We start from the raw sequence: 55802 nt of genomic DNA, 5'->3' as shown, positions 1-55802 counted from the left end.
ACCGTTCCGTATGTTGGTTATCGGAACAATGTTCCGCTTCTTGCAGGATACCTCCGGGAGAGGAAAACCCATGCAGTACCGCACCTTGGGCCGCACCGGCGTGCAGGTCAGCACCCTGGCGCTCGGCGCAATGAACTTCGGCCGGATCGGCAACACCGGCCAGGACGAGGCCACCGCGATCATCGATGCCGCGATCGAGGCCGGAATCAACCTGATCGACACCGCCGACGCCTACAGCGACGGCCGATCCGAGGAAATGGTCGGTAAGGCCATCGCCGGTCGTCGCGACGACCTGGTCATCGCGACCAAGGCCTACCTGCCGATGGGCGAGGACCCCAACCGACGGGGAAGCTCACGCCGCTGGCTGGTGACCGCGCTGGAAGACAGCCTGCGCCGCCTCGACGTCGATCACGTGGACCTCTACCAGATCCACCGGTGGGATCCGAACACCAGTGACGAGGAGACGCTCTCGGCACTCACCGACCTGCAGCGGGCCGGGAAGATCCGCTATTTCGGCTCCTCGACCTTCCCCGCCTACCGCATCGTGCAGGCGCAATGGTCTGCCCGCGAGCATCACCTCAGCCGCTACGTCACCGAACAACCCTGTTATTCGATCCTGCAACGCGGTATCGAATCCCATGTGCTTCCGGTGACCGAGGAATACGGCCTCGGTGTGCTCGCCTGGAGCCCGCTGGCCTCGGGTTGGTTGTCGGGCGCCATCCGCGCCGGCCGCGAGATAACCACCAACCGTTCCGGATTCATGCCCCATCGTTTCGATCTCGATGTGCCCGCCAACCGGGCCAAACTCGAGGCTGTCGAGCAGTTGGCGAAGGTCGCCGACCGGGCCGGGTTGACCATGATTCAACTGGCGCTCGGATTCGTCACCGCCCACCGGGCGGTGACCAGCGCGATCATCGGCCCGCGAACCATGGAGCACCTGCATTCGCAGCTCGCTGCCGCCGATACCGTCCTGTCGACCGAGGTCCTCGACGAGATCGACGAAATCGTGTCTCCGGGAGTCGATCTCGCGGCCGAGGAGAAGTACGACACGCCACCGTCGATCCTCGACGCCACCCTGCGGCGTCGATGACCACCCCGCTCGACCTCGACAGCCATCCCCGCCGCCGCGAAATGGGGGTGCCGACAGACAACGGCGGGCAGTAGATTCCCGCTGTGACACAACAAACCTGGGTTCCTGAGGCGCAGAACCCGCAGGCCTACCTCGACGGCGACTCCATCATCCAACTCGACGACGATGCGGTGACTGCCATCGTGCGCGACCTGCGGCGAAACGCCCCCGACGACGTCGACTTCGCCCGCGCGGCCTTCGACTGGGTCCGCGACGAAGTCGACCACTCCTACGACGTCCAGGACTCCCGGGTGACCCTGACCGCCGGGGAGGTCGCCCGCGAGCGAGTCGGCCTCTGCTACGCGAAGTCCCACCTCCTCACCGCCATCCTGCGCAGCGCGGGCATCCCCACCGGGCTGTGCTACCAAAAGCTCGCGGACAACGACGGCCACGTTCTCCACGGCCTGGTCGCCGTCTACCTCGAGGGTGGTTGGCACCGTCAGGACCCCCGGGGCAACAAGGAGGGCATCATCGCCGAGTTCTCCCTCACCGAGGAACGACTGGCCTGGCCCGTCGATCCGACGCTCGGCGAGATCGACTACCCGCAGGTGTTCGTCAGTCCTGTGCCATCCGTGGTGAAAACCCTGGGCGAGGCGAAGCAGGAGTCGATCCTCGACGTCACCCTGCCGACCTCCTTGGAGGATCAGTCCATTCACTGACCCCCGGTGGCGGCCCGCACCGCGCGCATCGATGCATCCAGTGCAAAGAGGCCGCCACCGTCCCGGTTCGCTCTCAGACAAGCACAATGCCGGTGTTCGTCAGTCCTGGCGGATCTATTCGGATTCGCTTCTCGAACCAGTGGTCCGCCAATAGGCGGATTCGACCGCACCGTGGTCGCTGTCCGTGTCCTGGGCGCCGAGATAGCGGCCGTGCTCGTCTCTATCGTCGGGGTCGTATTTGCTGACCCGGTAGGTGTAGAGCACGTCACCGCCCAGCCTGAATCGGCGCGGAACCGCCGATGGCCCGACTGTCGGCGACCGCCCTGCCGACCAGCACCAACTCGGTTCCGGTCAGTGCCGCGATCATGATTGCCTCGCCGACGTTCCCCAGCGGGGGACATGCCGCGGCCGCGCCGGAAGCCACGACCAGCAAGACGATGCCGATCAGGGGGAAACGCAACCGCTCGTCGCGCCACAACGACACCGTCGCGGCGAACAGCACGGCGGAGACCACGAGCGCGGGGATCGGTATCGCCGGTTGTTCCGAGCCGTAGCGCAAGGTGTCGGCGAATGTCCGTGGCACGAGCCGCACATGAGCCAACTCACCGAACACACCCCACACCACCAGTACTCCGGTGAGGACAAGCGCGGCACGTCGCCACCAGCCCCCGGCACCCACCCGGTCGACGGCCCACAACACCAGCAGCGGTGTGAGCAGCGCGTGACCGATGAACCGGCCGACACTCAGCCCGTGCAGCACCGCTCCTTCACCGATCAGCACACCGAGCCCGAAAACGGCCGAATCATAAGCGATTCCGACACCGACCACGCCGAGTACGAGCACGCGCATTCGTCGCGCAGCCCGCATCCACAGCAGTCCGACGCACAGCAATTCGATACCCGCGACCACGAGCAAGGAAAAGGACACCACAGCACAGCTCTCCAGAAATCGCGCACGTCCGCGCCGGACGGTCGCTGCCACGCTATCCGACACCGAACGCAGACAACCTGGCTATTGTTGGCGACAGCGGCGGTCCTTGACCGCCTCCGCGTTCGATTGCCCAGTGACCTGCGATGACTGCCTGATTCGAGCCAGGAGGAATGCGTGGATATCACCGAATTGATCCTCGACGACCATCGTGAGCAACGACGGTTGTTCGCGATTCTCGAGCAGATCGACCCCAAGGAGGTCGATGTTCTCGCGGCGATCTGGGAACGGCTCGCGGCCTTTCTCGAACTACATGCCCAAGCCGAGGAGGAGATCTTCTACCCGGAACTGCTGCGCGTCGGGATTTCCGCACGCCGCACCCGCCGGGTGGAGGACGAGACGCTCGACGCGATCGGTGACCACAACGACATCCGCGATGCGGTGGGGGAGGTGGCACGTCACAAGGTCGGATCACCCGAGTGGTTCGCCGCTGTCGCTGCGGCGAACACCGCGAACGGCGACCACATGGCCGAGGAGGAACGCGAGGGACTCACCGATTTCCGCCGACTCGCCGGCCTCGGCGAACGTCACCGGCTCGCCGTCGAATTCGCCGCGTACGAGGCGCGCCACTATGCGGGCGTGCGCCCCGTCGACAAGGACCCCGAAGGTTATGTGGAGGCGGTGGAGGAACAGTCGGCGACCTGGTCGAAGGGGTCGTTGGGGATCGGCCCGCTGCGGTGAGTCACGTCGTCGCTCAGCCGAGCGGGTCGATGACTTCCCGGAGAATACGGGCGAAAGCCTCCGGCTGGCCCGGATAACCGGACTCGGGGCCGGTGAAACCGCCGTGATGACTGGGGAAGACAACCGGCTGCACACCGAGCTGATCGGCCAGCGCCGACGAGGTGCGTTCGGTGACCGTGCCCGACGATTCCTCGCCGTAGCCGATGACGATGCGGGTCGGTGCCGCGGTGAGCGCGGCGATATCGGCGCGGTAGGCGAGGGTCGGCCGGGAACGCTCCGACAGCAGCGGGTGGTCGCGGGCACCGTCGTCCTCGACCGGCAGGCCGAACATCGCGGGATCGGCGTCCGGCGCGGCGAAATAGTCGTCGGTGAATTCGCCCTCCCAGGAGGTCATCGCGATGAAGGTCGCCATGCCCGCACCGAACCCTCTCGCCCCGTAGGCAGCGCGATACCCGTCGGCCGCACGCCCGGCAGCCGCGGCATCGGGCAGCACGGTCAGCAGCGGCGGTTCGTGCGCAATCAAAGTGGTCACGTCCTCGGGATGCGCGGTCAACAGCGCCAACGCGACGATCGCGCCGCCACTGCTGGCGAAGAGCTCGACCGGCCCGGCACCGAGCGCCTCGATCACGGCGTGCACGTCCTCGGCATGCACGGTCGGCACATTGTCGACCTCACCGTCGGACCGCACACTGCGCCCCAGCCCGCGCGGGTCGTAGGTGACGACCGTGCGATCGGGGAAGTGCGCGGCGAGCGCGGTGAAACCGTCGGCGGCCATCGGGAGACCGGTCATCAGCAGCGGCGGCCGCCCATCAGCGGTGGGCAGTGGACCCTGGACGTCGTAGGTGAGTGTTGCGTCGGGGAGTTCGAGCTTGTGTGTCGTCATGTCGGTATTGACGACACGGGAGCCGCGTACTCATCGGTGACGGGTTCACGGCCGAGTCTCCGCAGGCCATGCGTAGTGCTCGGGATCCATGCGATGCCACGCGCGGTTCATTTTCGCGTAGGCCGCCTTGCGGTAGTGGTTCCAGGTGAATCCACCGGCCCGCAGCGCGCGGTGATGACCGGCCCACACCAGCGCCATGACGACGGCGAACAGGATGCGGTGGCCGATCATGGTGAGGTGGAACCGGGTGCGTGAGCGCTCGACCAGCAAAATGGCCAGACGCTCGCATTGCAGTTGGACGTGGGGAACCTCGTCGGCCAGGATCTGGGCGCACACCGCGCGGATAACCGGTGACGTGGTCGCCCGCCGGATCGCGTTGTAGTAGATCATCGCGAGGGTTTCGACCATGACGACCGGTGTCGTCCACACCTCGATGTTCGTGATGCTGTACCGCAGGCGACGAAACAGGCTGTCGCCCCAGTCGGCCTGTCGGCGAGGGATTCCCGCGTCGTCGAGGATGCGCCCGAGCAGTGCGCCGTGGCGTTGCTCTTCACGGATGAACAGCGCGATGACCTCACGGTAGGCAGGGTCGTCGGTCTCGGTGGCGAATCGATCGGCCGCCGCGGCCAGATGCCGACCGTCGGAAGTCTCGCCGAGCTGCCAGCCCTGTAATGAGCGGCGTATCGGCGCGAGCTCGGCAGCATCTGCACCGATACCGTTCTCCTGCCACGGAATCGTCCGCTGCCTGGCGGCGTTGCTGTGGAAGTGGCCCAACCACTCCCGGCTCGATCGCACCCGGCGCGTGCCTACCCGCGAACGTGCTTCCGACGAACTGATCCGTTCCCCCACGGCTTCCCCCTCTGTTCACCTCCACTCCTACCCGAAGGGCAGCGAGGATGCCACCGATCTCGACTATCCGCGACTAGCCCGCGCCGTCACGGATAAAGGCCGCAAACGCCACGGCGAGCAGATCGGGGGAAGGCCGACTTTCGCGATTGTCCGGTAGAAGCAACGAGCGTCCGTTCAAACCGCGAAGTTGTCCCAGCGCCCCGTCGTCGCCTTCTGCCATCAGCCGATCGGCGACGCGGATCGTGTAGTCCGGAGTGATTCCGAAGAGTTTCGCAGCGAAAGCGCGGTGGTGGTTGCTGCAGAGAAGCAGTCCGTTCTCGAGGCTCGATGTGGTGCGGTTCCTACCGGATCCGTCGTCAACGGACTGTGCGTCACCGACGATGTGGACGGCATCGAGCAGTTGTGCGACACCGAGACCGCATACGGCACAACGGATGCCGTACGCGTGGAGCAACCGCGCGCGGAACTCGGCCGAGTGAACGCGATTTCGGGTGTACTCGGCACGGTCGGGGAGCCGCGCACCGATCTGATCCGGCAGGTCGTTGTCGATGGCGAGCATGAATCGACGACGTTCTATGTCGTCGGCGACGACATAGACGGGAAAGATCGGCACGTAGGCCCCGTGGCCGATCATCCGGAACAGGATCAACGGAAGTTTCAGTTCCAGTGCCTTGCGCAGCTTCTGGTTGTCGCCGTGGATCGTTCCGGACCGATAGGCGTAACCGAACCCCGAGTCGCCATACTCCTCGTCGCTGGAGTCTCGGTCCCCGCGGGACATCACCGACAGGGTGGCGAGCATTCCGCGTGGATTGCGGATTCCACGATTACGGTCGACGAGGGGGAGCGAAGTGCCGTCGATGGTGAAATTTATCAAGTCGGCCCGATTCAGAGCGCCCCGCTGGTCAACAGCTTCCCTTAGACGGCGGAAGATCTTCTGCCGCAGAGCCGCTTCGACACTGACCGCATCAGCGGAGTCAGTTCGGTCGATCACCGAATTCCCATCGCGCGCCCGCTCGTCGGTGGGACGTGTGGGCGGGGTCGGGTGGGTGGGTTGGTGATCGACAGTGCTGGCCAGTTCGTTCTGTAACTGCGCCCACCGCGTACGCCACCGCTGGACCACCGCCATGAGCAGCGCCGGATTGCAGTGCGGGTTCTCGTAGCGCGATAGTGCGCGTACGAAAACTCTGACGGTGTCCCATCGCGGCCGGCTCTTGCCGCTCAGAAGGTTACTGATGCTGCCTTGGGAGATGGCGGTTCCGTCTTCGGCTGTGAGCTTGGCGATCCGCGCATAGGCCGGACTGCCTGCCTCGATCCACCGCTCCTTCACCTCTCTGCTGAACTGCTGGAGAGCTGGGTGGGGTGTTCGGGCCACTGCCGCTCCTCGCTTCGCGCTGCCCCCGGATGGAGGCTGATGCACAGGCTAACCGGTTCTGCAGTGGTGTTCAATCTCGTTCAATTTGGTGGTCATATCGAAGAGCTGGTGGCATTGTGTCGATCATGAGTTCGAACCGGCCGGGAAGGTCCCCAGCATCCTCGATCCGGCAGCGCCGCAACCGATTCGGAAACGGAGCGCATATGTTGGACCTTGGTGCGCTGATGTCGATCATGATCGGCTTCTCGGTGATCTACCTGGTCGCCGGGGCCACGGCATTGGTGCCGGTGGCCTCGGCAACAATGGCGCTCTATTCCCTGTGGAAGGGGCGAAACGCCAAGCTGTAGCGGCGAACGCTCACAGGCGTTACACGCCCGATGCGGTGACACCGGCGCGCGGACGAAGGTGGCGGTGCGGCTTCTGTTCTGGACCCTGTTATTGCTCGCGCAGGCGTGCGATCTCGTCCTCGAGTTCCTGGTTTCGCCGACGTAGCCGCTCGATCTCCTCGGTCAGTGGTGCGCGGGCGAGGCGAAGTGATTCGGCCATGCGTTCACTGCTGTATTTCACCGGGATGTTCTTGATGCAGTTGCGGTCGAGGGCTTCGACGCGGATCCGGAACGCCCGGTCACAGCGAGTGCGGATGACACCCTCGTCGGTGGTGAGCAACTGTTCGATGAACCCGGGATCGTCGGCCCGCTCGATGATCTCGGCACGACCGAACACCTTCACCCGGGTGCGGGTCGGGTAGTCGATGAAGAACAGCGCCACCCGGTCGTCGTGATCGAGATTGCCGAGGGTGACGAACTGCTGATTACCGGAGTAGTCGCCCAAGGCGATCGTCCACGAATCGAGAACCTTCACGAAACCGGGCGGGCCACCGCGGTGCTGCAGGTAAGGCCAGCCCGACGGCGTGACGGTCGCGATGAACAGCGAGTCGGTGGACCGGATCAGCGCAGCCGTCGGCCCGTCCAGTTCCTCGGGCTCGCCCGTGTTGTCACCGACGGCCATCTGGTTCCGGTACCAATTGATACTGCCGGTAGCGCTTTGGCGTTGCGCGCTGGCCTCGGAGAATGCGATGGCGCCGTAACGGGTGGGGTTGTTCATTCCTCGATTTCACCTCACACCACGTATGTGATCGCCGCCGCCACCGACAGGGCCAGCATGCCGAGGCAGTTGATCCAGAACTCGGATCCGAGGAACCTGGCCCGGTAGTGGGCGATTGCGGCGCACACGAAATAGCCGACCACGGCGACCGCGGTGGCGAACCCGGCACCGGGATACTTCAATCCGACAAGGAGCCCTGCTGTGGCCGCGAGCTTGATGGTGATCAGCGTCCACCACCAATCGCGGGGAAAGCGGACGCCGTCGAGGCATCGCTGGATGAACATCGGTGGACGCACGGACATGAGCGCGTCCGAGAACAGGGATAGCGCGAGTAGTGCTGGTAGCCACCATGGTTGGGGAGCGTGGATCATCGGTTTCCTTGCGGGTGTGTGATAACGAATTCGATGGTCTGTCGTAGTTGCTCGGCCGCCTCTGGCATCGCGATGGCACCGCTGGCAGCGGTCATCAGCAACCCGAGGTAGGCGAGGTAGATGGTCCGGGCGCCCTGACCGACCTGGCTGCTGGGCAGCGCCGACCGAGCGAGCACGGTTTCGAGTTCACCCAGCAGAGCCAGCGCGAGGTCCCGGAAGATCACCGACTCGTGGGTTCCGCGGACGAGGATCGCCAGATACTCGCGTGAGAGCTCGGAATCGAGCGCGAAGTATCCGACGAAGGGCTCGAAGAGCCTCAGCACGTCCTCGGTGGTCGCGGTCGTCGGTGAGGGGGCGGGTTCGGTGTGCCTGCTGGTGTGCACCGAGGTGATCCAGTTCTCGAAGATCGAGACGAGCAGCGCGTCCTTTTCGCCGGCCGCCATAACTGTGCCGGTACTGACGTTCGCTTCGGCGGCGATCTGTCGAATGGTGGTTGCCTTGAAGCCCTGGGCGCGGAACAGCCGTTCGGCTGCCGCCAAGACCTTCTGACGCGTCGCCGCTTGTTGCGCCGACCGCGACTGAACATGTTCACTGAACATGTTCAGCACCTTATATCGTGGTGGCCCGCAGGCGCAACCACAATCTGGTCGGCCGATCCGCGAGGCTTTCGACAGTCGGCGGAAACCCGCCACCGGTGTGCCACTTCAAATGCCGAGCCGCCAAAATCGCCGCACATGGCCGCGATTGGTACCTCCGTACAACCGCGCACAGTTTTCGGCCGCTTTCGTCGCAGTTACGTAGCGTCAACTGCTACCAAACGTAAACGGAATAAAGTCGAGCTCGCGAGGGGCGGACCGGATTCTTGACCACCGATAATGTTCACTTATCGGTGGTCAGCACGGCGGCCATGAGAACGGAGTCTTCCAGGGGCGACACGGTTTCCGTTTCGTGCAATACGTAACGAGACAACGAAACAAACGCTACGATTCTCTCGTGTCGAGCGTCTGCAACTACCCAGGATGTGCCCGCCCCATCACCCGCAACGGTGGCCCCGGCCGACCGTCGGAATACTGCGACCACCCCGACCACACGCGGTGGCGTGCGTGGCGGGAAAGGCAACGACAGCAACAAGAGTCGATGGGTGGGGGAGAAACCGTCACTGTGACGGCTGTGCAGGGGCCGGTGACGGTCGCGCGGCTGCGGGCGGACGAGTTGCTCGGACAGTTCCGTGGGTTGGCCGAGCAACTGGGAACCACGCTGAACGCCGCGGTTGCGGAACTGGCGACGATCGGTGATCCGTCGGTCGCCGAGGCGCAGGTCCAGGCAGTGCAGGCGGATGCCGCGCAGCGGATCGCCGAGGCGGACGTGAAAGTGGTTGCCGCCGAACAGGCGCGGCGGGAGGCGGAGGAAGCGCGGGCATCCGCGGAATCGGCCGCCGAGGACGCGGCAAGTGTGGCCGAACAAGCCGAGCAGCTCATCACCGCCGCACAGAACGCTCGCGACGAAGCGCTGGCCGAGTTGGAGCGTCTCACCAAGCAGGCCGCCGACGACGTGTTCGCCGCCCGCAGCGCCGCCGAAGCACAGGTGCGTCAGGCCGAACGCGACGCCGCCGAAAGAATCGAACGCATCCGCGAAGAAGCCGCCGAGGAGGTGGCACGTGCCGAGCAACGCGCCGACACCGAGATCACCCAGGTGCGCCGCGACGCCGAAGCCCGCATCAACGCCGCCCATGCCGAACGCGATCTCGCCGTGCAGCGGGCCGCCGATGCCGACCGGGCGACCCAGCGGGCCGAACTCGCCGCCGCCGAACGGGTCGAAGCCGCCAACGAGGCCCGTGAGGAGTGGCGCCGAGCCCGCGCGGAATTGGAGACGACCCGCACCGAACTCGACCGCACCCGAAGCGAATTGGCCGAGCTGCGGCGCACCACCGCGACCGAGGCCGAGGCCCGCCGCGTCGAATCGGAAGCGGCACTCGAGCGGGTCAGAGCCGAAACCGCCGAACGCCTCGCCGCCCTCGACGACGCCCGCGCACAGACCCTGGCCCGCGCCGAACGCGCCGAACGCCAACTCGACGAACTCCTCGCCGCCACCCGGTCCACGGATACGGCCGGGGTATCGGCAGCGGCGATCAGCACACTCGACTAGCGTCAGCGCACATGACCGAGCAGCCCGGACCCTTGGAGACGACGCGCGAATTCGCGGCCGTCGACCTCGCCGACATGTTGAACGACGACGACACCTACACCGGACCGTCGTCCCGCACCAGAATCATCGCGATCGTGGTGGTCGCAGCCCTACTGCTCGGCGCCGCGGCCACCACCCTCGCGCTACTTCTGGCCTGACCCCGCCGACACCTCGGCCCGCGCTACGCGGGCCGGTCCAGCGGCGTGTCCGGATCCCCCGAGTGCCGCAGCGCGATGATCTGCTGCGGCGCCCAATAGATGCGCCCGAACTCGAACTCCTGATACCGGCCGTCGTCGTGGGCGACCTCGTCGGACGCCGGCCAGCCGAGTTCACCGTTCTCGAAACCCGATGCCCGCCAGCGTTCACCGATCGCGCCGTGCACCCGGTAGGCGGGCTGCCCGGCGCGCCGGTAGATCGCGCCGCCCTGAAACGCCTGTGCCACAGCGGGTCCCGTGCCACGCGGATCGGGCAACTGAGCGTGTTCGGCGATCGGGTAACCGAGCACCCCGGCCTCCCAGCCTGATTCGGCGTATTTGGACATGATCGCGGTCGGGATGGCGAAGGCGCCGGTGGACGGGTGCCAGTACACGTAGCCGTGTTCGAACTCGGCGAAGCGGCCGAGCCCGTCCGGTGTGACGATCTCGCCGTCGGTGCGCCGGGCACCCAGCCACGGCGAGGCCGCCGCTCGATCGTCGATGGCATTGGGGCGCGCCCCCGCGAAACCCGCCACATGCGAGGCGAAGACGTCCCACGGAAAGTTCGGCCCCACATCGGTGTGCGAGCCGATGCCGAGGGCCCTCGTCACATAGTTGTGGTCGCTGATGCCCTCGGCCACGTGATACGGCGGTGCGATCACCTGAGTGGAGTACCCGTGCCGGTGGGCGCTGCGAACGGCGAGGTAGGCCGCGATCCGCAGGTCACCGTCGATGGCCAGCCACTGCTCGCGCGACCAGGCGACGCGGCTCCCCGCGAAACACAGATTCACCGTGAACGGATTGGCCGACAACACCGACCACGCGGCCAGCTCCTCGGGCACCACCCGCGCAACCACACCGTCGCGCAGCGTGTAGTGGTACGACACCCCGTTGGACGGGTTGTTGAGATAGGCGGCAAGGGATTCGGCGGTGCCGTTGCCTTCCTGGGTGTGTAGCAGGAAGTTGGTGATGCGGGCGCCGTCGCGCGGTGAGTGCGACGGGCCGAAGCGGTCGAGCTCGGTGAACTGCGGAATCGTCACGGAACGGTCCTTACTCCACTGGCCGAAATCGGGGGCGAGAATGTCGTTGACGTCGACGTGGGTGCCGTCGATGAGCGGCCCGGGATTGCTCGGGGTATCGATCACCCGCTGGTACAGCACCGCGCGTGGTTCGCGTTCGGTTCCCGACCACGCCCGCGTCTGCCAGGCCCAGCTGAATTCGCCGCGGGTGCCGATCACCCCGTCCTCGACGGCCCACGCGCACACCCGCGAGTGCCCGTAGATTCCGGTCCACGCCACGCCGAGCACCGCGTTGACCCCGCGGAAGAATTCGACGGCGGTGTTGTTCCACTGCGCCAGCGAGATGTCCTCGTCGACGGCGAAGAAGATCGGTGCCTCCCGTGGTGCGCCGAGACTCAGATGGGTGGCAAGGGCCTGTTCGGCCATGCGCCTGCCACCGTCGAACCCGGTGGTCCAGTCCGAGGGGGTCAGGTCACCCGGTTTGCCGTACTGCCAGATCGACACGATGTCGAGTCCCGCCGCCGCGAGTGCCCGGGCGTAGTCGGCGGTGATCGGTTTTGCCCCGAAATTCGCACCGGGTCTGCTCGGCGACACGTAGGCGAGCACAGCCGAATGACCTGCTTCGGCGATGGCCGCCGGGTTGATGAGCCGCGCCGCGAAATCGACAGCGGTAGACATGATGACCCCCTGCATGACTGCGTATCCGATGGAATTCCGGGAAATGGTGGAACTACCGAGATGATTCACGCTTGTACCGACAACCGGCACGGGGTGACCGAGGAACTCACCCTGGAATGATTCTAATCGAAACACTCACTGCGGCATCCTCATTCACCGATGCCGGGGGAGTACCCAGATCCGGGTCCGATTAGACGCGCGTAGTTTCACTCATCCACGCTGCGCTACCGGACGGCTAACCTTTCGCCATGGTGCCACAGCTGTACTGGGGGATCCCGACGCACGGGTTCTTCGTCGCGCTCGGCGTCGCTGTCGCGGCCGTGGTTTTCGTCGCCGAATGCCGACGCCGTGACGCGCTGCGCGAGGAATCACTGGTGGCGGTGACCGGTGCGCTCGTCGGTGGGGCGATCGGCATGCGGTTGTCGAGTCTGGCCGAAACTCTCGATCCACTCGATAGCTGGCTCTTCGGTGCGCGCAGTGTGCTCGGTGGCCTGCTCGGCGCCTATGTGGGTGTGCTCGTCGCCAAACGGATCATCGGCTACCGCGAACGCACCGGAGACCTGTTCGCCCCGGCTGTGGCGCTCGGGATGGCTGTCGGGCGTGTGGGCTGCCTGCTCACCGAGGCACCCGGTCGCCCGACCCGATTGCCGTGGGGCATCCACGCTCCGGGCACCGTTCCGCAATGTCCCGGCTGCGCGGCCGGCGTGGCGATGCATCCGAGCTTCGTCTACGAAATCCTGTTCCAGCTCACCGCGTTCGTGACGCTGTGGTGGCTACGCGACCGCATCACCACGCCCGGTGAGCTGTTCACCCTCTATGTGGGCGCGTATGCCGTCTTCCGGTTCCTCGTCGAGTTCACCCGCGCCAACGATACGGTGTGGCTGGATCTGACTCGCCCGCAATGGTTTCTGCTCCCTGGTCTCGTCCTGGTCGCGGTGCGTCTGAGCATCGGTTGTCGGCGCGGGTACTACGAGGGCGTTCTCCGACGAAAGGTCGCGGTATGAACTATCCGCCCGCACCACCACCGCCACCGTCCGGGGCGAATCCGCCGGGGCAGGGTGGGCAGGTCGCGGCGATGGCGGCCGCCGGTGCGCTGTCGTTCATCGGTGTCAACGCCATGGCGGGCTTCGTCGTGCTGATGCTGGCCGCCTCGACCGCCGACGCCACCGCCGCCCGCGTGCTGTTCGGCCTCGCCGCCCTGGTGAGTGCCGGGGCGGCGTTCGGCGGCGGGTGGGCGCTGATCCGGTTGCGTAAGCCCGTGTGGAAAGGCTTCGGGCTCGGCCTGATGATCGGCTGGGCGTTGACGACAGTGTGCACCGCCGGGTTCTGCACCGCGGTCAATCCCTACCTGTACACCGACACGTTCGGGATGGCGCCGTGACCGGGATGCCGCTGCGCGGCGACCGCATCCTGCGCTACGTCACCGCGTTCTGCCCGCACTGCCACGACGACCGTCCGCTGGCGGAGGTCGCACGGTTGTCGGGGTGGTTGGCCGAACGCGACGGCCAGGTGTGGCTCGAACGCGGTTGCCCGCGTCACGGCATGGTGCGCACTCTCTACGACGAAGATCCCGAGATCCTGGCCTATCTCGAGGAGTGGACCGCACCGACCAAGGCCCACCGTCCCGATGTGCCGGGCAATTTCGACCCGGTGCCCGCGGCGTATCTGCGCGGTCTGCCCGAGATGCAGACCCAGCACACCTGCATCCTGCTCGAGGACATCATCGACAGCTGCAACCTGCGCTGCCCGACCTGTTTCGCCGATTCGTCGCCGGAACTGCGCGGAGTCGTCGCGGTCGAGGACGTCCTCGCCAATGTCGACCAGCGGTTGGCCAGGGAAGACGGGCGCCTGGACGTCCTGATGCTCAGCGGCGGCGAACCCACCCTGCATCCCGAGCTGCCCCGGTTGTTCGCCGAGCTGACCGCCCGGCCGATCACCCGGATCCTGCTCAATACCAACGGTGTTCGCCTGGCCGTGGACGACGAGCTGCTCGCCCTGGTCGGTGCGCATCGCGACCGGGTCGAGGTGTACCTGCAGTACGACGGCGAATCGGCACAGGCCTCACGTCATCATCGCGGTGGTGATCTGCGGCTGCGGAAACAGCAGGCACTGCAGCGACTTTCGGAAGCAGGAGTGTTCACGACCCTGGTGATGACTGTGGCGCTCGACGTGAACGACGACGAGATCGGTGCGGTGCTGCGCACGGCGATGGACACCCCGTTCGTCGGTGGAGTGTCGATCCAGCCCCAATTCGGTTCCGGCCGTTCCGGAGCCATCGACCCGCTGCGCCGCCTCACCCATACCGGTGTGTTGCGCAGGCTCGGTCCGCAAACCGGCGGTCAGGTCACCTGGCGCGACCTCACCGCCCTGCCGTGTTCGCACCCGCACTGCTGTTCGGTCGGCTACCTGCTGCGCGACGACGCCGGACAGTGGCGCTCGCTGGTGTCGCTGATCGGCAACGACAGGTTGAAGTCGCAACTGGGACTGGTGTCGAACCGCATCGCCGATACGGATCTGCCCGCCGAGCTGCGGGTCGCGGTGCGTGAGTCGCTGCTCGGGCTGTTGTCGGAGCAGTCGTCGCTGTCGCATCCGGAGATCGGGAAGGTGTGGGAGAACATCTGTCAGCACTGCGACCTGGGGATGTCGACGTTGCTGACGCTGGCGTCCTCGGCGCTGCCCGGTCGGCGCGCACGGCTGCGGAAGCTGCTGGGGGAGCGAGTCGTGCGGGTGACGGTGAAACCGTTCATGGACATCTCGACGATGATCGAGGAACGGCTCACCCAGTGCTGTGTGCACGTCGGCACCCGTTCCGACGCCGACCAGTGCGCCCCGTTCTGCGCGGTGCAGGCATGGCCTGCGCTGTCCCGTCAGCGGTTGCCGGTGGCGGCCCCGGCCGGGCGCAAACTGCTGCCGATGGAGGTGCGGTGAGCTCGCAGCGTGGCGTCTACTACGACGAGGCGGTGCGCGCGCGTCAACCGCACGACCCGCTGACCCTGTGTGTGGTGGCGACCGCCGCACTGCTCACCTGGTTGTTCGGTCCCTGGGCGGTCGCCGCGTTCGGTGCGCTGGCGTTCGCCGGTTACTGGCGGGCATGGCGGGCCGGACTGCGGCGCAGCCGGTGCTGGTTGCGCGATACCCGCCTGGTGCTGCTGTATGTGGGTGCGATCGCGGTGGCCGGAGCGGTGGCCGTGGTCATGTGATCGGCGTGTCGCGAAAGCTGATGCGGCACAACGGTAGCGGTGTGCGCGCACGCCCTGTTCACTGGTAGCCATGGCCTCCACCCGATCCAGCAGGCAGCGGAACTCGGGGACACCCGCGCCCGCCGTGTCGCCTGCGGAACTGATCGTCGTTACCACCCCGACCGGGCCCGATCTGACACCGGCCGCCCTGCGTGAGACCAGTGCGGTACGCGGTCACGTCGACGGCCTGCTGCCCGGCGACGCGCATCTGGTGCCGATCTTCGGGCCGGGCAACCGGCTCGCGGGCAAACTCGCCGATACACCGCAGGCCGCGCAGGCCGGTTCCTACCTCGGCTATCACCGGGTCGTCGGTGCGGTCGGGGATTTGACCGAGGTGGCCGACCGGTTGCGCGCCGAAGACACCGTCACCGCGGCGTATGTCAAACCCGCTGCCGAACCGCCGCTCGCACCCGGCGCAACCGTCGCCCGCGCCACGGATGCACCATCGGTGACCCCGGACTTCCGCAGCAGGCAGGCGTACCTCGATGCGGCGCCGAACGGGATCGACGCGACCTGGGCGCATACCCGCCCCGGTGGTCTCGGCACCGGCGTGCGGGTCATCGACATCGAGGGCGCGTGGCGATTCACCCACGAGGATCTGCGCCACAACCAGGGCGGGATCATCGGCGGAACGGCGTCGACGGACCGGGGTTGGCGCGACCACGGCACGGCGGTGGCAGGCGAGATCAGCGGCGATCTGAATCCGTTCGGCATCACCGGTATCGCGCCCGAGGCGCACATCCGGGCGATCTCGATCTTCGGGATCGGTTCGGCGACGGCCATCCGTTCCGCCGCAGACGCACTCGACCCCGGTGACGTGCTGCTCATCGAACTGCACCGGCCCGGACCCCGATTCGACTACCGGGCAACCCCCGATCAGCGCGGCTACATCGCCGTCGAGTGGTGGCCCGACGATTTCGCCGCCGTTCGCTACGCGGTCGGGCGCGGCGTGATCGTGGTGGAAGCGGCGGGCAACGGTGCGGAGGACCTGGACGCACCGATCTACGACACCCGACCGGCCGACTTTCCCGCCGATTGGCGAAACCCGTTCCGTAACAACGATTCCGGCGCGATCATCGTCGGTGCCGGCGCACCACCGCCCGGACTGCACGGCCGCGACCACGGCCCGGCGCGCTCCCGCCTGGGCTTCTCCAACTACGGCGCCCGCCTCGACGTACAGGGCTGGGGGCGTGAGGTGACCACCACCGGCTACGGGGACCTGCAGGGCGGTGACGACGAAGACCTCTGGTACACCGACGAGTTCAGCGGCACCTCGAGCGCGTCACCGATCGTCGTCGGCGCGATCGCCGCCTACCAGGGCATCCGGTCCGCAGGCCCCGGCCGCGCCACCCCGGAATCGGTTCGCACCCTGTTGCGCACGACCGGCTCACCCCAGGCCGCGGCCCCCGGCCGTCCTGTCACCCAGCGCATCGGCTCGCTGCCGGACCTGCGCGCGATGACGGCTCGGATGTAGCCTGCGATATGGCGATCGTTCACCAGACCACCCTGACCCCGAGCAAGCTCGAGCTGCTCGAAGCATGGTTGCCGACACGACGGTGGTATCGCGGCACCACCCCGCGCCTGAGCAAGGCGGGCGGTTTCCGGCTCGACGATCCCGACGGCGTGGTCGGCATCGAATTCCTGCTCCTGATCGACGACTCGGCCACCGGCCCGCAGCTCTACCATGTCCCGCTGACGTACCGGGGTGCGCCACTGCACGGCGCCGACGAAGCCTTGGTCGGCACCATGGAACACGGTGTCCTCGGGCGGCGATGGGCTTACGACGCCACCCGGGATCCGGTGGCGGTGAACGCCGTCGTCGACCTCCTCGCCGGTCGGGCGACCGCCCAGGCCCAGAACTACAGCGATACCGTCGACTCCGCGGTGCAGGTTCGTCGGGTCGACGTACCGGACAACTCGGTACAGCCGATCGACACCGACACCCACACCGACCTGCCGGTGTCATCCGACCTGACGCTACGCATCCATCGCCTCCCCGTTGACCCGCTGCCCGATGCGGTGGGTGCGGTCGCCGCACCGTATGTGCTTGCCGACGTGCGTCGCTCGGTGGTGGAAGTCGTCAGCGTGCGGACGCGCGCAACGGCGCCGGAGGAAAATCAGGTGTGATCGGCGCCCCGGCGTGGGAGGGTGCGGTGCATGACTTCGGTGCAGACGATTCGGATACGGGAAGCTACTCGCGCGGACGCGGAAGCGATCGTGCTGTTGCAGGAGACCGGGTTCGGGATGCGGTACGAGGAGGCCGAACTCGAGCACAAGCTGCGGATCTTCCCGGCGGAAAGGTCGTTGGTGGCGGTCGACGGCGATCGGATCGTCGGGCACACGGTCGACATCACCATGAGCGTCACGGTGCCGGGGGAGCGCAGCGTACGGGCTTGCGGTGTGTCGGGCGTGGCGGTGGCGCCGACGCATCGGCGGCGCGGCATCCTGCGCGCCCTGTATGCGGCGCAACACGAACGCACCGAGGCGGACGGGCTGCCGCTGACGATCTTCACGGCCAGTGAAGGCTCGATCTACGGCCGGTTCGGGTACGAGACGGCGATTTTCGACAACACGGTGGTCGTGGATCGGCGCAAGGCGGAGTTCCGCCCCGGCACACCGGATCCCGGTGGCGTCGTGCTCAGCACCCTCGCCGAGGCCGCCGACCACATCCGTGCCGTCTACGACCGATGGCAAGCCCGCACACCCGGTGCCCAGTGGCGTCCCGACGCGAAATGGGACCTCGTCTTCACCGATCCGCAACGCCATCGCGGGAACGCCACCTCCCTGTTCGTGCTGCTCCACGCCGATGGCTACGTCCTGTATCGCCGCCGCTACGACGACGGCAAATCGGCCGTCGTCGTAGCCGAATGGCGCGCCGTCACTACGGAGGCCCACATCGCACTGTGGCGGGTCCTGCTCGGCATGGACCTCGTCGACACCGTCGAAGCCAACGTCGCCGACGACGACCCGCTGCCCTATTTCTTGACGAACCCGCGCGCCGTCCAGCTGACCAACCGTGGCGATTCCCTGTGGGCCCGCCTCATGGATATCCCCGCGGCCCTCACCGCGCGCACCTACCGCCACGACCTCGACACGGTCATCGCGGTCCACGATCCTTTCCGCGACGCGGGCGGCACCTTCGCCCTGCACATCCGCGACGGTCACGCCGAATGCGCCCCGACCACGCGCCGCCCCGTCCTGACGTGCGACATCAACGTTCTCGCCGGCCTCTACTTCGGCGCCCACCGAGCCACCGCCTACGCCACCGCCCATCGCCTACACTCCGAAAACCCCTCCGCCCTCGCCGCTTTCACCGAAGCCTTCACGACACCGCGCGCGCCCGAACTGGGCTGGTTCTTCTGAATCTTCACGCCCCGAATTCGCCTCGATCGGAGTCAGCACGCCTCGGTTCCGCTGCCGCGCCCGGTCGTTGCCTGGCGGCGAGCGCAACGGCAGCAAGCAGGAGGGCCAGCAGGATCAGCGACAGGAGTATCTGGGGGTGCAGGCCGAGTGCCGACGGATTGTCGAACTCAGGGTCCTGGATGGCCGTGCCGGGGAAGAGCAGTGCGCCGAGGAGCGCGAGCCACGGAACGGCGAGGACCGCGCAGGCCCAGCCGAGCGCGGGAAATCGGTCGCCGCCCCGTCGCATCAGCAGAACCAGTGCGATGACGCCGAGCAACAGCGACATGACGATGTATTGGGCATCGTGGAACTTCGCGTGTGGGGGCCAGGCGTCGTTTCGCAGGTGTTGTGCCGCGCCGGCCGGGATCAGGAAATCAGCGAGTAGCGCCCCGAATATCGTGGCGAGCGCGACGACTCCGGCGAGCAGGCGGGCGGCGTTTCCGAGCGGGATCATGAGTGTCCTTGCAGGCGTGGGCTTTGGGGCTGGTGAGAGCGCAGGAATTCGTCGACGACGCGACGCACGTAATCGAGATCGAACGTTCGATGGGCCACGAGCCGACGGAAGAACAACGGGCCGTGCAATTGATCGACGGCGAGATCGATGTCCAGTCCCGCCGGTAGTTCGGCGCGAGCGATGGCATCGGCCAGGATCGCGCGAACCGCTCCGGTTCCGGACCGGTACAGCCTCACCTTGACCTCCGCGAAACGCGGATCCACTCCGGCTCTTTCGATGATGACGCGCATGGCCTGTTCCATCACCGGTTCGTGGAGCATCGCGCGCGTCACGGAAAGCACGGCGAGCAGATCTGCGTGTAGGTCGCCGGTCGGTTCGGGCCGCACCGCCGCGATATGCCCGGCAACCGCATCGCGGACGAGATCGGCCGGTTCGGGCCAGTGCCGGTACAGCGTGGCGCGGCTGACTCCGCTGTGGGCCGCGACCGCGCCGTGAGTGAGCCCCGTCACGCCCTGTTCGACCAGCAGTTCGCGCGCTGACGCGAGGGCGGAACTGCGGCTGCGCTCGACGCGCGGATCGGGTGGTCTCATTCGACTCCGTTTTCGATACAAGCTGTTTCACAACTATGAAACAAAATGTATCAGAACGACGCCGAGGCGTCGATAGTGGCCATATCGGAGTGATCGCTCGCTATCCGCCCCCTTGTCTTCGTCACGTAAGGAGCTTTGGGGCTACTGCCTCGTGGATTGTTACAGAGCGCATGCTCTGTTAATCTCGGTTCATGCCGCGCCCCCGGATACACGATCTCGATCACCTGCTGGATGCCGCCGAAGCAATGGCCGTCGACTCCGGTCCCACTGCTGTCACTGTGCGGGCACTGTCGGAGGCGACCGGTGTGTCGAACGGGGCGATCTATCACGCCTTCGGGTCGCGCGCCGGACTGCTGGGCCGCACCTGGCTGCGCGCCGCGCAACGGTTCCTCGAGCTGCAACGTCGAGCTGTCGACCGGGCGTTGGCGACCAGTTCCGCGCCGGAACATGCGATCGAAGCGGTGGTTGCGGCCGCCGATACACCGGCTGAATTCATGCTCGAGCACCCGGTGTCGGGGCGTTTCCTGCTGACCGTGTCCAGGCAGGAACTGCTCGGATCGAGCGAGATCCCCGGCGACATCGCCGAAGAACTGCAACGGCTCGACGACCTGCTCACCGGACTGCTGGTCGACTTGGCGCGCGGCGTCTACGGGCGGGGTGATCGGGAAGCGGTGACCGTTGTCCGCGATTGCGTGGTCGAACTGCCGACCGCCCTGCTGCTGCGTGGCCGTCGTGATCCCGACACCGCAGTGCGCCAACGCCTTGCCGCCGCCGTCCGCGCCGTTCTCGCCCTGCCCCTTGACGATTCCATCCCCAAGAAATGAGAGGCAACATCATGACCGCGACAGTGCATTACGAGGACAAGATCGCCGTGCTCACCCTCGGTGACAACGAAAACCGGTTCTCCCCGGACTGGATCGACAGCGTGAACGCCCAGCTCGACACCATCGAGCAGGAAGCGCAGGGCCTGATCACCGTCGGCAGCGGCAAGTTCTACTCCAACGGGCTCGACCTGGAATGGCTGATGGCCAACGGCGACCGAGGCGAATGGTACGTCGGCCGAGTTCAGGAACTGTTCGCCCGCATCCTCACGTTCCCGCTGCCGACCGTCGCCGCCGTCAACGGCCACGCCTTCGGCGCGGGCGCCATGCTGGCCATCGCCCACGACTTCCGGATCATGCGTGCGGACCGCGGCTACTACTGCTTCCCCGAGGTCGACATCAACATCCCCTTCACCCCCGGCATGGCCGCTCTCATCCAGGCCAAACTCGGCCCGCAGGCCGCGGTCACGGCGATGACCACCGGTCACCGCTTCTCCGGTCCGGATGCCCTCGCCGCCGGGCTCGTCGACGCCACGGCCACCGAAGCCGAGCTCGTCGCCGACTCCGCCGCCAAGCTCACCCCGATCCTCGGCAAGAATCCCGGCACTCTCGCCGCCATCAAGAACACCATGTACGCCGCCGTCACCGCGGCCCTGCGCTGAGACGAGACCGGAGGATGCCGACCATGACCACCGAGGCGGCCAGTACCAACCTCGCGCTGTGGAACACGCTGCGACGCCTGCCTTTCGGCAACTGGCTGTTCACGCAGGCGCTGTGTTTCAAAGCGCCCTACTTCCGCAGCGTGCACCCCCTGATCCAGGAGTTGCGTCCCGGACTGTGCCGGGTCACCGCACCCAACCGTCGCAGCGTCCACAACCACCTGGGCACCTACCACGCCATCGCGTCCTGCAATATGGCCGAACTCGCCGGCGGCATGATGACCGACGCGACCATCCCGGCCACCCACCGATGGATCCCGGTCGGGATGACCGTGGAATACAAATCCAAGGCCACCACAGCCGTCACCGCCGTCGCCCACCTCGACCCGATCCCCGAATTCGGCGACGACCCCACCGAACTCGTCGTCCCGGTCGACGTCCTCGATGCCGACGCCAACGCCTTCGTCACCGCGAGGATCACCATGCACGTCTCGAGGAAGCGATAGTTCAGGACGCCGGTCCGAGGTGACGGGCGTTGTCGGTGCGCCGCGCTGGTGGATCAGTACGCACGACGCCCGTAGGCGGCGCCACGCCACGGTGGTTGAGCCGCACCGGGGCTCAACGGGCATAGGGTGGGCGGCATGTCCTTGACCGACGGGGAGGGGCAGCACAGCGGGGGGACCCGGCAGGCGATGGTGATCGCGGGCGGGGCGTCGTTCGTGCTCGGGGTGGTGACGTTGCTGTGGCCCGGGCGCGACGAATCGACGCTGGCACTGATTTTCGGGATCGCCCTGGTGATCAGCGCGCTCGTGCAAGGGTTCCTGGCACTGTGGGCGCGGATCGGGTTCCTGCTTCGGGTGCTGGTACTGGTGAGTGCCGCCCTCACGTCGGTGCTGGCCGTGCTGGCGTTCAGTGGTGGGAACATCGAACTGCTCGCGCTGTGGATCGGGCTCGGGTGGACGGTGCGGGGGATCGTGCTCGCACTCGTCGCGGTGTGGGACGACGATCGCGCCGACAGCTGGACCGCCGAGCTCTGCGGGCTCGGCACCCTCGCGATCGGCATCACGATCATCGCCATGACCTTCAAGACCGTCACCGGCCTGGCGACGATGGCAGGCGGCGGACTGATCGTGATCGGCGTGCTCGACCTGCTCGCCGCCGGTATCGTGCGGGCCACACACACCGCCACCGCGCCCGCACCGACGGTGAACACACAGGCCGTCGCCGACCGCTGACCCCGAATCCCACACCCGCAGTGCACTTTTCGCGGCGGTGGACGAACATCCGGACAACATGACGTTGCCGGAAGCGGAGCGGGTGCTGAACTCTGCGTGCCGGGCCGTTCACAGCTGGGGTAACTGTGCTGCGCGCCGGTAGCGTGGCCCGCGGCGTGCGCAGGTCGCCGCGCGCCGCGTCCGCAGCCCGAAGTATGACCAGGAGAATTGTGGTGTCGCGCGTAATCCCCGGCGTAGCTGCCGATGCCGTCGAACGTGAGAAGCAGGCCATGCGGCGCATGACCGAAAGCCTGGTCGAAGATCTGTCGGACAATGTTCCCGTCGAGCAGGTGACCTCGGCAGTCGGTGCCGCGCACACCCGCTTCGAGGGCAAGCCGATCCGTGAGTTCGTGCCGATCCTGGTGGAGCGGATCGTGCGCAACGAACTCGCCGATTCCGACCCGACCGTGCGCGTGCCCGCGCCCACCGCGCGCCCTGCCGCCACCGAGCAGCCGGCCGAACCGGTCGTCGCCGAGGAGGAGCCCGCGGCGCCGTCGGTGAGCAGGCGGAAGCTCGTTTCGCTGTCGGTCGGTGCGGTCGGGGCGGTGGCGATCGTGGCCGCCGGGATGACGCTGTGGCCGAGCAGCGCCGAAAGCCCGGCCGCCGCACCGGTCGGCGCGGTCACGGTGGTGCGCGGTGTGGTCGGGTCGGAGAAGATGTCGTTCTTCGCCGACGAGCGGGTCGTGCAGGTGCTCACCGACAACGGGATCCGGGTGGAGGTGCAGCCCGCCGGATCGCGGCAGATCGCCACCGAGGTGAACCTCGACAGTTTCGATTTCGCGTTTCCGTCGAGCAAGCCCGCAGCCGAACGCATTCAGCGGTTGCGCAACGTCACCGCTGGATACACGCCGTTCTCCTCACCGATCGCGATCGCCACCTACCGGCCGATCGCCGACCTGCTCACCGCGGCAGGCGTGATCAAGCCCGGCCCCGTTGCGACCTTCGACATGCAGCGCTACCTCGAGCTCACCGCCCAGGGTGTGCAGTGGGACGACCTGCCCGGCAACACGACCTACCCGGTGGCCAAGAACATCCTGGTCTCCACCACCGACCCGCGTACCTCGAACTCCGCCGCGATGTACATGGCGATCGCCGGCTATGTGGCCAACGATCACACCATCGTGCGCGGCGGCACCGCCGAACAGCATGTGCTGCCGACGCTGTCGAAACTGTTCCTCGCCCAGGGCTACACCGACAACAGCAGCGAAGGGCCCTTCACCCAGTACCTGACCAACGGGATGGGTCCGACGCCGATGGTGTGCATCTACGAGGCCCAGTTCATCGAGGCCGCGGGGCAGGGACGCATCACCGACGACATGGTTCTCGCCTATCCGACACCGACCGTGCTGTCGAGCCACACACTGGTCCCGTTCACCGATACCGGCGACCGTATCGGCAAGCTGCTCACCGAGAACGCCGAACTGCGCCGTCTCGCCGCCGAACACGGTTTCCGCACAGGCGACAACGCGCAGTTCACCGCCGTGGCCGCCGAGCGCAAGGTGCCGGTTCCCGCCGACCTGATCGACGTGGTCGACGTCCCCGCGTACGAGACGCTCGAGAACCTGCTCGACGGGGTGGCGAAGTCCTACAACTGAGTTCACAAAAAGTTTTTCGCGGGCAGCGATGAGTTCTGGCGGTGGGCACCGTCTTTATGGGTGCTACCTGTAGGCCGAGATCCGGGAGAGGCTCATGACCGCCAGTTCCGCCGTCACCACCGGCACCCTCGTGGTGCCTGATGCCCGTTTGTACTACGAGGTCAGGGGGACGGGACCGCTGATGGTGCTCGTCGGCGCACCGATGAACGCCGCCGCGTTCGCCCCGCTGGCCGAGCAGCTCGCCACCACCAACACGGTCCTCACCACCGACCCGCGCGGCCACAACGCCAGCTCCCTGAACGACCCGGATCAGGACTCCACCGTCGCGGCCCGCGCCGACGACCTGGCCCGGCTCGTCACCCATCTCGACGCGGGCCCGGCGGTGGTGTTCGGTTCCAGCGGCGGCGCCGTGTCCGCGCTCGCCCTGGCCCAGAACTACCCCGACCTGGTCACCACGGTCGTCGCCCACGAACCCCCGCTGCGCGAACTGCTCCCCGACGCCGACGCTCAGCGTGCCCGTACCGACGACATCATCGCCACCTACACCGACGGCGATGTGCTCGGCGCGTGGCGGAAGTTCTTCGCCCAAGCCGACATTCCGATTCCCGACCCGGTCCTCGAGCAGATGTTCGGTACCGAGCGCGACCCGCGCCAGGTGGCGAGCGAACGCTACTGGCTCATCCACGAACTGCGCCACACCACCGCATGGGTGCCCGATCCGCCCCTGCTCCGCACGATCCCCACCCGCGTCATCGTCGGTATCGGCACCGACTCCACCGGCCAGCTCTGCGACCGCACCGCCCGCCAACTGGCCTCGGCGCTCGGCGTCGACCCGGTCCTGTTCCCCGGCGACCACACCGGATTCGTCAACGAACCAGCCACTTTCGCCGCCCGCCTGCAAGAAGTGCTCGACGAGCCGTGAGCACGGTTGCTCACCCGAATAGGCCTCGTTTCGTGGCTACTCCGGAGCCATGAAGACAGTGTGGGCGGTACGACGGACATCGGGGTGGGGGTGGGCGCGCAATGCTGTCAGCAATCGAACCCACTCCGGTGACCAGCCGAACTTTCCTGCGTAGCGGTCGACGATGGCGAGTGCGGCCAATGCGGTGGAAGGTGCTTGGCTGCGGGCTAGTTCGGTGCTGATCGTGAGAAACGTCGTCGGTGGAGTGGTGTCGAGTTCGGAGTTGAGCCGTTGGCCGAGGTGATGGGCCGGTCGGGTGACCAGGGCTCCGGTGGCATAGCGGGCGACCTCGTCGAGGGTCGTGACGACATCGGCGGGGTCGGTCCAGCGGATTGCCACCACGGTCAGTTCGATGACCTGGTCGTGCCAGATCGGGTCGTCGGCCAATGCGGCGACGACCGGCGCGGAGAACGCACGCGGGCTCGTGGGGTGGTTGCGGACAACCGTCATGAACCAATGCAGCAACTTCGAAAGACGTTGGTGCGCGGGAATATCCCGGTCGACGGCGCTGACATCGGAGCTGCGCAATCTGCGGACGGCCTCGATCACCGCCGCCGTGTCGCCGTCGGTTCGGACACCCGCCAACAGGGCGCGCATCGCGGCTACCCAGGTGCCGATCGATTCGAGGTCGGTGAGCCGGTCGACGATCACCTCGCGAGTGCCCGGCGCCCACCAACGCTGCCACGAACCCAGTGCGTCGAGCGCGGCGGCGGCCACGCGAGGGTCGTCAGCGGCGGCCAGGTCGCGTACGAGCGCCGCGAACCGTTGCCGCTGCGGGACCGGTAGCAATGCGGGGCCGATGTCGAGGACGGCGCCTGCTACCTCGAGATCGGCTGCGGCGTCGTCGAGCAGCGCCCACGTCTGGTCGTTGTCGAGGAGGAAACGGGTGGCGAACACGGCCGCGCGTCGCACGTCGCGGTGCGCATCGGGACGGGTAACGAGCCCGGCGATGATCGGCAACGCGTCAGGGGCCCGCAATTCGGCGAGGAGCCGGATCGCTTCCTTACGCGCGGTGATCTTCGGCGACTCGAGCAGCGGTGCGACGGTGCTCGACAACCGAGCCGGTGCTATCCACTTCGCGCAGGTCGCGATACTGCTCACCGCGACGCGGGCGCGATCGTCGCCCACATGCCGGGCCAGGACGCTGATGGCGGCTGCCGGCTCGTCGCTGGTGCCGAGTGCGGTGAGCGCGGCCTCGGCATCGACGAGTTCGCCGTTGTCGACGAACCACGTCACCCGAGCGAGACTGCCGGGCAGACGGCCGAGTTGGCGGATCGCCGAGGCTCGCTCGTACGGCGTGGTCTGGCGGCCGCGTGCGTAGTCGTAGAGCAGTCGGGCGTAGCGGTCGATGTGGTGCGGTGACCACCGGTGGAACCCGGTGACGAACATCGGCACGAACACCACTTTCCCCGACAGGAACCGGCCAGGTGTCCTGGTGTTGAGCAGGGCGTCGAGCAGATCGGTGCGGCGCTCGCCGATCAGCGACTGGACCAGCGGCAGCGTGATCAGGGAACGATCGCGGGCGAGCAGTTCGTCGAGGTGGGTGTCGCGGGTGGCCGGTGCGGCGAGTGCGAGCCGAACAGCCTGGCGGACAGTCGTGTCCGAGGACGCGGAACAGGCGCGCAGGATCAGCCGTTGGAGTTCGGGCAGGTCGAAGGCGCGGTGTTCGAGCCCGTCGGCCAAACTCAGGCACAGTCCCCAGCGTTCCCGCTCCGCCTCGGATTCGAGCCGGGGGAGCAGCGTCGTGAGAATCCGCTGTTCGGCCCCGCGGGGCAGATTGCGGTGCAATCCGGACAGATTCGGGTCGATCGACAGGTCGGCGAGCCTGCCCATGATGCGGAGCGCGGCCTCGGTGAACGCCGGTTCGGAGGTGATACCGCCGTGCAGCAGCAGTGTGCGCGCGAGGGTGCCGACCGCGTTCGAGGTATTCCACGATCGGTCGCGTGCTTGCAGTGCGTCGGTGGCGAGTCGCTCGATGCCTGGCAGGTGGTCGGTGGTGAACAGCGACATCGGGATGTCGGCGACCGCGCCGAGTGCGCTGGTTCGGACCGGATCCTGTTCGTTGCGCAACCGCGTCAACAGGGACAGCAGTTCGGTGATGACCGATGGATCGCGACTTCCCACCGCCGCCGTGACGAGTTGCGGGTAGGCGGTGGCACGCTCGTCGGCGGTCGGGCGCCGGATGGCTGCGGTCAGCGGCGGTTCGGCTTCCGCCCAGGTGAGTCGTGCGGTGAGCCTGTCGGTGACATCCGGTACGTCGGTGCCGCCGGGCCGGGACAGGAGTTCGCGGGCGATCGCTGCCCGAGCTGGACCGGGAATCATGTCGAGCAGGGCGAGATCCACCGTTGCGGGCGCCGAGCCCGGCCGCGCGAGGTCGGCTCCGGCGATCGCGGCGCGTCGCGACGGTGGAAGTGCGCGCAGGAATTCGCGCTTCGACCGGGTGCCGAGATATGCCTGGCGCAGTTCGTCGTCGGACAGCGATCGCATTGCCCGCCACAACGCGGGACCGGCCAGCGCGCGGCCGTTCCCGCTCGGATGCAGCATCAGTCGATGAACTGCGCGCGGGTCGTGGCGTGCGAGTTTTCCGACGACCGGGTTCAGTGTCGTCACCGGGACGAAATCGATGGCTGCCGCGGCCAGGGCGAGCAATCGGTCGGGTGCGTAATCTGCCGCGGCGACCGGGCTCGCGGTGACCCATGCCCACAGTTCTCGCCACTCGGCGCGGTCCGCTTGCCCTGACCGTGCCTCGACGAAATCGAAGACGACACCGATGTGCTTGCTGGACAAGGTAGTCCGGTTCGCTACCGCATACGCGAGCGTCGGCAGCCATTCGGTGACCACAGCGGGCGAACACGAAGGCAGGACCCGTGCCGCCTCCGCGTCCCCGTACAACGTCCGTAGCGTGGGAATCAGCGCATCCGCGATTTCCCGGCGGTCACCGCGCGCGAGCGCCCGGCGGATGCTCTTGCGGGTTCGTTGTGAGGCTTCCGGCAATCTGTCGACGACCACCTCGGGATCGACCCCGAGGCGGATCAATCCCGTCAGAGCGCGGGACGCGATCTCCTGATCCGCCGAATCAAGCTGTGCCAGAAGGTAATCGCGTTGCTCACCGACGACCGCCAGAAAACTCGCCGTCCGCGCCCCGGCACGACCCCGCGCCGCCATCTCGTCGAGCAGCCTCGTCGACTCGGCGGTCCCGGCCGAGCGTCGAGCTTCGACCGCCAATGTCCGCATCCGCTGCCGCACGGACATCCCCGCAACTTCGTCCGCCAAGATTCTCCCCTTACCCTTCATGCCGCCCACCGTATCCGCCGGGAACGCGGATCTTCGTCTATACCGCCTGCTGACACCTCCCCGGGGCTACGGCAGTCTGACAGCTGGGTAGTACCGCAGTCCAATGTGCCTGTGTGCCACGGCTTTCTACTGTCTGCTCATGCTGACACGTACGTTGATCCTGCCGATCTGCACCATCGCCTTGTTGCTGACGAGCTGTACTACGAGCTCCGCTGAGGCGCCCGCCGTCGCGCCCGCGCGGCTGGACTCGGTGCGGGCCGACCTTGCCGGGTTGGTCGAGTCCGGAGCTGTCGGCGCTGTAGCCACCCTGACCGACAACGGTGCGACGGCGGTGATGAGCGCCGGGGTCGCCGATCTCGTCGAGGGCGCACCGATTCCTGATGATCGACCGCATTACGTGCGGGTCGGCAGCATCACCAAGACGTTCACGGCGGCGGTGGTGTTGCAGTTGGTCGCCGAGGGGTGGGTGGTGCTGGATGCGCCGGTGGAGAAGTACCTGCCGGGTTTGCTTCGTGGTGACGGCGTGGACGGGCAGGCGATCACGGTTCGTCAGCTCCTCGGTCACCGCAGCGGATTGCCGGTTCCGCGTTCGTTCGAACTGACGGAGCACCAGGCGGCCGTCGTCGGCCGCACCTTCACACCGGAGGAGGAGATGGCGATCATCCTGCAGTCGCCCGCCGAGTCGGCCCCCGGCACCCGCTTCCAGTACAACAACACCAACTACCTGGTGGCGGGGATGCTGATCGAGGCCGTCACCGGTCGCTCGTACGCCACCGAGCTCGCCGACCGCATCATCACCCCGCTCGGCCTGACGCACACCTACCTGCCCGCCACCGGCGAAACCGGTCTGCGCCGACCCCACCTGTCCGGCTACACCACGGTCGACGGAAACGTCACCGACGAAACCCTTATGGAACCGTCTCTGCCGTGGGCCTCAGGCGCCCTGGTCAGTACCGGCGCCGACCTGAACCGCTTCTACCTCGCACTGGTGTCGGGCCAGGTGGTTCCGCCCGCCCAGTTGCGCGACATGCTCGACGGCGTCGACATGGGCGAAGGCAACGGCATGTCCTACGGACTCGGCATCGGCTACGCCCAACTCCCTTGCGGCACCCGCTTCGTCGGCCACAACGGCAACGTCCGCGGCTTCAGCGCCCTCGCGGGCGCCACCACCGCGGGCCGCGCCTTCACCTACTCCTACACCGGCACCCCGGCCGCCACGGGCATGGGCGCCTGGCTCACCAGCGGGCTCTGCGGCTGACCCACCACTCGCAACGCTCGGCGAAGGTTGTTTCCGGTACCGCGGTACCGGGTTACCGTCGAAGAATGCAGCTTCAACCAGATCAGGGCGAGTGGGTGTCTCCGGCGTGCACCCTGCCCACGGCGGAGCAACCGATCCGGGTCGCCGAGTTCGACCAGCTTTTCACAGCTCTGCACGCACAATCCGACGTCGCGATCGGACGCGGCTCGACGTGGTCCTCGATCCGGGTGCCGAGGCGGTGGCGCGCGAGCTGGCCGGGCGTGAGAGCCGCTGCTGCTCGTTCTTCACCTTCGACTTCGCTGCCGAGGAGGAGGGTTTGATGATGGGAGTCGGTGTTCCGGCGAACCACGTCGATGTACTCGACGCCTTCGCCGCACGCGCCTCGGCCGCGATCGGGGCGGCCGGGTGAGCTCTGCGCGGACCGGCTTACTCGCATTCGCTGCAACCTCGCCACCGTCGCGGATCGGTATTCGGGATGTGCGCCCATGACCGTGTTGCGTTCCATCCTGCTGTTCGCCCTGGCCGCCGTTGCCGAGATCGGCGGCGCCTGGCTGGTCTGGCAGGGCGTGCGCGAACACAAGGGTGTGGCCTGGATCGGCGCCGGAGTCATCGCCCTCGGCCTCTACGGTTTCGTCGCCACGCTGCAGCCCGACGCCGATTTCGGGCGGATCCTGGCCGCCTACGGCGGGGTATTCGTCGCCGGATCCCTGCTGTGGGGCATGGCATTGGACGGCTTCCGCCCCGACCGCTGGGACATGATCGGGGCGACAATCTGCCTGCTCGGCGTCGCGATCATCATGTACGCCCCGCGTCCTACCTGAACTACGGAATCGCTACTCAGCGGATGAAGTGGGCTGCCCGTTCTGCCAGGTCGAGAACGGGCTGGGGGAACAGGCCGAGCAGCACAGTCGCGCCCGCGGTGAAGGCGACGACGAGGACGGTCGCGAACGGCGACGTCGCGGTCGGGGCGTCGGCGGGTGGATCGGTGAAGAACATCAGCACGATGACTCTGACGTAGAAGAACGCCGCGATGGCGCTGCACACGACACCGATGATGACCAGGAAGATGTAACCGGCACCGGAAGCGGCGGCGAATACCGCGAACTTGCCGACGAATCCGCTGGTCAACGGAAGACCGGCGAACGACAGCAGCAGCAGCGCGAAAACCGAGGCCAGCCAGGGGGACCGCTTACCGAGACCGGCCCACTGCGACATGGCGGTGGCCTCGTCGCCGGAACCGTCGCGCACCAGACTGACCACCGCGAACGCACCGACGGTGCCGAGACCGTAGGCCAGCAGATAGAACATCACCGCCGCCAGGCCCGCGGAATCGGCGGCGGTCATGCCGACGAGCAGGAACCCGGCGTGCGCGATGGAGGAGTAGGCGAGCATCCGCTTCACATCGGTCTGGGTGACCGCCATGACCGCGCCGACCACCATCGTCGCCACCGCGACGGCGGCGAGCACGGGCCGCCAATCATCGCTGAGCGCACCGGTTCCCACCATCAGCACCCGCATGGTAGCCCCGACCGCGGCGATCTTGGTCGCCGCCGCCATGAACGCGGTGATCGGGGTCGGCGCGCCCTGATACACGTCGGGCACCCACGCCTGGAACGGCACGGCACCGATCTTGAACAGCAGACCAACGGCCAGCATCGCGATCCCGAGCAGGGCGAGAGTGGCATCGTCGCCCTGCTTGTCCAGTGCCGCACCGATTTCCGGCAGCGAGACGGTGCCGGTCTGCCCGTAGAGCAAGGCGACACCGTAGAGGAAGAACGCCGAGGAGAAGGCACCGAGCAGGAAGTACTTCAGTGCCGCTTCCTGCGACAGCAACCGCCTGCGCCGGGCGAGTCCGCACAGCAGATACAGCGGCAGCGACAGCACCTCGAGCGCGACGAACATGGTGAGCAGATCGTTGGATGCGGGAAACAGCAGCAACCCGCCGAGGGCGAGCATGGTCAGCGGGAAGACCTCGGTGGTCGAGACGCCCGCCCGCACGGCGGCGAGTTCGTTGGCGCTGCCCGGCACCGACGATGCCTGGGGGGTGAAGGCGTCGACGCCGCGTTCGAGGACGGCGGCGGCCCGACTCCAGGTGCCCGGTCCGCTGCGCACGCGCCGTACCGCACCGCGCTCGGCGATCAGCAGCAGTCCGAGCAGACCGATCACGAGAATGGTGCCCTGCAGAAACAAGGTGACGCCGTCGATCGCGACGGCGCCGACCACGGCGGTGGCCTCGGTGCCGGCCAGCAGCACCACGGCGACCAGTGCGGCGAGCACACCGGCGATGCCGAGCACCACATGGGTGCCGTACCGGTAGGCGCGGGGCGCGAACGCCTCGACCAGCACACCGACGACGCCGACGGCGAACACGATCAGCATCGGTGCGAGCAGGTGGTATTCGATGCTCGGCGCGGTCAGCGGGGCCGCGAGCTCGTTGATGGTCACGGAGTCCGTCCTCATTTGTGTCCGCCGGTGGGGGCTGCTTCGGGAGCGGGGACCTTCGGCGCCGGATCCTGCTTACCGATGGTCGACAAGGTCTGTCCCACTGCGGGATTCACCAGATCGAGCATCGGCTTCGGGTACAGGCCGAGCACCAGCAGGGCGACGAGCAGCGGGACGACCACGGCGAGTTCGCGCGGCACCAGATCGCGCAGGTTCTCGTTGCCCTCCCGCAGCGGGCCGGTCATCAGTCGCTGGTAGAGCCACAACACGTAGATCGCGGCAAGGACCAGCGCACCGGTCGCGACGACCGCGGCCACTTCGTACCGGCTGAATGTGCCGACCAGCACCAGGAATTCGCTGACGAATGGAGCGAGTCCGGGCAGCGACAGCGTCGCGAGTCCGGCGATGAAGAACGTGCCCGCCAGCACGGGCGCGACCTTCTGCACGCCGCCGAAATCGGCGATCATCCGGCTGCCGCGCCTGCTGACGAGGAATCCGGCGATGAGAAACAGTGCGGCCGTGGACAATCCGTGGTTCACCATGTACAGGGTGGCACCGGACTGCGCCTGGGAGGTCATGGCGAAGATGCCGAGGATGATGAACCCGAAGTGCGAGATGGAGGTGTAGGCGATCAGGCGCATCACGTCGGTCTGCCCGATCGCGAGCAGCGCACCGTAGAGCACACCGATCACCGCGAGGGTGATGACGAGCGGGGCGAAAGTCTCGGAGGCCAGGGGGAACAGCAGCAGGCAGTAGCGCAGCATGCCGAAGGTGCCGACCTTGTCGACCACCGCCATCATCAGCACCGCGCTCGACGGGGTGGCCGACACGGCGGCATCGGGCAGCCAGGTGTGCAGCGGCCACAGGGGAGCCTTCACCGCGAAGGCGAACATGAACCCGAGGAACAGGGCGTTCAAGACCGCCGTACTACCGCCGAGCTCGCCGTTGTTGGCCGCTTCGACCACCACCCGCAGATCGAAGGTGCCCGCCGAGCCCTCACCGAGACCGGCGCGGGCGGTGAGCACGTACAACCCGATCACCGCGGCCAGCATGATCAACCCACCGAACAGGTTGTACAGCAGGAACTTCACCGCCGCGCGCGAGCGTTGCGCGCGCACGGCGGCGTCGGTGGTCCGGGCGCCGAAGCCACCGATGAGGAAGTACATCGGGATCAGCATGGCTTCGAAGAAGATGTAGAACAGCAGGATGTCGAGGGCGAGGAACGAGATCAGCACCATCGACTCGACCAGCAGCATCAATGCCATGTACAGGTGGGCGTTCTTGCGGCCGTCGCCGCTGTCGTCGTTCCAGCCCGCCAGGATCAGCAGCGGCACGAGCAGTGCGGTGAGCAGTACCAGGGCGGTGGCGATGCCGTCGAGGCCGAGGGTGTAACCCACGCCGAACGCCGGGATCCACTCGTGGGATTCGACGAATTGGTACTGCTCACCGCCGGGCCGGAAATTCACCGCGAGCACGACGGCGAGCACGAGCACACCGAACGACACCGCGAAGGCGAGTGCGCGGGCCAGGGTGCGCTGGGCGGCGGGGACCGCGAGCACCGCGACGGCACCGATCGCGGGGGCGAGCCAGAGCGTCGTCAGCCAGGGAAACGAGTTCACCAGAACCTCACCGCGAGCAGGGCAGCGGCCACCAGGGCCGCGCCGGTGAACATGGACAGGGCATACGAGCGGACGAAACCTGTTTGCACGCGCCGGGTTCGGGCCGACAGCCCACCGATGGCGGCAGCCGTGCCGTTGACGATCCCGTCGACACCCTTGGCATCGACGAATACCAGCGCCCGGGTGAGGTAGCGGCCGGGACGTTCGAACGCCGCCTCGTTGACGGCATCACCGTAGAGATCCTTGCGTGCGGCGCGGGTGAGCACGGTGACCGGCTCCGGCGCAACCTCGGGTACCGCCGACTCGGCGTACTTGCGGTAGGCCACGGCGACACCGATCGCGACCACCGTCAACGCGAGTCCGGTGACGACGATGGGCGGGACGACGGGTTCGGCGTGGTGCGAGCCGACGACGGGTTCGAGCCAGTGCACCAGCGACGAACCCCACACGAACAGTCCACCGGCGAACACGGATCCGAGGGCGAGCAGGATCATCGGCCCGGTCATCACCGCGGGGGATTCGTGCGGGTGGGTGTCGGGTTTCCAACGGCGTTCACCGAAGAACGTCATCAGCATGACGCGGGTCATGTAGAACGCGGTGAGCCCGGCGCCGAGCAGGGTGACCACCCCGAGCAGGACACCGGTGGTGCCGCCGTGGTCGAAGGCGGCCTCGATGATCTTGTCCTTGGAGAAGAAGCCCGACAGTGGTGGCACGCCGATGATCGCCAGGTAGCCGAGCCCGAAGGTGACGAAGGTGATCGGCATCAGGGTGCGAAGTCCGCCGTAGCGGCGCATATCGGTTTCGTCGTTCATCGCGTGCATCACCGAGCCGGCACCGAGGAACAACCCGGCTTTGAAGAAGCCGTGGGTGAGCAGGTGCATGATCGCGAAGGCATAGCCGGCCGGGCCGAGACCGACGGCGAGGATCATGTAGCCGATCTGGCTCATCGTCGAGGCGGCCAGGGCCTTCTTGATGTCGTCCTTGGCGCAGCCGATGATCGCGCCGAACAGCAACGTCACCGCGCCGACGGCGAGCACCGCTGCCTGCGCGCCGGGGGCGAGATCGTAGACCGGGTTGGCGCGCGCGATCAGGTACACACCGGCGGTGACCATGGTCGCGGCGTGGATGAGCGCCGACACCGGCGTCGGGCCTTCCATGGCGTCACCGAGCCAGGACTGCAGTGGCACCTGCGCGGATTTACCGCACGCGGCGAGCAGCAACATCAACCCGATCACGGTGAGCGTGCCCTCGCTCGCACCCGGTGCGGCCGCGAACACGGTGCGGAAATCGAACGAACCGAAGGTCGCGAACATGACCATCATGGCGATGGCCAGACCCATGTCACCGACTCGGTTCACCACGAACGCCTTCTTGGCCGCTGTTGCGGCGGAAGGCTTTTCGTACCAGAACCCGATCAGCAGGTACGACGCCAGACCCACGCCTTCCCAGCCGAGGTAGAGCACGAGGAAGTTGTCGGCCAGGACGAGCACCAGCATGGCAGCCAGGAACAGGTTGAGGTAGCCGAAGAAGCGGCGCCTGCCCGGATCGTGGCTCATGTAGCCGATCGAATAGAGGTGGATCAGGGAGCCGACGCCGGTGATGAGCAGCGCGAAGCAGATCGACAGCTGATCGAGTTGCAGCCCGAAGGCGACCTGCATCTGCGCCACCGGCACCCAGGTGAACAGTTCCAGATGCTGGGCGCGGTCGGCGTCGGCGCGACCGAGCATGGCGACGAACGCGACGACCGCGACGACGAACGAACCGAGCGCGGCGGCCGTACCGAGGTAGTGCCCCCAGCCGTCGGCGCGGCGCCCGAGCAACAGCAGAACGATCGCGCCGACCAGGGGGATCGCGGGCAGCAGCCACAACGTTGCGGTACCCATGTCAGAACTTCAGCAGGTTGGCGGCGTCGACCGAGGTCGACCGGCGGGCACGGAAGATCGTCATGATGATCGCGAGACCGACGACGACCTCGGCGGCGGCCACGACCATGGTGAAGAAGGCGATCACCTGACCGTCGAGGTCGCTGTGCAGCCGGGCGAAGGTGACGAAGGCCAGGTTCACCGCGTTGAGCATGAGCTCCACACACATGAACACCACGATCGCGTTGCGCCGCAACAGGACTCCGGCGGCGCCGATGGTGAACAACAGCGCGGACAGGAACAGGTAGTTCTGGGGGTTCACCGCTTGCCTTCCTCGTCGGCCGTCGGGTTGTCGCCGCGTGCCGCGCCCGCCGCCAGGAACAGCGCTTCTTCGTGGGCGCGGGTGCGGCGGTGGCGCAGGATGGTGCTCACCGAGTGTTCGGCGTAGGAGCCGTCGGGCAGCAGGGCCGGGCTGTCGACGGCGTTGTGCCGGGCGAAGACGCCCGGTGTCGGCTGCGGGGTGGCGCGTTCACCGCCGGTACGGAAACGGTCACGTGACATCTCGCGCTGACCGCGGCGCGGCGTGAAGTGTTCGCGGTGGGCCAGCACCATGGCGCCGATGGTGGCGGTGATCAGCAGGGCGCCGGTGAGTTCGAACGCCCAGACGTAGCGCAGGAAGATCAGCTCGGCGAGTTCGGCGATCACATCTCGTTCGCCGAAACCGTTGCCCGCGAAGCGGGTACCGTCTCCGCTCAGCGCTGACCCGATGCCGCCGATGAGCAGCAAACCGAATCCGAGGCCGACGATCGCGGCCGCGATGCGTTGCCCGCGCAGGGTTTCGCGCAGCGATTCGGCCGAGTCGACACCGACGAGCATCAGCACGAACAGGAACAGCATCATCACCGCGCCCGTGTACACCACGATCTGCACCACACCGAGGAACAGGGCGTCCTGGGCGATGTAGAACACGGCGAGCGCGATCATGGTCGCGGCCAGGCACAGTGCCGAGTGCACGGCCTTGGCCGCGGTCACCATGCCGAGTGCGCCGAGCACGGCGATGGGGGCGAGCACCCAGAACAGCACGGCTTCCCCGGTGGAGGTGGCGGCGATGTCGGCGGCCAGCAGGGTGCTCATCGCAGGACCTCCTCTTCGGACGCCGCGGGTCCGACGCGACCGAGGTAGTAGTCGGCGGCGTCGGTGCCGGGCGCCATCGCGTGCGGCGGAGCGACCATGCCGGGCTCCATCGGCGCAAGCAGCCGGTCCTTCTCGTAGATGAGGTCGGCGCGGTTGTCGTCGGTGAGTTCGTATTCGTTGGTCATGGTGAGCGCCCGGGTGGGGCAGGCCTCGATGCACAGGCCGCAGCCGATGCAGCGCAGGTAGTTGATCTGGTACACCCGCCCGTAGCGTTCACCGGGGGAGAAGCGTTCGTCCTCGGTGTTGTCGCCGCCTTCGACGTAGATGGCGTCGGCCGGGCACGCCCAGGCGCACAGTTCGCAGCCGATGCACTTCTCGAGGCCGTCGGCGTAGCGGTTGAGCTGGTGGCGGCCGTGATAGCGCGGCGCGGTCGGCACCTTCTGTTCCGGATAGAACTCGGTGTTGGGCTTCTTGAACATGGTCGCCCCGGTGACGGCGAACCCGGCGAAGGGATCGAGCAGACCGATCCGCGGTTCGGCGTCGGCGGTGCGTGGTGGAATCGGCGGCACCGGGAAACCGAGGAACACGGGCGAACTCGCGGGTTCCTCCGGCAGCGGCGGCAGCCCCTTCGTCCGGCCTGCCCGCACGAACATGCCGATCAACCCGACGGTGACGACGATGCCGGTGCCGACCAGGATGGGTGTCTGCCCGGGAATGCCCTCGATGTCGAGCACCCGCGCACCGGCCACGACCATGACCCACACCAGCGAGGTGGGGATGAGCAGTTTCCAGCCGAGGTTCATGAACTGGTCGTAGCGCAGTCGTGGCAGGGTGCCGCGCAACCAGACGAACACGAACAGGAACGTCCACACCTTGGCGGTGAACCACAGCACCGGCCACCACCCGGAGTTGGCGCCCTCCCACAGGCTGATCGGGAACGGTGCGCGCCACCCGCCGAGGAACAGGGTGGTGGCGAGCGCGGAAACCGTTGCCATGTTGACGTATTCGGCGAGCATGAACATCGCGAACTTCAGCGAGGAGTACTCGGTGTGGAAACCACCGACGAGCTCACCCTCGGCTTCGGGCAGGTCGAACGGTGCCCGGTTGGTCTCACCGACCATCGCCACGCAGTAGATCAGGAACGACGGCAGCAACAGGAAGACGTACCAGGTGCCCTCCTGGGCGGTGACGATGCCGGAGGTCGCCATGGTGCCCGAGAGCAGGAACACCGTGGCGAAGGTCAGTGCCATCGCGATCTCGTAGGAGATGACCTGTGCGGTCGAACGCAACCCGCCGAGCAGCGGATACGTCGAGTTCGACGACCAACCGGCCAGCACGATGCCGTACACGCCGATGGAGGTGATGGCCAGAATGTAGAGCACGCCGACAGGCATGTCTGTGAGCTGCAACGCGGTGCGGGTGCCGAAGAACGAAACCTCCGGGCCGAACGGGATCACCGCGAACGCCATGAACGCCGGAATCACCGAGATGATCGGCGCGAGCACGTAGATCGGCTTGTCGACGATGGCGGGGATGATGTCTTCCTTGAGCGCCATCTTCACGCCGTCGGCGATCGACTGGAACATCCCGCCCGGCCCGACCCGGTTGGGACCGACCCGCATCTGCATCCAGGCGACGACCTTGCGTTCGGCGTACACCGCGACCAGCGGCACGAGCATCAGGTAGACGAATACCGCCAGCGCCTTGACCACGACCAGCCACAGTGGGTCCGTGCCGAAGACCGGCCCGGCGTCGGCCGCGAGGAGTAGCACACGATCACTCATGGCGGTGTTCCTTCATCCTGTCGTCGGCGCGGCGCAGGCGCACCACGGCGCCGGGCGTCACGCCGAGGGTGGTACCGACCGTGCAACCAGGTGAGTGCAGCGGCAGCCACACCACCCGGTCGGGCAGGTCGGTGATCATCAGCGGCACGGTGATCTCGCCACGGTCGGTGGCGACGATGATGTGGTCGGCCTCGTCGGCTTCGATCTCGGCGGCGGTGGCGGCCGAGAGCCGGGCGACCGGTGGACGCGCGACACCGGCGAGGTTGGGTTCGCCGTCCTGCAGGCGACCGGCGTCGAGCAGCATCCGCCACCCGGCCAGCACCGCCGTACCGGGACCGGGTGTGGGTCTGGTCCGGCTCGAGAATTCGGGCGCGGTGATCGGCTCACCGCTCCAACCACCGAGAGCGTCGAGTTCGGCCCGGGCCGCAGCGGCATCGGGCAGTGCGATCGGGACACCCATTTCGGCGGCCAGAGAATGCAATACGCGCAGGTCCGACAGGGGTGCGGCGACGCGGCGGGTGGTGTCGAGGGGTGTGGCCGCGAACGGGCGCGGCCTGCCTTCCCAGGTGCGGAAGGTGCCCGTCTTCTCGACGACGGTGGCCACGGGGAACACGACGTCGGCGCGTTCGGTGACGCTGCTGTGGCGTTGTTCGAGGCTCACCACGAACCGGGCGGCGTCGATCGCGGCCAGGGCCGCGGCCGGGTCGGGCAGGTCGGCGGGGTCAACGCCGCCGATCACCAGTGCGCCGAACTGGGCCGCGCCCGCGAGGATCGCCGAGGTGTCGCGGCCGGGACCGACGGGCAGTTCGCCACTCTGCCAGCGGTGACGAACCTGCTGGCGCGCGGTCGGATCGATGACGGGCCTGCCACCGGGCAGCAGACCGGGCAATGCGCCGGCTTCGAGCGCTCCGCGTTCACCGGCTCGGCGTGGCACCCAGGCGAGCGCGGCGCCGGTGGCCTCGGCCAACCGGACCACCGCCGACAACGCGCCCGGGCTACCGGCGAGCCGTTCGCCTGCCATGATGACCGCGCCGGGGGACCGAAGCAGGTCCATGAGTTCGGCGGCGTCCGGCGAGGTTTCGGTACGCACGGCATCGAGAACTTCGGCTTCGGCGCACGGTGGGGTCTGGATGAGTGCACCGGAGAGTCGTTCGAGCCCTCGCGAAGCGAACGGCGCCAACGACACCACCCGCAGACCTCGGTTGCGCACCGCTTTACGCAGGCGCAGGTAGACGATCGGCGATTCCTCTTCGGGTTCGAAACCGACCAGCAGCACCGCAGGGGCTTTGCTCAGTGCCGTGTAGTCCACGTCGATGCCACGTCCGGCGACGCACGCGGCGAGGAACCGTTCCTCCTCCTCGGAGTGCACGCGCGCGCGGAAGTCGATGTCGTTGGTGGACAGCACCATTCGCGCGAACTTGCTGTACGCGTAGGCCTCTTCCTCGGTGACGCGCCCACCGACCAGCACTCCGGCGTTGCCGATGGCGGCCTGCAATCCGGTCGCGGCGGCGGCCAGTGCCTGTGGCCAGGACGCGGGGGCGAGCACACCATCCCAGCCACGCACCAGTGGGGTGGTGAGGCGGTCGCGTTCGGTGGCGTAGGCGAAGGCCCAGCGACCCTTGTCGCAGTTCCATTCCTCGTTGACCTGCGGGTCGTCACCGGCCAAGCGCCGCAGCACTTTCCCGCGCCGGTGATCGGTGCGTTGCGCGCAGCCCGACGCGCAGTGCTCGCACACACTGGGTGTGGAGACCAGGTCGAAGGGGCGGGCACGGAACCGGTAGGAGGTGCCGGTGAGCGCGCCGACCGGGCAGATCTGCACGGTGTTGCCGGAGAAGTACGAGTCGAGCGGTTCGGCCTGGGCGATACCGACCTGTTGCAGCGCACCACGATCCATCAGTTCGATGAACGGGTCACCGGCCACCTGCTGGGAGAACCGGGTGCACCGGGCGCACAGCACGCACCGTTCCCGGTCGAGCAGCACCGCCGAGGACAGCGGTATGGGCTTGGGGTAGGTGCGTTTCTCACCTTCGAAGCGGGACTCGGCGCTGCCGGTGGACATGGCCTGGTTCTGCAACGGGCATTCGCCGCCCTTGTCGCACACCGGGCAATCCAGCGGATGGTTGATCAGTAGCAGTTCCATCACCCCGCGCTGAGCCTTCTCGGCGACCGGGGAGCTGAGCTGGGTGCGCACCACCATGCCGTCGGTGACCGGAATCGTGCAGGAGGCCACCGGTTTCCGTTGACCTTCGACCTCGACGATGCACTGGCGGCAGGCGCCGACGGGGTCGAGCAGTGGGTGGTCGCAGAAGCGGGGGATCTGCACGCCGATCAGTTCGGCCGCGCGGATCACCAGGGTGCCCGCGGGGACCTGGATGGTGGTGTCGTCGATGGTGACGCTCACCAGATCGGCGGGCACCACGCCGGAGTTGTTGCCGGGTGCGATCGCTGTCATCGGGTCGCCTTTCCTGAGGCCCACGCCGTGGCGCGAGCCGGGTCGAACGGGCAGCCGCCGCGACGCTGATGCTCGAGGTATTCCTCGCGGAAGTACTTCAGCGAGGAGAAGATCGGGCTGGCCGCGCCGTCACCGAGCGCGCAGAACGATTTGCCGTTGATGTTGTCGGCGATGTCGGCGAGTTTGTCGAGGTCGGCCTCGGTGCCCTGACCCGCCTCGAGTCGGTGCAGCAGTTGCACCAACCAGTAGGTGCCCTCGCGGCACGGTGTGCATTTGCCGCAGGACTCGTGGGCATAGAACTCGGTCCAGCGCAGCACCGCCCGCACCACACAGGTCGTGTCGTCGAAGATCTGCAATGCCTTGGTGCCCAACATGGAACCGGCGGCGGCGACACCTTCGTAGTCGAGGGCGACATCGAGGTGGTCGGCGGTGAACAGCGGTGTCGACGAACCGCCCGGTGTCCAGAACTTCAGGGTGTGCCCGGCGCGCACACCGCCTGCGTAGTCGAGCAGTTCGCGCAGGGTGATGCCGAGCGGTGCCTCGTACTGGCCGGGGCGGGCGACATGGCCCGAGAGCGAGTACAGGGTGAAGCCGGGCGACTTCTCACTGCCCATCGAGCGGAACCAATCGGTGCCGTTGCGCAGGATCGAGGGCACCGACGCGATGGATTCCACATTGTTGACCACCGTCGGGCAGGCGTAGAGACCGGCGACGGCGGGGAACGGTGGCCGCAACCGTGGCTGCCCGCGGCGGCCCTCGAGGGAATCGAGCAGGGCGGTTTCCTCGCCGCAGATGTAGGCGCCCGCACCGGCGTGCACGATCAGTTCCAGGTCGAAACCCGAGCCGAGGATGTCGTTGCCGAGGAATCCCGCGGCGTAGGCCTCGGCGACGGCGGCCTGCAGGCGGCGCAACACCGGGACGACTTCACCGCGCACGTAGATGAAGGCGGTGTTCGCGCGGATGGCGTACGCGGCGATCACCACCCCCTCGATGAGCGTGTGCGGGGTGGCGAGCATGAGCGGAATGTCTTTGCAAGTGCCGGGTTCGGACTCGTCGGCATTGACGACGAGGTAGTGCGGTTTGGTCGTGCCGTCGGGGCCGGGACCCTGCGGGATGAACGACCACTTCATCCCGGTGGGGAAACCCGCGCCGCCGCGTCCGCGCAGGCCCGCGTCCTTGACCGTTTGGATGACGTCGTCGGGCTGCATCCGCAGCGCGGCTCGCAGACCTTCGTATCCGCCGGTGCTGGAATAGGTGTCGAGCGTCCAGGACTGCGGACGATCCCAGTGTTGGCTCAGTACAGGGGTGAGGGTGGTCATCGCGCGCCCTCGCCGTCTCCGGAATCCGCTGCCGGGAAACCGGTTTCAGGGGCCGAGGCCGCTCCGTCGGCGACGCGCAATCCCGCCAGCGTGGGCTCACCGGGAGCACCCTCGAGGACACCCGGCCGTTCGTCGGGAAAACCGGCGAGAATTCGCGCGGTCTCGCGGAACGTGCACAGCGGGGCGCCGCGGCTGGGCCGCACCTGATGACCGGCACGCAGCGCGTCGGTGATCTCGATGGCCGATTCGGGGGTCTGGTTGTCGAAGAACTCCCAGTTCACCATCATCACCGGCGCGTAGTCGCAGGCGGCGTTGCACTCGATGTGTTCGAGGGTGACGGCGCCGTCGGGGGTGGTCTGACCGTGGCCGATCCCCAGATGCTGTTGCAGCGCTTCGTAGATCGCGTCACCGCCGAGTACCGCGCACAGCGTGTTGGTGCACACGCCCACGTGGTAGTCACCGGTGGGGGTCCGGCGGTACATCGAGTAGAAGGTGGCCACAGCGGTGACCTCGGCGCCGGTGAGCCCCAATTGCTCGGCACAGAAGTCGATCCCGGTACCGGTAACATATCCGTCCTCCGCTTGCACCAGATGCAACAGTGGCAGCAGGGCCGAACGTGGGTGCGGGTAGCGGGTGATGATGTCTTTGGCGTCGAGTTCGAGACGTTGGCGAATGTGCGGCGGATACGGCTCGGGCCGGACGGTGAGATTCAGCAGAACCGTTGGGCTCGCAGGCTTTTCGGTCATCGGTCTACCCCTCCCATGACGGGGTCGATGCTGGCGACGGAGGCGATGACGTCGGCGACCATGCCGCCCTCGCACATCGCGGCGACCGCCTGCAGGTTGGTGAACGAGGGGTCGCGGTAGTGCACCCGGTACGGGCGCGTGCTGCCGTCGCTGACCATGTGCACGCCCAGTTCACCGCGCGGCGACTCGACGGCCGAATACACCTGTCCGGCAGGCACTCTGATGCCCTCGGTGACGATCTTGAAGTGATGGATCAGCGATTCCATGGAGGTGCCCATGATCTTGCCGATGTGTTCGGGGGAGTTGCCGAGGCCGTCGGGGCCCAGTTTCAGGTCGGCGGGCCAGGCGATCTTCTTGTCGTCGATCATCACCGGGCCGGGACGCAACCGGTCGAGGCACTGTTCGACGATCTTGAGCGACTCGCGCATCTCGGCCACCCGGATGAGGTAGCGGCCGTAGCAGTCGCAGCCGGTGGTGGTCGGGATGTCGAACTCGTAGTTCTCATAGCCGCAGTACGGATCGGATTTGCGCAGGTCGTGGGGCAGGCCGGTGGCGCGCAACACCGGGCCGGTGATGCCGAGGGCCATGCAGCCGGTGAGGTCGAGGTAACCGATGTCCTGGGTGCGCTTCTTCCAGATGGGATTGGCGCTGAGCAGGTGTTCCATATCGCGCAACCGGCCCGGCATGATGTCGAGGAGTTCACGCACCTTGGTGACGCCGTCGTCGGGCAGGTCCTGGGCGAGACCGCCGGGACGGATGAAGGCATGGTTCATCCGCAGGCCGGTGATGGTTTCGAAGACATCGAGGATGAGTTCGCGTTCACGGAAGCCGAACAACATCGGGGTGAGCGCGCCCAGTTCCATGCCGCCGGTGGCCAGGGCCACCAGGTGCGAGGAGATGCGGTTGAGCTCCATCAGCAGCACGCGGACCACGGTGGCGCGTTCGGGGATCTGCTCGGTGATGTCGAGCAGCTTCTCCACGCCGAGGCAGTAGGCGGTCTCGTTGAAGAACGGGGACAGGTAGTCCATTCGGGTCACGAAGGTGACGCCCTGGGTCCAGTTGCGGAATTCCAGGTTCTTCTCGATGCCGGTGTGCAGGTAGCCGATGCCGCAGCGGGCCTCGGTGACGGTTTCGCCCTCGATCTCGAGGATCAGGCGCAGCACGCCGTGCGTGGAGGGGTGCTGGGGGCCCATGTTGACGACGATGCGTTCTTCACCGGCACCGTCGAGCACCTCGCCGACCTGGTCCCAGTCCTGGCCCGCCACGGTGACGACCCGTGGTTCGTCACGGCGGAAATCGGTGTCGGTCATCAGCTGTAGGTCCTCCGCTCGTCGGGCGGCGGTATGCGCGCGCCCTTGTACTCCACCGGGATCCCGCCGAGCGGGTAGTCCTTGCGCTGCGGGTGTCCGCGCCAGTCGTCGGGCATGGTGATGCGGGTGAGCGAGGGGTGCCCGTCGAAGAGGATGCCGAAGAAGTCGTAGGTTTCGCGTTCGTGCCAGTCGACGGTCGGATACACCGAGAACAGCGACGGGATGTGCGGGTCGGCATCGGGGACCGACACCTCGAGGCGTACCCGACGGCTGTGGGTGATCGACATCAGGTGGTACACGGCGTGCAGTTCGCGCCCGGTTTCGTCGGGGTAGTGCACCCCGCTGACGCCGAGGCACAGTTCGAAGCGCAGTGAGCTGTCGTCGCGCAGGGCGCTCGCCACGTCGACGAGGTGTTCGCGGCGCACATGCAGGGTGAGCTCGCCACGGAAGACGACGATCTTCTCGATGACGGTGTCGAAGGCGATGACGCGGTGGGTGAGGGCGGCGCGCAGGGTGCCGACGAAGGCGTCGAACCAGCCGCCGTACGGGGGTGGCGTGCCGCCGGGCAGCACCACCGGGGTGACCAGGCCGCCGTAGCCGGACGTATCGCCGGTGCCGTGCACGCCGAACATGCCGTGGCGGGTGCCGATCACCTCATCCTCGGCCGGTTTGCGATGCTTGGGCGCTTCCGGGGTTTCCTCCGGAATGCCCTGCCCCGCAGTGTTGTCGGTGTTGTCGGGAGAGTCGAATGTCATCGCAGCAGGCCCTCCATACGGATGGTCGGGGTGCTGGCGAGCGCGGCCTGTTCGGCGGCGCGGATCGCTTCCTCGCGGTTGACGCCCATCGGCATCTCGGCGATCTTGGCGTGCAACGCGAGGATGGCGTTGAGCAGCATTTCCGGGCGGGGCGGGCAGCCGGGCAGGTAGATGTCGACCGGGACCACGTGGTCGACGCCCTGCACGATGGCGTAGTTGTTGAACATTCCGCCCGAGGACGCGCAGACACCCATGGCCAGCACCCATTTGGGCTCGGTCATCTGGTCGTAGACCTGGCGCAGGACCGGTGCCATCTTCTGACTCACCCGGCCGGCGACGATCATCAGATCGGCTTGGCGGGGCGAGGCGCGGAACGCCTCCATGCCGAAGCGGGCGATGTCGAATCGTCCGGCGCCGGTGGCCATCATCTCGATCGCGCAGCAGGCCAGGCCGAAGGTGGCCGGCCACAGCGACCCTTTACGCAGGTATCCGGCGAAATCCTCGACGGTGCTCAGCAGGAACCCGCTGGGCAGTTTCTCTTCGAGACCCATTATTTCCCACTCATTCCCAGCTGAGGCCGCCGCGGCGCCATTCGTAGGCGTAGGCGACCGACACATTGACGATGAACAGCGCCATCGCGGCGAACCCGAACAACCCGAGGGCGTCGAAATGGACGGCCCACGGGTAGAGGAACACGATCTCGATGTCGAAGATGATGAACAGCATCGCGGTGAGGTAGTACTTCACCGGGAAGCGTTGGCCCCCAACATCTCCCGGCCCGCCTGCGATGGCGTGCGGTGTGGGCTCGATGCCGCATTCGTAGGGTTCGAGCTTGGCCCGGTTGTATCGCTTCGGGCCGACCAGCGCCGCCATGATGACGGAGAACACCGCGAACGCCGCGGCGATGGCGCCGAGTACGAGTGCGGGCACTTCGATGTTCACGACTGCACTTCCCCTCCTCGCTGGAGCAGGCCGTGCCGTGTGGCGCGGCCGCGGACGGCAGCTTTCGGCGAGACGGGGCCGACAACGTTGTCCGCCGAACCGGGGCCTCGCCCGCTGTGCAGCGATGGCGGAGCGTTATACAGAACCCGCGCTCGTGTGAGCTAGAGCACAGACTATCGCTCTTTCAGGGGTGCGCCGCGCGTTTCGAGGGGACTGTTTGATCGATTTCAGTACCGAGATTCATGAGCGAAACGGTGGTAATCCGCTCGGTGCACACACAACAGAACCACTGGGGTTACCAGTGGTTCTGTGAGTATGGGGGGTGGCGTCGACTATGCGACGGAACAGGACACTGCGTTCAGCGGGCCTGGAGTACGCCCGCGACCGCGCGGGTGAGCTGCATCGGGTCGATCGGGTGCGACACCGAGGCCTCGGCCCGCGACCAGTTGGCCAGCCAGGCATCGTCGGGCCGGCCGGTGAGCACGACCACCGGCGGGCACTGCTCGATCTCGTCCTTGAGCTGCTTGGCGATCCCGAGCCCGCCCGCGGGCACGGACTCCCCGTCGAGAATCGCGAGATCGATCCCACCGGCATCCATCTGCTCGATGACGACCGGTGCGGTCGCGACCTCGAGGTAGTCGAGCTCCGGTAGATCCGGCCGGGGGCGTGGCCCCAGCGCAAGAATCACCTGTTGACGGGTATCGGCGTCATTGCTGTAGACCAGCACACGCAGCGGGGTGGAACGATCTGATTCGGCCACAGACGGATCGTACGTCGGGTCGGCGGGCGTAGTGGCGGGTTCGGCCGAACAGCCGATATCCGAATCTCCCACCACCGCCCGCCTATTCACCGGTGTGCTCCTAGCGGGCCGGTTCGTCTTTGAGCTTGGCGGCCATTTCGGCGGCGAGCTGGGGTTGTTCGACCTCCATCTTCTGGACATCGCGCGGCTGGCTCTGCTGGCGGCCGTGCAGGGTGGCGGGGCGGCGCACGACTGTCTGGTGCGGTTCTGGTTGCGTGCGCTCGCGCCGATACCGCCGGGTGATGTCGAAGGGTGGGTGTACTGGAATGTGCCGGAGCCGCCCGGTGATCCGTCCGTCGACGAGGTCGTCGCCTATGCCGAGCTGGTCGCGACGGTCTCCGACCCGGAACTGAACCGACTCCGTCGGGCACTGACTGTGGGGCCTAGGAGAATCGAACCCCTAGGCCCCGCCTTGACATGCGTCGGCTGAATTGCGGCCGAATGTCCGTCGATGTTGCCGAGCTGCTCGTCGAGGAACCGGCGGCCCAGGATCGGCTGCCGGAGAACTCCGGTCTTCGACCGGCGCCAAAGGGAAGCTGCGGCCGCAGCCTGCCGACCACTACCGTGCGCTCACCGTCGGCTACCAGCTACCGTCTTGAACTGTCTTGTTGCCCAACGGGATCACCGGAAGATCGTCTTCGATCGGTGGGTTCGGCTGTTCGTCGGCCAGCCAGTTGCCGGTGGGTTTGACGGCGGCGAGCTCGGCGGACGGGGCGAGGTCTTCGGCGTCGGCGGCGTAGTAGTCGAACCACGGGAGGCCGTGTTCGGCGTAGGACTGCGCGGTGACGGGGGTGGAGGGGGCCGGTTCGCCGGTGATCTGTTCCCATTCGGCGGCGGAGGCGAGGTGGACGAAGATCCGGGCGTCGGCTTCGCGGTGATAGTCGTCGACGGGGCGGTGATCGGCGTAGATCTCCTGGCGCATCGTGCCGCCGGCGCCGAGACCCATTGATCTGGCTTGCGGGCGTGCGCGGCCTCGAGCTTTTCGGGCGGCACCGGCGGGGGCGCCACCGGGCGCACCGGACGGCCTGGGTGCGACGGACGGGGTGGGCGCACTGCGGGGCGCTGCGGGAGGAGAAGCGCTGAACGGAGTGCCCGCAGGCGCACCTGCGACCGCAGCACCATACGGTGGGGCACTCACAGGCATCGGAGCGCCGTAAGCAGGAGTCACCCAGGGTGGTTCACCGCCCGGCGGAGGAGCGGGCAGATGCCGTGGGCGTGCCTCTTCCTGCTCTCGGCGCCAGGTCGCGAGCGCCGTTTCGGTGAGGCCGTGCACCGCCAACTGCACCCCACCCCACTGCTCGGCGCCGGTGACTTGACCTTCGACGGTCGCGCCGAGTCCCATCGGCACCGCGACGAACTGGCGCACGACACCGTCACCGGAGTTGATGCCGTCGAGCCACGGTTGGTCGGGCAGGGGGAGGTAGTTCTGCGGGTCCTTGTCCAGCACATCGCTCCACGGCTTGCCCGACACCGCGCACACCTTGCCGACTGCCACCTTCAAAGCGGCCGGGGTGGTGGCGGTGAATTTCAACCACAGGGCCTCGCGCTGGTAGACCGGCAGCATCACCCCGCCGCGTTCCCGCCATTCCTCGGGCACGGTGTCGGGGTAGTCGGCGACCCGCCTCAGCGGGAAGGTGCCGAGCCCCGGCGGCAACGGGTAGGTGCCCGTCTCGGGCAGCCGCAAGGTCCGCACGAATGTCACGCGCACCCCGCCCGGTAGTTCGAGTGCGTCCCCGGAAAGTTTCACCTCGGTTGCCATGTCCCACCCCTTCATTCGACCGGATGACGATCTCGCCCCCTGCCCGACGACGGTACTCATCGGACAAGCCCCCGTCCACGGGTTCTTCGACCGGGACCGACCGCCACGGCTCCGATCGCAGACCGCCCCGGCGTAACGCCCCCGAAGCTCGCTTCGCGAACCGTGATCAGGGGCCGATGGCGGCGTGGAAGGCATCGGCCGGGCCTGTTTCGGCGGGGTCGATGAGGTGGGCGAGGAACAGGCGGGTGGTGAGGGTGGGGGTGGGGGTGGTGACGGCGTGCCAGGGGCGGTCGAGGGGCGTGCCGGGGACGTCGATGGTGTGCAGGGCGCCGGAGCGGAGGTGTTCACCGACGGCGTCGGAGTGGATGAGGGTGATGCCGAGGCCTTCGCGGGCGGCGGCGATGACGGCACCATGGGAGCCGAGGGTGAGGGTGGGCGGATCGATCTGGAGGCGGTCGAGCAGGGCGAGGGTGGCTTCGCGGGTGCCCGAACCGGTGCCGCGCAGCAGCCAGGTGGTGTGGCGGGGGTCGGGGTTGTCGGTACCGACGACGACCAGGGTGCTGGGGCGGCGTGCCTGGATGACCAGGCCCGCGTCGTGCGGCGGGCGGCCGGCGATGACGAGATCGGTTTCGTGGTGCTGCAATTCGAGGAAGAGCACGTCACGCGGCTGGATCGATAGGCTCAGTTCCACATCGGGGTAGCGGCGGCGAAACGAGGCGAGCGGCCGCAGCACCACTGACTCGCCCGCGGTCGCCACGACGCCGATGCGTAATCGCCCGGCGTCGGCCTGCCGGACGGCGGCGTGCGCCTCCTTCATCAAACCGAGGATCCCCCGGCAGTATTCGGCGTACACCCGGCCCGCTTCGCTGAGCGCGATACCTCGTCCTGAACGAACGATCAGTTTGGCGCCGAGCTGCTTTTCGACATGGGTGACGGCGGCCGAGACGGCGGCTTCGGTGACGTGGAGTTGTGCCGCGGCACGGCGGATGGATCCCAGGCGGGCGACAGCGAGAAAAGTTTCCATCCGACCCGAACTGACCCTGCCCATACCCGACGGTAGCAAACTCAACGTTTCGGTTGAGCGTTGTCGGAAACATTCTGATTGTTTCCCCGGCCGGTGCCCCCCATCCTGGAATTCGCTACGGGACAGCGGATTCCACAGGAGGAACCATGGCGGAAGAAACCGAACGGGATCGTTGGGATCCGGGCGTACAGTCCTACGCCTCGATGGGCTATTACTCGCCCGACTACGTGCCCGCCGACACCGACGTGCTCGCCGTGTTCCGGGTGACCCCGCAGCCCGGTGTCGACCCGATCGAGGCGGCGGCCGCGGTGGCGGGTGAATCCTCCACTGCCACTTGGACTGTCGTGTGGACCGACCGGCTCACCGCGCATTCGAAGTATCAGGCCAAGTGCTACCGGGTCGATCCGGTGCCCGGCCGCGAGGGCGAGTACTTCGCCTATATCGCCTACGATCTGGACCTTTTCGAAGAAGGGTCGATCACCAACCTCACCTCCTCGGTGATCGGCAATGTGTTCGGGTTCAAACCATTGCTGGCATTGCGTCTCGAGGACATGCGCATTCCGGTGGCGTATGTGAAAACCTTCCAGGGCCCACCGCACGGCACGGTGATGGAACGCGAATACCTCAACAAATACGGCAGACCACTGCTCGGCGCCACGGTGAAACCGAAGCTCGGTTTGTCGGCCCGCAATTACGGGCGCGTGATCTATGAGGCCTGTAAGGGTGGCCTCGATTTCACCAAGGACGACGAGAACATCAATTCGCAGCCTTTCATGCGTTGGCGCGACCGGTACCTGTTCGCGATGGAGGGGGTGAACCGGGCGATGGCCGAAACGGGCGAAATCAAAGGCCATTACCTCAATGTCACCGCCGCGACGATGGAGGACATGTACGAGCGGGCCGAGTTCGCCAAGGAAATCGGGTCGGTCGTCATCATGATGGACCTGACCGTGGGTTATACGGCGATGCAGTCGATGTCGAAGTGGGCGCGGCGCAACGGCGTACTACTGCATCTGCACCGGGCCGGCCATTCGACGTTCACCCGGCAGAAGACACACGGGGTGAGTTTCCGGGTGCTGGCGAAATGGTGCCGGCTGATCGGGGTGGATCATCTGCACGCGGGAACCGTGGTCGGCAAATTGGAAGGCGATCCAGCGACGACCCGCGGTTTCTACGACACCTTGCGCGAGAACCACATTCCGGCGCAGCTGAGCAACGGCATCTTCTTCGATCAGGACTGGGCGAGCCTGCCCGGTGTGATGCCGGTGGCCTCCGGCGGTATCCACGCCGGGCAGATGCATCAGCTGCTCGACCTGTTCGGTGACGATGTGATCCTGCAGTTCGGTGGCGGAACGATCGGTCATCCGCTCGGTATCGCGGCGGGCGCCGAAGCCAACCGGGTGGCGCTCGAGGCGGTGGTCAAGGCCCGCAACGAGGGCCGCGACCTGCTCAAAGAGGGCCCCGATGTGTTGCGGACGGCGGCCTCGACGTGCCGCCCGCTCGAGGTCGCGCTGTCGACCTGGGGTGATGTCACCTTCGATTACACGTCCACCGACGCACCCGACGCGGTGCCGACGCCGAGCCTGTAGGGAGACCGGTCATGTATTTGCGACACGGGACGTTCTCGTATCTGCCCGAACTCACCGACACCGAGATCGCCGCCCAGGTGCGTTATGCGCTGCTCAACAACTGGCCGGTGTCGATCGAATACACCGACGATCCGCATCCGCGCAACACCTACTGGGAGATGTGGGGTCTGCCGCTGTTCGATCTGGACGAACCCGACGGGGTGCTCGCCGAGATCAACGCCTGCCGGTCGACGTTTCCGCGCCACTACGTGCGGGTCAACGCCTATGACGCCACCTACACCAAGCAGACGACGGCGCTGAGTTTCCTGGTGCAGCGTCCGGCGGAGGAGCCCGGTTTCGAACTGGCTCGCGCCGAGGGCGCCGACCGCCGCCAGGTCTACAGCGTGCGCTCCTACGCCACCGAACGTCCGCAGGGACAGCGGTATGGGGGCTGAGGGAACCGCCAACGGTTTCCGGCTGCCACGGCCGGGCGTCACCGACGTCCGGCCGTCGCGTCCGGCCGAGGACGTGGCGCAGGCCGAGGAAGTGCTCGATGCCGATGCGTTGCTGGATCTTTCGCAGGATCTGGACGGTCACGATGTGGCCGAGACCCTGACCGCGCTGGACGCCGAGCTGATCGGGTTGGCGAATGTGAAGCTGCGGGTGCGTGAGATCGCGGCGCTGTTGATGATCGATCGGGCACGCCGCCGGTTCGGTCTCGAATCGTCGCGCCCGACGATGCACATGAGTTTCACCGGCCCACCGGGCACCGGCAAGACGACGGTGGCGCTGCGGATGGCGCAGATGCTGCACGCGCTGGGTTATATCCGTAAACCGAAGGTACACACGGTGACTCGCGACGACCTGGTGGGCCAGTTCATCGGTCACACTGCCCCGAAAACCAAGGAGGCGATCGCCAAGGCCGCCGGTGGAGTGTTGTTCATCGACGAGGCCTATTACCTGTTCCGTCCGGAGAACGAACGTGATTACGGGCAGGAGGTGATCGAGATCCTGCTGCAGGAGATGGAGAACGAGCGGGCGAATCTGGTGGTGATCTTCGCCGGCTATCCGGATCGGATGGACAAGTTCTTCTCGGCCAATCCGGGGTTGTCGTCGCGGGTGGCGCATCATCTGGAGTTCGTCGATTACACCCAGGAGGAATTGCTCGCCATCGCCGAGCTCATGGTGGCGGCGGAGAATTTCGTGTTCGATGCCGCGGCACGTGAAGCGTTCTCCCGGTATCTGACGGTGCGGATGACGCGCCCGCGGTTCTCCAACGCGCGCAGTGTGCGCAATGCGATCGATCGGTGCCGGTTGCGCCAGGCCAAGCGACTGGTGGAAGCGGGGCGGCCGTTGTCACGCGAGGATCTGGTCACGTTGTGCGCCGAGGACGTGTTGGGCAGCAGTGTTTTCGAGGAGGTGGGTGCCTCGCCATGCCGACCAGTTTGAAAACGCTGACCCGCTACACGATCGAGGAGGAACACCGGCATCCCGGGTCGTCGGGGGAATTCTCCGCGCTGGTGAATGTGGTCGCCACGGCCACCAAGATCATCGCCAATCAGGTGACGCGCGGGGCGATTCCGGGACGCGAGGACGGGCCGCTGTCGGCGAGCGACCGTCTCGACGCGTTGACCGACGAGATCATGGTTGCCCAGACACAGTGGACCGGCCACCTGTCGGGTTTGCTGTCCGAGCAGTGTGCCACCGCGTTGGCGGTGCCGGCCACCCAGCGGCGCGGCAAGTACCTGCTGGCGTTCGACGCTCTGGACGGGTCGAGCAATATCGATGTGAATCTGCCGGTGGGTTCGATCTTCAGCATTCTGCGCGCACCGCAGGAGGTGCTCGACGGCACCGCCGAACCGTGCGACGCCGACTTCCTGCAGCCCGGTGTGCGGCAGGTGTGCGCGGGGTTCACCCTGTACGGGCCTGCCACGATGCTGGTCCTCACGACCGGCAGCGGCGTCGACGGGTTCACTCTGGACCGGGAGATCGGCGCATTCGTACTCACCCACCCGCAGATGCGGATCCCGCAGGACACGTCGGGTTTCGCGATCAATGCCGCCAACGAACGGTTCTGGGAGCGGCCGGTGCGCCGGTATGTGCAGGAGTGCCTGGAAGGGGTGGACGGGCCGAGGGGCCGTGATTTCAATATGCGCTGGGTGGCGTCGCTGGTCGCCGATACCTTCCACATCCTGACCAGGGGCGGCATGTATCTGTACCCGCGTGATACCCGCAATCCGGCTCGGCCGGGGCGGGTTTCGCTGCTGTACGGCGCCAATCCGATCGCGTTCATCGTCGAGCAGGCGGGCGGGGCCGCCACCACCGGGCACGAGCGGGTGATGCTGGTGCCACCGACGCAGGTGCATCAGCGGGTGCCGTTCATCTTCGGGTCCCGCAACGAGGTGTTGCGGGTCGAGCGGTATCACACCGAGCCCGACGAGGGCCCCAGCTTCGACAGCTCGCTGTTCGGGACACGTTCGCTGTTCCGGCCGGCCAAGCACGACCAGCGCACCTAGGAGTCGCCCTATGTCGGTCAAACATCCTGTCGTCGCGATCACCGGGTCCTCCGGTGCCGGAACGACCAGTGTGACACGCACTTTCGAGGAGATCTTCCGTCGCGAGGGGATCAGCGCGGTGGTGGTGGAGGGCGATTCGTTCCATCGCTACGACCGGGCGGAGATGAAACTGGCGATGGCCGAGGCCGAAGCCCAGGCCAACACCACGTTCTCCCATTTCGGGGAGGACGCGAACCTGCTACCGGAGCTCGAGGCGCTGTTCCGGGAGTACGGCGAAACCGGTGTCGGGCAGGTGCGCAAGTACCTGCACGACGACGAGGAGGCCAAACCCTACGGGCAGCCAGCGGGCACGTTCACCCCCTGGGAGGACCTCGCGCCGGGGAGCGATCTGCTGTTCTACGAGGGTCTGCACGGTGCGGCGGTGACCGATTCGGTGAACATCGCCCAGCACACGGATCTGCTGGTGGGGGTGGTGCCGATCATCAATCTCGAGTGGATCCAGAAGGTGTATCGCGACAAGACCCATCGCGGCTATTCCAGTGAGGCGGTGATCGATACGATCCTGCGCCGCATGCCCGACTACGTGAAATACATCTGCCCGCAGTTCTCCCGGACGTATGTGAATTTCCAGCGGGTGCCGACGGTCGACACGTCCAATCCGTTCATCGCGCGCAGCATCCCGACGGCCGACGAGAGTTTCGTGGTGATCCGGTTCGCCGATCCGAAGGTGATCGACTTCCCGTACCTGCTGTCGATGCTGCACGACTCGTTCATGTCGCGGCCCAACTGCATCGTGGTGCCGGGCGGGAAGATGGAGTTGGCGATGCAGTTGATCTTCACACCGTTGATCCTGCGGTTGATGGACAAACGGCCCAAACGCAACCTGTGATCAGACCTCGTCGTTGTCCTGCTGCTGTTGCCTGCGGGCCTCACGCCGCTGCTGTTCGGCGCGCTCGCGCAGGCCACGCAGGAAGGCCTCGTCGTCGGGGTTGGTGGCGATGTGGCGGCCGGGCCGGTCGTATTCGCTGAAGCGAGTGTTGGACGCCGGGCGCGACGGACCGATCGGGCGTCCGGCGAACAGCCACAGCAGTGCGCCGATGGTCGGCAGCAGGACGACGACGATCAGCCACCCCATCTTCGGCAGGTGGCGGATGCCGTCGTCGGGGCTGGTGACGATGTCGACGAGGCAGTACACCCACAGGGCGAGGGTCAGGAACCCGATGATCGCGTAGTGCATTGCGGCAGTCCTCTTCGTGATGGATGGATGGGAGGACCCCGACGCCCCCGGCAGCAAGGATGCCGCATGTGGGGGTGAGGTGTCGTGCCGGGGTCAGTCCGGCAGCAGCGGCACCGACAGGCCCTCGCCGCGATCGAGCAGGGCCGCGCGGGTGACGGCAGCGGAGCCGAAGCGGCGGCGCAGGTCGTCGAGGGTGGCGTCGAGAGTGTTGTCGGCCCGTGGTTCCAGCGGCAGGGTCAGCTGCATGGTGTCGGCGTCGTCGAGGTTGGTCAGCGACAGGCCGATGAGGGTGATGCCACGTTCGGCGATCAGTGGTGTGGCGGTGTCGAGTAGGCGGTGGGCGGCCTGGCGGATGGCGGTGGTGGCGTCGGTGGCCTCGGTGAGGGTGTGCGAGCGGGTGGCACGGGTGAAGTCGTCGAAACGCAAGCGCAGCACCACTGTCCGGCAGACCCGGTCGGCGGCGCGCAGGCGGCGGCCGAGGCGGTCGGTGAGTCCGTCGAGGTAGGCGGCGATCTCGTCGGGTTCGCGGTGGCGGCGGCCCAGCGCCCGTTGGGCGCCGATGGAGCGGCGGCGTTTGCCGGTTTCCACGCGGCGTGGGTCGCGGCCCCACGACAGAGCGAACAGGTGGCGGGCGGCGGCCGGGCCGAGGATGGCGCGCAGGTGGGCTTCGCCGAGTTCGGCGAGTTGACCGACGCGGGTGATGTTGTTGGCGTGCAGGGTGGCGGCGGTGACTTTGCCGACGCCCCATAATCGTTCGACCGGCAGCGGGTGCAGGAAGTCCAGTTCGCCGCCGGGTTCGACCAGGCGTAAACCGTCGGGTTTGGCGACGGCGGAAGCGACTTTGGCCAGGAACTTGTTGCGGGCGATGCCGACCGA

General features: G+C 67.1%; 57 protein-coding genes and 1 pseudogene (1 of these 58 running past the window's edge). 28 read left to right on the top strand and 30 right to left on the bottom strand.

Going from position 1 to position 55802, the window contains the following annotated elements; genetic code table 11:
• Positions 1 to 70 precede the first annotated feature (70 nt).
• Both AB0F86_RS07855 and AB0F86_RS07850 read left to right on the top strand, forming a co-directional pair.
• Positions 71 to 1090 carry an aldo/keto reductase gene (locus AB0F86_RS07855; RefSeq protein WP_356982817.1) on the top strand — a complete coding sequence of 340 codons (1020 nt, stop codon included), beginning with the start codon at positions 71 to 73 and terminating at the stop codon, positions 1088 to 1090.
• Positions 1091 to 1173: 83 nt separating this feature from the next.
• Positions 1174 to 1788: a transglutaminase family protein gene (locus AB0F86_RS07850; protein ID WP_356982816.1), complete on the top strand. Its 615-nt coding sequence runs from the start codon at positions 1174 to 1176 to the stop codon at positions 1786 to 1788.
• Positions 1789 to 2053: 265 nt separating this feature from the next.
• Here AB0F86_RS07850 and AB0F86_RS07845 read toward each other — a convergent pair whose 3' ends face one another.
• Positions 2054 to 2719: a hypothetical protein gene (locus AB0F86_RS07845; RefSeq protein WP_356982814.1), complete on the bottom strand. Its 666-nt coding sequence runs from the start codon at positions 2717 to 2719 to the stop codon at positions 2054 to 2056.
• Positions 2720 to 2893: 174 nt separating this feature from the next.
• On the opposite strand from AB0F86_RS07845, the gene AB0F86_RS07840 reads away from it, so the two are divergent.
• The gene (locus AB0F86_RS07840) at positions 2894 to 3457 is read left to right on the top strand and encodes a hemerythrin domain-containing protein (RefSeq protein ID WP_225279853.1); all 564 of its coding nucleotides are present in this window, start codon (positions 2894 to 2896) and stop codon (positions 3455 to 3457) included.
• Between the two features lie 13 nt (positions 3458 to 3470).
• On the opposite strand, the gene AB0F86_RS07835 is transcribed toward AB0F86_RS07840, so the two are convergent.
• The 3 genes from AB0F86_RS07835 to AB0F86_RS07825 form a co-directional block, all read right to left on the bottom strand.
• Positions 3471 to 4340, bottom strand: a complete 870-nt coding sequence (locus tag AB0F86_RS07835; protein ID WP_356982812.1) for an alpha/beta hydrolase — start codon at positions 4338 to 4340, stop codon at positions 3471 to 3473.
• Between the two features lie 45 nt (positions 4341 to 4385).
• Positions 4386 to 5135: a ferritin-like domain-containing protein gene (locus AB0F86_RS07830; RefSeq protein WP_356982811.1), complete on the bottom strand. Its 750-nt coding sequence runs from the start codon at positions 5133 to 5135 to the stop codon at positions 4386 to 4388.
• A 127-nt stretch (positions 5136 to 5262) separates the two neighbouring features.
• Positions 5263 to 6561, bottom strand: coding sequence for an HNH endonuclease (locus tag AB0F86_RS07825; protein WP_356982810.1), 1299 nt, complete (start codon positions 6559 to 6561; stop codon positions 5263 to 5265).
• 203 nt (positions 6562 to 6764) lie between these two features.
• Between AB0F86_RS07825 and AB0F86_RS07820 the strand changes: the two genes are divergently transcribed.
• Positions 6765 to 6908: a hypothetical protein gene (locus AB0F86_RS07820; protein ID WP_181697213.1), complete on the top strand. Its 144-nt coding sequence runs from the start codon at positions 6765 to 6767 to the stop codon at positions 6906 to 6908.
• Positions 6909 to 6996: 88 nt separating this feature from the next.
• On the opposite strand, the gene AB0F86_RS07815 is transcribed toward AB0F86_RS07820, so the two are convergent.
• The 3 genes from AB0F86_RS07815 to AB0F86_RS07805 are packed head-to-tail and all read right to left on the bottom strand — an operon-like array spanning position 6997 to position 8635.
• Positions 6997 to 7665 carry a pyridoxamine 5'-phosphate oxidase family protein gene (locus AB0F86_RS07815; protein ID WP_356982808.1) on the bottom strand — a complete coding sequence of 223 codons (669 nt, stop codon included), beginning with the start codon at positions 7663 to 7665 and terminating at the stop codon, positions 6997 to 6999.
• A gap of 14 nt (positions 7666 to 7679) precedes the next feature.
• On the bottom strand, positions 7680 to 8036 hold the full coding sequence (locus AB0F86_RS07810) for a DoxX family protein (protein ID WP_225279858.1): 357 nt from the start codon (positions 8034 to 8036) through the stop codon (positions 7680 to 7682).
• Positions 8033 to 8635 (bottom strand): TetR/AcrR family transcriptional regulator, encoded by a 603-nt coding sequence (locus AB0F86_RS07805; protein WP_181697216.1) that lies wholly within the window; start codon positions 8633 to 8635, stop codon positions 8033 to 8035. Before AB0F86_RS07805 ends, AB0F86_RS07810 begins: the two co-directional genes overlap by 4 nt.
• 562 nt (positions 8636 to 9197) lie before the next feature.
• Here AB0F86_RS07805 and AB0F86_RS07800 point away from each other — a divergent pair.
• Both AB0F86_RS07800 and AB0F86_RS07795 read left to right on the top strand, forming a co-directional pair.
• Positions 9198 to 10181, top strand: coding sequence for a hypothetical protein (locus tag AB0F86_RS07800; RefSeq protein ID WP_356982807.1), 984 nt, complete (start codon positions 9198 to 9200; stop codon positions 10179 to 10181).
• Positions 10182 to 10192: 11 nt separating this feature from the next.
• Positions 10193 to 10378 (top strand): hypothetical protein, encoded by a 186-nt coding sequence (locus AB0F86_RS07795; RefSeq protein WP_067489870.1) that lies wholly within the window; start codon positions 10193 to 10195, stop codon positions 10376 to 10378.
• A 23-nt stretch (positions 10379 to 10401) separates the two neighbouring features.
• Here the strand turns inward: AB0F86_RS07795 and AB0F86_RS07790 are convergent, their stop codons facing one another.
• Positions 10402 to 12111 (bottom strand): glycoside hydrolase domain-containing protein, encoded by a 1710-nt coding sequence (locus AB0F86_RS07790; RefSeq protein WP_356982806.1) that lies wholly within the window; start codon positions 12109 to 12111, stop codon positions 10402 to 10404.
• 248 nt (positions 12112 to 12359) lie between these two features.
• Here AB0F86_RS07790 and AB0F86_RS07785 point away from each other — a divergent pair, with 248 nt between their 5' ends.
• The 7 genes from AB0F86_RS07785 to AB0F86_RS07755 all read left to right on the top strand — a co-directional run bounded on the left by AB0F86_RS07785 (position 12360) and on the right by AB0F86_RS07755 (position 18713).
• Positions 12360 to 13115 carry a prolipoprotein diacylglyceryl transferase family protein gene (locus AB0F86_RS07785; protein WP_356982804.1) on the top strand — a complete coding sequence of 252 codons (756 nt, stop codon included), beginning with the start codon at positions 12360 to 12362 and terminating at the stop codon, positions 13113 to 13115.
• The gene (locus tag AB0F86_RS07780; protein ID WP_356982802.1) at positions 13112 to 13492 is read left to right on the top strand and encodes a hypothetical protein; all 381 of its coding nucleotides are present in this window, start codon (positions 13112 to 13114) and stop codon (positions 13490 to 13492) included. Before AB0F86_RS07785 ends, AB0F86_RS07780 begins: the two co-directional genes overlap by 4 nt.
• A 5-nt stretch (positions 13493 to 13497) precedes the next feature.
• Positions 13498 to 15039 carry a radical SAM protein gene (locus AB0F86_RS07775; RefSeq protein ID WP_356983754.1) on the top strand — a complete coding sequence of 514 codons (1542 nt, stop codon included), beginning with the start codon at positions 13498 to 13500 and terminating at the stop codon, positions 15037 to 15039.
• Positions 15036 to 15311 carry a hypothetical protein gene (locus AB0F86_RS07770; RefSeq protein WP_356982801.1) on the top strand — a complete coding sequence of 92 codons (276 nt, stop codon included), beginning with the start codon at positions 15036 to 15038 and terminating at the stop codon, positions 15309 to 15311. Before AB0F86_RS07775 ends, AB0F86_RS07770 begins: the two co-directional genes overlap by 4 nt.
• A gap of 70 nt (positions 15312 to 15381) precedes the next feature.
• Positions 15382 to 16824: a S8 family peptidase gene (locus AB0F86_RS07765; RefSeq protein WP_356982799.1), complete on the top strand. Its 1443-nt coding sequence runs from the start codon at positions 15382 to 15384 to the stop codon at positions 16822 to 16824.
• Positions 16825 to 16832: 8 nt separating this feature from the next.
• A complete protein-coding gene (locus AB0F86_RS07760; RefSeq protein ID WP_356982798.1) occupies positions 16833 to 17477 on the top strand; it encodes a 1,4-alpha-glucan branching protein in 645 nt (214 codons plus the stop codon).
• 30 nt (positions 17478 to 17507) lie between these two features.
• Positions 17508 to 18713, top strand: a complete 1206-nt coding sequence (locus tag AB0F86_RS07755; RefSeq protein ID WP_356982796.1) for a GNAT family N-acetyltransferase — start codon at positions 17508 to 17510, stop codon at positions 18711 to 18713.
• Positions 18714 to 18717: 4 nt separating this feature from the next.
• Here the strand turns inward: AB0F86_RS07755 and AB0F86_RS07750 are convergent, their stop codons facing one another.
• Both AB0F86_RS07750 and AB0F86_RS07745 read right to left on the bottom strand, forming a co-directional pair.
• Positions 18718 to 19206, bottom strand: a complete 489-nt coding sequence (locus AB0F86_RS07750) for a DUF6640 family protein (protein ID WP_356982794.1) — start codon at positions 19204 to 19206, stop codon at positions 18718 to 18720.
• On the bottom strand, positions 19203 to 19796 hold the full coding sequence (locus AB0F86_RS07745) for a TetR/AcrR family transcriptional regulator (protein WP_356982793.1): 594 nt from the start codon (positions 19794 to 19796) through the stop codon (positions 19203 to 19205). The genes AB0F86_RS07750 and AB0F86_RS07745 overlap by 4 nt, the downstream gene beginning before the upstream one ends.
• A 191-nt stretch (positions 19797 to 19987) precedes the next feature.
• Here AB0F86_RS07745 and AB0F86_RS07740 point away from each other — a divergent pair, with 191 nt between their 5' ends.
• From AB0F86_RS07740 to AB0F86_RS07715, 6 genes are all read left to right on the top strand, one after another.
• Positions 19988 to 20620, top strand: a complete 633-nt coding sequence (locus AB0F86_RS07740) for a TetR/AcrR family transcriptional regulator (protein ID WP_356982792.1) — start codon at positions 19988 to 19990, stop codon at positions 20618 to 20620.
• An 11-nt stretch (positions 20621 to 20631) separates the two neighbouring features.
• Entirely contained in the window at positions 20632 to 21279 is a 648-nt protein-coding gene (locus AB0F86_RS07735) for an enoyl-CoA hydratase-related protein (RefSeq protein WP_356982791.1), read from the top strand.
• Between the two features lie 14 nt (positions 21280 to 21293).
• The gene (locus tag AB0F86_RS07730; protein ID WP_220139157.1) at positions 21294 to 21782 is read left to right on the top strand and encodes a hotdog fold domain-containing protein; all 489 of its coding nucleotides are present in this window, start codon (positions 21294 to 21296) and stop codon (positions 21780 to 21782) included.
• Positions 21783 to 21917: 135 nt separating this feature from the next.
• On the top strand, positions 21918 to 22511 hold the full coding sequence (locus AB0F86_RS07725) for a DUF308 domain-containing protein (protein ID WP_181697228.1): 594 nt from the start codon (positions 21918 to 21920) through the stop codon (positions 22509 to 22511).
• Positions 22512 to 22723: 212 nt separating this feature from the next.
• Positions 22724 to 24145 (top strand): three-helix bundle dimerization domain-containing protein, encoded by a 1422-nt coding sequence (locus AB0F86_RS07720; RefSeq protein ID WP_356982790.1) that lies wholly within the window; start codon positions 22724 to 22726, stop codon positions 24143 to 24145.
• A gap of 94 nt (positions 24146 to 24239) precedes the next feature.
• Positions 24240 to 25067 (top strand): alpha/beta hydrolase, encoded by an 828-nt coding sequence (locus AB0F86_RS07715; RefSeq protein ID WP_356982789.1) that lies wholly within the window; start codon positions 24240 to 24242, stop codon positions 25065 to 25067.
• A 36-nt stretch (positions 25068 to 25103) separates the two neighbouring features.
• Here the strand turns inward: AB0F86_RS07715 and AB0F86_RS07710 are convergent, their stop codons facing one another.
• Positions 25104 to 28379, bottom strand: coding sequence for a hypothetical protein (locus tag AB0F86_RS07710; protein ID WP_356982788.1), 3276 nt, complete (start codon positions 28377 to 28379; stop codon positions 25104 to 25106).
• 160 nt (positions 28380 to 28539) lie between these two features.
• Here AB0F86_RS07710 and AB0F86_RS07705 point away from each other — a divergent pair, with 160 nt between their 5' ends.
• The 3 genes from AB0F86_RS07705 to AB0F86_RS07695 all read left to right on the top strand — a co-directional run bounded on the left by AB0F86_RS07705 (position 28540) and on the right by AB0F86_RS07695 (position 30479).
• The gene (locus AB0F86_RS07705) at positions 28540 to 29658 is read left to right on the top strand and encodes a serine hydrolase domain-containing protein (RefSeq protein ID WP_356982786.1); all 1119 of its coding nucleotides are present in this window, start codon (positions 28540 to 28542) and stop codon (positions 29656 to 29658) included.
• A 211-nt stretch (positions 29659 to 29869) separates the two neighbouring features.
• Entirely contained in the window at positions 29870 to 30067 is a 198-nt protein-coding gene (locus AB0F86_RS07700; protein ID WP_356982784.1) for a hypothetical protein, read from the top strand.
• Between the two features lie 76 nt (positions 30068 to 30143).
• Complete coding sequence (locus AB0F86_RS07695) at positions 30144 to 30479, top strand: YnfA family protein (RefSeq protein WP_181697233.1); 336 nt, start codon at positions 30144 to 30146, stop codon at positions 30477 to 30479.
• A gap of 16 nt (positions 30480 to 30495) precedes the next feature.
• Here AB0F86_RS07695 and nuoN read toward each other — a convergent pair whose 3' ends face one another.
• The 15 genes and pseudogenes from nuoN to AB0F86_RS07620 form a co-directional block, all read right to left on the bottom strand.
• The gene (nuoN, locus tag AB0F86_RS07690; RefSeq protein WP_356982782.1) at positions 30496 to 32118 is read right to left on the bottom strand and encodes an NADH-quinone oxidoreductase subunit NuoN; all 1623 of its coding nucleotides are present in this window, start codon (positions 32116 to 32118) and stop codon (positions 30496 to 30498) included.
• Complete coding sequence (locus tag AB0F86_RS07685) at positions 32115 to 33719, bottom strand: NADH-quinone oxidoreductase subunit M (protein WP_356982781.1); 1605 nt, start codon at positions 33717 to 33719, stop codon at positions 32115 to 32117. Before AB0F86_RS07685 ends, nuoN begins: the two co-directional genes overlap by 4 nt.
• Positions 33716 to 35602: an NADH-quinone oxidoreductase subunit L gene (nuoL, locus tag AB0F86_RS07680; protein ID WP_356982780.1), complete on the bottom strand. Its 1887-nt coding sequence runs from the start codon at positions 35600 to 35602 to the stop codon at positions 33716 to 33718. Before nuoL ends, AB0F86_RS07685 begins: the two co-directional genes overlap by 4 nt.
• Position 35603: 1 nt before the next feature.
• The gene (nuoK, locus tag AB0F86_RS07675) at positions 35604 to 35903 is read right to left on the bottom strand and encodes an NADH-quinone oxidoreductase subunit NuoK (protein WP_067489925.1); all 300 of its coding nucleotides are present in this window, start codon (positions 35901 to 35903) and stop codon (positions 35604 to 35606) included.
• Complete coding sequence (locus tag AB0F86_RS07670; RefSeq protein WP_225279884.1) at positions 35900 to 36715, bottom strand: NADH-quinone oxidoreductase subunit J; 816 nt, start codon at positions 36713 to 36715, stop codon at positions 35900 to 35902. Before AB0F86_RS07670 ends, nuoK begins: the two co-directional genes overlap by 4 nt.
• Complete coding sequence (nuoI, locus tag AB0F86_RS07665; RefSeq protein ID WP_279537589.1) at positions 36712 to 37242, bottom strand: NADH-quinone oxidoreductase subunit NuoI; 531 nt, start codon at positions 37240 to 37242, stop codon at positions 36712 to 36714. Before nuoI ends, AB0F86_RS07670 begins: the two co-directional genes overlap by 4 nt.
• A 12-nt stretch (positions 37243 to 37254) precedes the next feature.
• Positions 37255 to 38499, bottom strand: a pseudogene (nuoH, locus tag AB0F86_RS07660) (NADH-quinone oxidoreductase subunit NuoH); the annotation flags it as partial.
• Positions 38492 to 40951, bottom strand: coding sequence for an NADH-quinone oxidoreductase subunit G (locus tag AB0F86_RS07655; protein WP_356982777.1), 2460 nt, complete (start codon positions 40949 to 40951; stop codon positions 38492 to 38494). The gene AB0F86_RS07655 and the pseudogene nuoH, both read right to left, overlap by 8 nt.
• On the bottom strand, positions 40948 to 42270 hold the full coding sequence (gene nuoF / locus AB0F86_RS07650; RefSeq protein ID WP_356982776.1) for an NADH-quinone oxidoreductase subunit NuoF: 1323 nt from the start codon (positions 42268 to 42270) through the stop codon (positions 40948 to 40950). The genes AB0F86_RS07655 and nuoF overlap by 4 nt, the downstream gene beginning before the upstream one ends.
• The gene (gene nuoE, locus AB0F86_RS07645) at positions 42267 to 43016 is read right to left on the bottom strand and encodes an NADH-quinone oxidoreductase subunit NuoE (RefSeq protein WP_356982775.1); all 750 of its coding nucleotides are present in this window, start codon (positions 43014 to 43016) and stop codon (positions 42267 to 42269) included. The genes nuoF and nuoE overlap by 4 nt, the downstream gene beginning before the upstream one ends.
• Positions 43013 to 44326 carry an NADH dehydrogenase (quinone) subunit D gene (gene nuoD / locus AB0F86_RS07640; RefSeq protein WP_067489941.1) on the bottom strand — a complete coding sequence of 438 codons (1314 nt, stop codon included), beginning with the start codon at positions 44324 to 44326 and terminating at the stop codon, positions 43013 to 43015. The genes nuoE and nuoD overlap by 4 nt, the downstream gene beginning before the upstream one ends.
• Entirely contained in the window at positions 44326 to 45081 is a 756-nt protein-coding gene (locus AB0F86_RS07635; protein WP_181697246.1) for an NADH-quinone oxidoreductase subunit C, read from the bottom strand. Before AB0F86_RS07635 ends, nuoD begins: the two co-directional genes overlap by 1 nt.
• Positions 45078 to 45632 carry an NADH-quinone oxidoreductase subunit B gene (locus AB0F86_RS07630; RefSeq protein WP_067489943.1) on the bottom strand — a complete coding sequence of 185 codons (555 nt, stop codon included), beginning with the start codon at positions 45630 to 45632 and terminating at the stop codon, positions 45078 to 45080. Before AB0F86_RS07630 ends, AB0F86_RS07635 begins: the two co-directional genes overlap by 4 nt.
• A 10-nt stretch (positions 45633 to 45642) precedes the next feature.
• On the bottom strand, positions 45643 to 46023 hold the full coding sequence (locus tag AB0F86_RS07625) for an NADH-quinone oxidoreductase subunit A (protein WP_181697247.1): 381 nt from the start codon (positions 46021 to 46023) through the stop codon (positions 45643 to 45645).
• Between the two features lie 358 nt (positions 46024 to 46381).
• The gene (locus AB0F86_RS07620; RefSeq protein ID WP_067983753.1) at positions 46382 to 46783 is read right to left on the bottom strand and encodes a hypothetical protein; all 402 of its coding nucleotides are present in this window, start codon (positions 46781 to 46783) and stop codon (positions 46382 to 46384) included.
• On the opposite strand from AB0F86_RS07620, the gene AB0F86_RS07615 reads away from it, so the two are divergent.
• A complete protein-coding gene (locus tag AB0F86_RS07615) occupies positions 46761 to 47252 on the top strand; it encodes a hypothetical protein (RefSeq protein ID WP_356982771.1) in 492 nt (163 codons plus the stop codon). The genes AB0F86_RS07620 and AB0F86_RS07615 overlap by 23 nt on opposite strands.
• Positions 47253 to 47402: 150 nt before the next feature.
• On the opposite strand, the gene AB0F86_RS07610 is transcribed toward AB0F86_RS07615, so the two are convergent.
• Positions 47403 to 48581, bottom strand: a complete 1179-nt coding sequence (locus AB0F86_RS07610; protein ID WP_356982769.1) for a hypothetical protein — start codon at positions 48579 to 48581, stop codon at positions 47403 to 47405.
• A 166-nt stretch (positions 48582 to 48747) separates the two neighbouring features.
• Complete coding sequence (locus AB0F86_RS07605) at positions 48748 to 49605, bottom strand: LysR family transcriptional regulator (protein WP_067490379.1); 858 nt, start codon at positions 49603 to 49605, stop codon at positions 48748 to 48750.
• A gap of 146 nt (positions 49606 to 49751) precedes the next feature.
• Between AB0F86_RS07605 and AB0F86_RS07600 the strand changes: the two genes are divergently transcribed.
• Genes AB0F86_RS07600 through AB0F86_RS07580 form a run of 5 tightly spaced genes read left to right on the top strand, consistent with a single transcriptional unit; the run spans position 49752 to position 54578 of the window.
• On the top strand, positions 49752 to 51194 hold the full coding sequence (locus tag AB0F86_RS07600; protein ID WP_181697250.1) for a form I ribulose bisphosphate carboxylase large subunit: 1443 nt from the start codon (positions 49752 to 49754) through the stop codon (positions 51192 to 51194).
• Between the two features lie 11 nt (positions 51195 to 51205).
• Positions 51206 to 51628, top strand: coding sequence for a ribulose bisphosphate carboxylase small subunit (locus AB0F86_RS07595; RefSeq protein ID WP_067489958.1), 423 nt, complete (start codon positions 51206 to 51208; stop codon positions 51626 to 51628).
• Entirely contained in the window at positions 51618 to 52622 is a 1005-nt protein-coding gene (locus AB0F86_RS07590) for an AAA family ATPase (RefSeq protein ID WP_356982768.1), read from the top strand. Before AB0F86_RS07595 ends, AB0F86_RS07590 begins: the two co-directional genes overlap by 11 nt.
• The gene (locus tag AB0F86_RS07585) at positions 52607 to 53689 is read left to right on the top strand and encodes a class 1 fructose-bisphosphatase (RefSeq protein WP_356982767.1); all 1083 of its coding nucleotides are present in this window, start codon (positions 52607 to 52609) and stop codon (positions 53687 to 53689) included. Before AB0F86_RS07590 ends, AB0F86_RS07585 begins: the two co-directional genes overlap by 16 nt.
• A 10-nt stretch (positions 53690 to 53699) precedes the next feature.
• A complete protein-coding gene (locus AB0F86_RS07580; protein WP_181697254.1) occupies positions 53700 to 54578 on the top strand; it encodes a phosphoribulokinase in 879 nt (292 codons plus the stop codon).
• Here AB0F86_RS07580 and AB0F86_RS07575 read toward each other — a convergent pair whose 3' ends face one another.
• Positions 54579 to 54926, bottom strand: coding sequence for a PLD nuclease N-terminal domain-containing protein (locus AB0F86_RS07575; protein WP_356982765.1), 348 nt, complete (start codon positions 54924 to 54926; stop codon positions 54579 to 54581).
• Positions 54927 to 55019: 93 nt separating this feature from the next.
• Positions 55020 to 55802 carry the 3' portion of a DNA polymerase IV gene (gene dinB, locus AB0F86_RS07570; RefSeq protein ID WP_356982764.1) on the bottom strand. It continues 453 nt past the right edge of the window, so the window shows 783 of its 1236 coding nt (coding positions 454-1236); its start codon lies off the right edge, out of view — the gene reads right to left on this strand; the stop codon is at positions 55020 to 55022.

The organism is Nocardia sp. NPDC023733 (assembly GCF_040639775.1).
Classification (GTDB): Bacteria; Actinomycetota; Actinomycetes; order Mycobacteriales; family Mycobacteriaceae; genus Nocardia; species Nocardia rosealba.
This window is presented reverse-complemented; position numbering and strand designations above follow the sequence as displayed.

Excerpts from the sequence above, each read along its gene's own strand:
- AB0F86_RS07855 (WP_356982817.1), top strand. The coding sequence starts at position 71 with ATGCAGTACCGCACCTTGGGCCGCACCGGCGTGCAGGTCAGCACCCTG.
- AB0F86_RS07835 (WP_356982812.1), bottom strand. The coding sequence starts at position 4,340 with ATGACGACACACAAGCTCGAACTCCCCGACGCAACACTCACCTACGAC.
- AB0F86_RS07820 (WP_181697213.1), top strand. The coding sequence starts at position 6,765 with ATGTTGGACCTTGGTGCGCTGATGTCGATCATGATCGGCTTCTCGGTG.
- AB0F86_RS07815 (WP_356982808.1), bottom strand. The coding sequence starts at position 7,665 with ATGAACAACCCCACCCGTTACGGCGCCATCGCATTCTCCGAGGCCAGC.
- AB0F86_RS07810 (WP_225279858.1), bottom strand. The coding sequence starts at position 8,036 with ATGATCCACGCTCCCCAACCATGGTGGCTACCAGCACTACTCGCGCTA.
- AB0F86_RS07805 (WP_181697216.1), bottom strand. The coding sequence starts at position 8,635 with ATGTTCAGTGAACATGTTCAGTCGCGGTCGGCGCAACAAGCGGCGACG.
- AB0F86_RS07795 (WP_067489870.1), top strand. The coding sequence starts at position 10,193 with ATGACCGAGCAGCCCGGACCCTTGGAGACGACGCGCGAATTCGCGGCC.
- AB0F86_RS07790 (WP_356982806.1), bottom strand. The coding sequence starts at position 12,111 with ATGTCTACCGCTGTCGATTTCGCGGCGCGGCTCATCAACCCGGCGGCC.
- AB0F86_RS07785 (WP_356982804.1), top strand. The coding sequence starts at position 12,360 with ATGGTGCCACAGCTGTACTGGGGGATCCCGACGCACGGGTTCTTCGTC.
- AB0F86_RS07780 (WP_356982802.1), top strand. The coding sequence starts at position 13,112 with ATGAACTATCCGCCCGCACCACCACCGCCACCGTCCGGGGCGAATCCG.
- AB0F86_RS07775 (WP_356983754.1), top strand. The coding sequence starts at position 13,498 with ATGCCGCTGCGCGGCGACCGCATCCTGCGCTACGTCACCGCGTTCTGC.
- AB0F86_RS07765 (WP_356982799.1), top strand. The coding sequence starts at position 15,382 with ATGGCCTCCACCCGATCCAGCAGGCAGCGGAACTCGGGGACACCCGCG.
- AB0F86_RS07760 (WP_356982798.1), top strand. The coding sequence starts at position 16,833 with ATGGCGATCGTTCACCAGACCACCCTGACCCCGAGCAAGCTCGAGCTG.
- AB0F86_RS07755 (WP_356982796.1), top strand. The coding sequence starts at position 17,508 with ATGACTTCGGTGCAGACGATTCGGATACGGGAAGCTACTCGCGCGGAC.
- AB0F86_RS07750 (WP_356982794.1), bottom strand. The coding sequence starts at position 19,206 with ATGATCCCGCTCGGAAACGCCGCCCGCCTGCTCGCCGGAGTCGTCGCG.
- AB0F86_RS07745 (WP_356982793.1), bottom strand. The coding sequence starts at position 19,796 with ATGAGACCACCCGATCCGCGCGTCGAGCGCAGCCGCAGTTCCGCCCTC.
- AB0F86_RS07740 (WP_356982792.1), top strand. The coding sequence starts at position 19,988 with ATGCCGCGCCCCCGGATACACGATCTCGATCACCTGCTGGATGCCGCC.
- AB0F86_RS07735 (WP_356982791.1), top strand. The coding sequence starts at position 20,632 with ATGACCGCGACAGTGCATTACGAGGACAAGATCGCCGTGCTCACCCTC.
- AB0F86_RS07730 (WP_220139157.1), top strand. The coding sequence starts at position 21,294 with ATGCCGACCATGACCACCGAGGCGGCCAGTACCAACCTCGCGCTGTGG.
- AB0F86_RS07725 (WP_181697228.1), top strand. The coding sequence starts at position 21,918 with ATGTCCTTGACCGACGGGGAGGGGCAGCACAGCGGGGGGACCCGGCAG.
- AB0F86_RS07715 (WP_356982789.1), top strand. The coding sequence starts at position 24,240 with ATGACCGCCAGTTCCGCCGTCACCACCGGCACCCTCGTGGTGCCTGAT.
- AB0F86_RS07705 (WP_356982786.1), top strand. The coding sequence starts at position 28,540 with ATGCTGACACGTACGTTGATCCTGCCGATCTGCACCATCGCCTTGTTG.
- AB0F86_RS07695 (WP_181697233.1), top strand. The coding sequence starts at position 30,144 with ATGACCGTGTTGCGTTCCATCCTGCTGTTCGCCCTGGCCGCCGTTGCC.
- nuoN (WP_356982782.1), bottom strand. The coding sequence starts at position 32,118 with ATGAGGACGGACTCCGTGACCATCAACGAGCTCGCGGCCCCGCTGACC.
- nuoL (WP_356982780.1), bottom strand. The coding sequence starts at position 35,602 with ATGGGTACCGCAACGTTGTGGCTGCTGCCCGCGATCCCCCTGGTCGGC.
- AB0F86_RS07670 (WP_225279884.1), bottom strand. The coding sequence starts at position 36,715 with ATGAGCACCCTGCTGGCCGCCGACATCGCCGCCACCTCCACCGGGGAA.
- AB0F86_RS07655 (WP_356982777.1), bottom strand. The coding sequence starts at position 40,951 with ATGACAGCGATCGCACCCGGCAACAACTCCGGCGTGGTGCCCGCCGAT.
- nuoF (WP_356982776.1), bottom strand. The coding sequence starts at position 42,270 with ATGACCACCCTCACCCCTGTACTGAGCCAACACTGGGATCGTCCGCAG.
- nuoE (WP_356982775.1), bottom strand. The coding sequence starts at position 43,016 with ATGACCGAAAAGCCTGCGAGCCCAACGGTTCTGCTGAATCTCACCGTC.
- nuoD (WP_067489941.1), bottom strand. The coding sequence starts at position 44,326 with ATGACCGACACCGATTTCCGCCGTGACGAACCACGGGTCGTCACCGTG.
- AB0F86_RS07635 (WP_181697246.1), bottom strand. The coding sequence starts at position 45,081 with ATGACATTCGACTCTCCCGACAACACCGACAACACTGCGGGGCAGGGC.
- AB0F86_RS07630 (WP_067489943.1), bottom strand. The coding sequence starts at position 45,632 with ATGGGTCTCGAAGAGAAACTGCCCAGCGGGTTCCTGCTGAGCACCGTC.
- AB0F86_RS07610 (WP_356982769.1), bottom strand. The coding sequence starts at position 48,581 with ATGGCAACCGAGGTGAAACTTTCCGGGGACGCACTCGAACTACCGGGC.
- AB0F86_RS07605 (WP_067490379.1), bottom strand. The coding sequence starts at position 49,605 with ATGGAAACTTTTCTCGCTGTCGCCCGCCTGGGATCCATCCGCCGTGCC.
- AB0F86_RS07600 (WP_181697250.1), top strand. The coding sequence starts at position 49,752 with ATGGCGGAAGAAACCGAACGGGATCGTTGGGATCCGGGCGTACAGTCC.
- AB0F86_RS07595 (WP_067489958.1), top strand. The coding sequence starts at position 51,206 with ATGTATTTGCGACACGGGACGTTCTCGTATCTGCCCGAACTCACCGAC.
- AB0F86_RS07590 (WP_356982768.1), top strand. The coding sequence starts at position 51,618 with ATGGGGGCTGAGGGAACCGCCAACGGTTTCCGGCTGCCACGGCCGGGC.
- AB0F86_RS07585 (WP_356982767.1), top strand. The coding sequence starts at position 52,607 with ATGCCGACCAGTTTGAAAACGCTGACCCGCTACACGATCGAGGAGGAA.
- AB0F86_RS07580 (WP_181697254.1), top strand. The coding sequence starts at position 53,700 with ATGTCGGTCAAACATCCTGTCGTCGCGATCACCGGGTCCTCCGGTGCC.
- AB0F86_RS07575 (WP_356982765.1), bottom strand. The coding sequence starts at position 54,926 with ATGCACTACGCGATCATCGGGTTCCTGACCCTCGCCCTGTGGGTGTAC.